This window comes from Desulfoluna sp. HI9BLuna, from assembly GCF_056829775.1.
Genome location: NZ_CP186555.1, coordinates 1 through 57,671 on the forward strand (window position 1 = coordinate 1; position 57,671 = coordinate 57,671).

The 57,671-nt window shown below is 52.7% G+C and carries 12 protein-coding genes (1 of these 12 running past the window's edge); 4 read left to right on the top strand and 8 right to left on the bottom strand.

Going from position 1 to position 57,671, the window contains the following annotated elements; all coding sequences use genetic code 11:
• Window positions 1-61: 61 nt before the first annotated feature.
• A complete protein-coding gene (locus ACOYW0_RS00005; RefSeq protein ID WP_482415228.1) occupies window positions 62-1,282 on the top strand; it encodes an IS256 family transposase in 1,221 nt (406 codons plus the stop codon).
• Window positions 1,283-1,303: 21 nt separating this feature from the next.
• On the opposite strand, the gene ACOYW0_RS00010 is transcribed toward ACOYW0_RS00005, so the two are convergent.
• Window positions 1,304-1,636 carry a hypothetical protein gene (locus ACOYW0_RS00010; protein WP_482416574.1) on the bottom strand — a complete coding sequence of 111 codons (333 nt, stop codon included), beginning with the start codon at window positions 1,634-1,636 and terminating at the stop codon, window positions 1,304-1,306.
• A gap of 303 nt (window positions 1,637-1,939) precedes the next feature.
• On the opposite strand from ACOYW0_RS00010, the gene ACOYW0_RS00015 reads away from it, so the two are divergent.
• On the top strand, window positions 1,940-3,520 hold the full coding sequence (locus tag ACOYW0_RS00015; RefSeq protein ID WP_482416575.1) for a cryptochrome/photolyase family protein: 1,581 nt from the start codon (window positions 1,940-1,942) through the stop codon (window positions 3,518-3,520).
• Window positions 3,521-3,765: 245 nt separating this feature from the next.
• A complete protein-coding gene (locus ACOYW0_RS00020) occupies window positions 3,766-5,301 on the top strand; it encodes a DUF4125 family protein (RefSeq protein ID WP_482416576.1) in 1,536 nt (511 codons plus the stop codon).
• A gap of 3 nt (window positions 5,302-5,304) precedes the next feature.
• On the opposite strand, the gene ACOYW0_RS00025 is transcribed toward ACOYW0_RS00020, so the two are convergent.
• Window positions 5,305-6,252, bottom strand: coding sequence for a transposase (locus ACOYW0_RS00025; protein ID WP_482416577.1), 948 nt, complete (start codon window positions 6,250-6,252; stop codon window positions 5,305-5,307).
• A gap of 262 nt (window positions 6,253-6,514) precedes the next feature.
• On the opposite strand from ACOYW0_RS00025, the gene ACOYW0_RS00030 reads away from it, so the two are divergent.
• Complete coding sequence (locus tag ACOYW0_RS00030; protein ID WP_482416578.1) at window positions 6,515-7,555, top strand: IS110 family RNA-guided transposase; 1,041 nt, start codon at window positions 6,515-6,517, stop codon at window positions 7,553-7,555.
• 593 nt (window positions 7,556-8,148) lie between these two features.
• Here the strand turns inward: ACOYW0_RS00030 and ACOYW0_RS00035 are convergent.
• From ACOYW0_RS00035 to ACOYW0_RS00060, 6 genes are all read right to left on the bottom strand, one after another.
• Window positions 8,149-8,541: a hypothetical protein gene (locus tag ACOYW0_RS00035; RefSeq protein WP_482416579.1), complete on the bottom strand. Its 393-nt coding sequence runs from the start codon at window positions 8,539-8,541 to the stop codon at window positions 8,149-8,151.
• A gap of 1 nt (window position 8,542) precedes the next feature.
• Window positions 8,543-17,911 carry an RHS repeat-associated core domain-containing protein gene (locus tag ACOYW0_RS00040; RefSeq protein WP_482416580.1) on the bottom strand — a complete coding sequence of 3,123 codons (9,369 nt, stop codon included), beginning with the start codon at window positions 17,909-17,911 and terminating at the stop codon, window positions 8,543-8,545.
• Window positions 17,912-18,126: 215 nt separating this feature from the next.
• A complete protein-coding gene (locus ACOYW0_RS00045; RefSeq protein ID WP_482416581.1) occupies window positions 18,127-25,578 on the bottom strand; it encodes an immunoglobulin domain-containing protein in 7,452 nt (2,483 codons plus the stop codon).
• Window positions 25,579-26,149: 571 nt separating this feature from the next.
• Window positions 26,150-26,929, bottom strand: a complete 780-nt coding sequence (locus ACOYW0_RS00050) for a peptidylprolyl isomerase (protein WP_482416582.1) — start codon at window positions 26,927-26,929, stop codon at window positions 26,150-26,152.
• A 230-nt stretch (window positions 26,930-27,159) separates the two neighbouring features.
• The gene (locus ACOYW0_RS00055; protein WP_482416583.1) at window positions 27,160-27,972 is read right to left on the bottom strand and encodes a peptidylprolyl isomerase; all 813 of its coding nucleotides are present in this window, start codon (window positions 27,970-27,972) and stop codon (window positions 27,160-27,162) included.
• A 23-nt stretch (window positions 27,973-27,995) separates the two neighbouring features.
• Window positions 27,996-57,671 carry the 3' portion of an Ig-like domain-containing protein gene (locus tag ACOYW0_RS00060; protein ID WP_482416584.1) on the bottom strand. Its footprint extends 11,547 nt past the window's final position, so only the last 29,676 of its 41,223 coding nucleotides appear in the window; its start codon lies off the right edge, out of view; the stop codon is at window positions 27,996-27,998.

Consider the following 57,671-nt stretch of genomic DNA (forward strand, 5'->3'; position numbering starts at 1 on the left):
AGTATGAGATTTATCTGTGTATCTGGCTGTGGTATTAACCTCCTGAAAGGAGAATGTCACCATGGCCAAAAAGCAGAGTCGTATAGATGCACTTTTAGATGAGCTGCTCAAAGATGAAGACCCTAAAGAACTATTTAATAAAGATGGACTTCTTGAGGATTTAACCAAACGCCTTGTGGAACGCGCCTTGGAAGGCGAGCTGACCGATCATCTCGGCTACCAGAAGAATGAACGCCAAAAGAGTCGCTCGACAAACGTCCGTAATGGCAATACAAAAAAGACAATTGTAACGAATCGAGGTTCACTTGATATTGAGGTTCCCAGGGATCGAGATGGTGATTTCGAACCTCAGTTAGTCAGAAAGCGCCAAAAAAGGCTTCCAGGGTTTGATGACAAGGTCATTGCACTATATGCTCGCGGAATGACAGTGAGAGAGATCCAGGGCCATCTCAAAGATCTCTATAGTGTTGAAGTATCCCCGACACTGATCAGCAATGTGACCGACAGCGTCATAGATGATGTTCGCCAGTGGCAGTCTCGTCCGTTGGATACGGTCTACCCCATCGTTTACCTGGATGCAATATATCTAAAAATTCGTAAAGGCAGCCATGTTGAAAATCGAGCTGTTTATCTGGCATTGGGTGTAAACCTTGAAGGTAACAAAGAGCTTCTTGGCCTCTGGATTGGAGAGGCTGAGGGTGCAAAATTTTGGCTTGGCATCCTCACTGAGCTTCAAAGCCGAGGGGTAAAAGATATTTTGGTCGCTTGTGTTGACGGCTTAAAGGGCTTTCCTGAAGCCATTGGGAACGTCTTTCCTCAGACGGAAGTCCAGCTCTGTATCGTTCATATGGTGCGTAATTCTTTGAGATACGTTGGTTGGAAAGAGCGAAAGAACGTCGTAAAGAGTTTAAAGGAAATCTACACTGCACCCACAGAAGAAGCTGGTTTGAGAGCTTTGGATCAATTTGAGCAAGAGTGGGGAGAAAGGTTCCCAATTATCGGCCAAATATGGCGTTCTAAATGGGAAAATATAGCGCCGTTCTTCCGTTACCCAGAACCGATACGTAAAGTCATTTATACGACAAATGCTATCGAATCTTTGAACGCATCATTGAAGAAAATCACAAAGAAACGGGCAGCTTTTCCAACAGAGGATTCAGTGCGAAAGGTTTTGTATCTGGCGATATTAAAGGCTTCTGAGAAGTGGTCGCGCCCCATCAGGGACTGGGCTGCTGCTCTCAACTATTTTTCGATTGTATTTGAGGGGAGAGTCCCTCTTTGATTTAAACGCCAGATACACAGTTTATTTGACAGTCTCCATGCTATCCCCCCTGGTAACAAGCCATCTTGCGACAAACACATCTATGCTTTTCATTGTGTCATACACCTGATCCTTTTTCTCACTTGTCGCGATACCACTACCAAAGGAATAACCCCGCATGCCACCAACCTTCAGGACTATTGTGTACAGCGTTTCAATTCTCATATCTTTGACCGGTTTCTGCCTGGCAGAAGTGAAACCCCTGTCTGAGAACCAACTTGATTCATGCATCGCAGCAGAAGGGCTTCGAAATGTCCGGTTTACAGGCACTGAAAGGTCACAAAATCCCTCTGAACTCAAAAGAGATTTCCCCATCGGCAGCACTCCGTCTCACATACATCATGGTACTGTCCGTTCCAGAATCAATCCCCCTGAACCGGTGCCACCGGAGTCAGGTCATATTACCATCTCGCATCACACCTTAGAGCATCCGACACAGGCCCAGATAAATCTGCCGGAGAACGTCCCCGTCCAGGTAAACCATGAATCGTTTTCTCCTGCGATGCCCCATTATCGACTTTCTACCGGGGGAATGTCCGGTGTTTCTGCCGTAGACTAATTCAGTCATTAGCCATCACCCCATTCACCACATCACTATACGTTCAACAAGGTGACAGCATGCCCAAGAAGTACTCTCGCCTGCGGCTCATCCTCGGCGACCAGCTTAATCGCAGCCACTCCTGGTACAGGCAAAAAGACGATAACACCTTGTATGTCATTGCAGAGTTGCACCAGGAGGCATCGTATGTATGTCACCATGTCCAGAAGCTGTGCGCGTTTTTTGCTGCAATGGCCAACTTTGCCGAGACGCTCCGCAACGCCGGTCATCAAGTACTGTACTTGACACTGGACGATACAGCCTCTTTTGCAAGTCTGCCGGAGCTGCTCAGCCATTTGCTCGAAAAACACCAGGTAACACAATTTGAATACCAACTGCCGGATGAGTATCGCCTGCGAGAACAACTCGCTCAATTTTGCCAATCCGCGGCGATGAAAGCCGTGGGCACCATGGTTTGTGATACCGAGCATTTTTATCTTTCAGACGAGGAGATCCATCGCACATTCAGCCGGGGCAAACGGCATCGTATGGAAGCTTTTTACCGAAAGATGCGGGTACGATTTCACATCCTCATGGACGGAGAGGAGCCGGAAGGGGGCCGCTGGAATTATGATGCGCAAAACCGCAACAAATTGAAGGCCGACGACCTGAAACTGGTGCCCGAACCGTTGCTGTTCGAAAACGATGTCCGGGATATCCTGACGCGAATCAAACGGCACGGCATCCAGACCATCGGGAAAGAATATCCCCACCTGATCTGGCCGGTCAATGTCCAGCAAGCATCAGAATTGCTGAATTATTTTTGCCATAACGGCCTGAAGCACTTCGGCCGGTTCCAGGATGCAATGACCGGTAAGCTTGGCGCGACAGACATGAAAAGGCAGTTCGGGCTGTTTCATTCAAGGTTGTCCTTTGCCTTGAACAGCAAAATGCTCAGCCCGCAACACGTTGTCAACACGATCATTGAGCACTACCACACCAGAAAACCCCGGATGGACCTGGCACAGGTGGAAGGGTTTGTGCGGCAAATCCTTGGGTGGCGGGAGTTCATCCGGGGAATCTACTGGGCCAACATGCCCGAATACGGGTCCTGCAACGGCTTGGATGCGACTCGCCCACTGCCTTCCTGGTTCTGGACCGGAGAGACCCGGATGCATTGCCTTCGACAGGCCATCACCCAGTCCCTTGACATGGCTTATGCCCACCACATCCAGCGCCTGATGATCACGGGTAATTTCTGCCTTCTTGCAGGCGTAGACCCCGACCAAGTTGACAATTGGTATATGGGCATCTACATCGATGCCATCCAATGGGTGGAGCTACCCAACACCAGGGGCATGAGCCAATTTGCCGATGGTGGCATCGTGGGCTCCAAAGCATACGCGGCCAGCGGTAACTACGTCAAAAAGATGAGCGACTACTGCAGCGACTGCCATTATCGGGTTGCAGAGACAACGACCCCAAACGCCTGCCCCCTCAATGCCCTGTACTGGCACTTTATGCACGACAACCAAGCCGCTTTTTCCGTCAACCCCAGAAATAAAATGGTGTATGCTGTGTGGGGTAAAAAATCCAAAGACCAACGGCAGGCAATACTCGAACGGGCAGCAGCCTGGCTGGATGGTATCGAGGAGCTTTGACCCCTCTCCGTTACCTTAGAGGCAAGCTGCAAAAGCCACACACACCGGGCGCCCCCCATGCCTTGTTCGATTCCCCAAACCGCCTCCGCCTACTTCACCCCTTCAATAAATTTAGGTACATGTTTGACCAAATTCCAATCAATGTGTTAAATTTCGGGTTTCATTCTGACACCACAAAAACGTGATCCAGTTGGAAGTCAGCCCCTTGATTTTGAGAGAATGACCGGTGCAAAGGAATATGATTTATGAAAGGCCTGGAACTCAGTGAGGCGTACTACACTGCATGTGCAAAAGAGATTTTCGAGCAGACGTTCAAGTCCCTCATGGACCGTGTTGCCATCGGGCTCGTTGGCCCCGGCTCCGAATGCTTTGGATTTGATGATGAATACTCACGTGATCACGACTGGGGCCCTTCCTTTTGCCTGTGGGTTACCCGAGAGGATTACCAGCGCTACGGCAAAGAGCTTCAGGCCTGCTACAATGCCCTGCCCGAAGAATACATGGGATTTGGCCCACGGGTCGTGAGTCCGGGCGAAGAGGACCGCGTGGGCGTTATGGCCACCAGCAGCTTTTACACACGCTACACAGGTTTGGATCACACACCGGATTCCATCAAGGATTGGCAGATCCCTTCAGAAAATTTGGCCCTTTGCACCAACGGCAAAATCTTTTCAGACCACTTGGGAGAGTTCTCCTCATGGCGAACAGCCCTTCTTGAGTTTTACCCTGAAGACCTCCGGCTTAAAAAAATCGCGGACTGCTGCATGCTCGCAGGGCAGGCAGGTCAATACAACTGGCAACGGGGTATTTTAAGAAACGACCCCTATGTAACACATACCGCCACGGTAAAATTCTGCACAGAGATCATGCACCTGGTTTACCTCCTGAACAAAGCCTATGCGCCCTTTTACAAGTGGCTGTTCAGAGGCGTTGCCCAGTTGCCGATACTGGGGGCAGAACTCTCCCCCCTGATTGCACAGGTTCTCAACGAACAGTCCCAAAATGACGGCTGGAAGAATCAACAGGACACCATGGAGATGATTTGCCGGAAAGTCATCGCCGAACTTCAGGCGCTCGGATTCACCGATGACAACATACCCTTTTTAGCAGATCACGTCCCATCCATCCTCGGCCGCATCAAAGACCCAGAATTCAAAAACACTTTATGGGGCGTGGAAAAAAAGACGCCCCATAAAAAAGGGATCATCAAACAAATTCTGGAAATCGAATGGGAGATGTTTTCCTCCGTCAACGACAAGGCCGCTTCAGCCCCACGGAACCAGGGCCAACCCACCTGCCGGGACTTCCCTGACGAATTCAAACTCCACAGGACGGCAAAGTTCCTGGCATGGCCCGAGACCACCCTCCTCAGTTACCTGCAGGATCTCAAAAAGGCAAAACAAACCAATCGCAACCTGATGACCTATAAATATGCCAGGATGGACAACCTGATCCCCAGCGAAAACAGCAGCCCCTATGTTGATAAAATCACGGGGGTCATGGTTCAGTGGCAAAAAGAGTTCATGGCCAAGTACCCGCGCATCATGGCCGGAGGCCGTGCTCTGACCGGCGGAGAGGCGGGCATCGACTGGGCCTCTTTTGAAAATTACCTGCGTTGCGAGTTGGAGTCCTACTCCGAAAACACACTGAAATCTCTTTTCCTTCACACGGAAACTTTGAAAGCTTCCGGCAAAAGCATGTCCGAGGAGATCTATAAAACGCTGGTTCAGGAAAAAGGATACAACAGTTTGGAGGAGGCGGAGGGGAAGCTGTCTAATTAGTGATCAGGCCTTCACAATCGACAAAATTAATTTTATGCATGTGTTCAGACATTGTTGAACACTCCTATCTTCATTGGACAAGACATCAAACCGCCCGCACACCTGGGAGACTGCCGATTCACTTAACCCGAAGGGTTCTCCGATCGCTTTCAGCGTCGCTCCCGAATATCTCTTCATCAGGTAGATTTTCATTTTACGGGCGAGCTTCACATCCTCAACATGATCATCTACAACACTGGATATGACCGAAAATGACGGCCTGCTGCTCAACGCACGCAGAGCAGGCAATTCCCGATCGCTGCGTCGTCCTTCGAGGTACTTCTTGCTTATCCCCTGAATAAATGATTCCGGTCCCAGAATGGTATCCGCCGATGCATTTTCCAAAGGGTTCGGGGAGTGAAGCGCGCCCTTCTCGTCAACGAACCTCTCATATTCCCTTCTGGCCTGTGAAACCCGTTTTCCGAAATACCCATGAATGTAATCCTTCTCAAGCCATTCAGGTGACGCCTCTTTGCCGACAAATGCCCTGTAACTCGACCAGGGATAGTCGATCACCGAATCAACCATGGCCGCCCGAACAGGATTCAAATGAATATATCTCGACAGATCCAGGGCGTAATCGTCCTTATAGACGAGAAAGGCCTTGTAACGCCCCTGGAACAAGTGCCCGAAACGCTTCCGTTTGACATTGAAATACGTCGTATAAGAACTGTTCACATGCTTCATGATCTGGGGAAGATTGGCATCGGGCGTCTCGATAAGGAGATGATAATGATTGGTCATAAGGCAATAAGTATGGATGATGGCCCCGTAACGTTCATGGGCCTCGCCGAGATACTCCAGAAATTTCTCCCGATCCCGCTTGCTCTTGTAGATGTTCTTTCGCTCGTTGCCTCGGGATGTCACATGGTAAAACGCCCCGGGAAACGTAATCCGTAAGGGTCGTGCCATGGGGTGCCTTTTGCTGAAGTGGATGGAGGGCTATGGAACGCACAGACAAATACAACATGCTTAAATTAAGCCACTCGTTGCATTTTGTCAAATGTGTAGGTCTGATAGCATATTAATCTCAATCAGTTACACCAACAATGCTGTCCCCGGAATATATCGGAGTATTGCTTTCAAAGCGATACAAGAGGAGAAGTTGCACCTCACAAGATTTTGATTATATAAATAATCAAGACAGATAACCGATATATCCTGGGAGGTGCACATGTCACTATACGTCGGAATTGACCTACATTCAAACAACATGTTCGTTGCCATAATGAATGCTGACGAAGAACTCCTCTTTCAAAAGAGGCTATCAAATGATGAAACTCTCATACTCCAAAAGCTATCACGCTACCCAACAGAAGAGATATCCATCGTTGTCGAGTCTACTTTCAATTGGTACTGGCTTGTGGATTCACTGATGAGTCATGGTTATTCGGTCAAACTTGCCAATCCGGCTGCAATGGTTCAGTATTCGGGCCTAAAACACACAGATGATAGGTCAGATGCAATCTGGCTGGCGCGTATGCTCAAAATGAATTTGATCGAAGAAGGCTATATCTATCCCAAAGAAATTCGGCCTATCAGGGATCTCATGAGACGACGTATGATGTTTATTCAGCAACGAACCCAAATGATTTTCTCTTTAAAAAGCTTGATACGCCGAGAGCTCGGCCAACGAGTATCCACAAACATGATCATCGGAGAACGAAAGCCTCTTCCAATCAAAGAAATGTTTTTTGACGAGGACCTCCTCTTTACTGCAGAACGCATGTTGTCGGCAATCTATGAACTAAAAAACAATGCGAAACAAATAGAACGACGGGTTGAAAAAAAACTGAAGCTAAAAAGTGAATTTCAGAACCTTACGACCATTGACGGCATTGGCCCTATCCTTGCGCTTACGATCATGCTTGAAGTTGGCGATATAAGCCGCTTTAAGACCGTAGGTGACTTCTCCTCTTATTGTCGCTGTGTGTCATCTCAACGGACCTCGAACAACAAAGTGAAGGGCAAAGGAAACAAAAAAAACGGCAACAAGTATCTGGAATGGGCCTTTGTTGAAGCAGCTAATTTTATAAAGCGATTCAATACCAATGCTCAGCGGTTCTATCAAAAAAAAGAGGCGAAAACCAATGCGATCATTGCCACCAAGGCGTTAGCCCACAAAATTGCAAGGGCCTCTTATTACATCATAAGAGATAATGTACCCTTTGACGACGAGAAGCTATTTAACTATTCTCCATCTGTTAACTCTTAGGACCCCCTCGCCAAGCTTACCTCTGGAGCCCGCAGCTATCAGGGCCAAGCCTCGCTTCGCTCGGTGCTTCGCAGCCTTGACAGCTACGTTCTCCAGAGGTCAAGGGCGACAGGAGGTCTAAGGAGAAATATGATACTTCGTATCTTATAAACACTGGGGTGGTGTGGTAACCCACATAGGGGTTGGAATAAAAACCACCAGGTCTGATTGGAACTGCATCACCCCTTTGTTTTTGCTCTTTTTATTTCGATCTGCCCATGCCGCGAACCAATAAGGGGTTGGTTAAAAACCACTTAGGTCTGTCATTTATTTTTGGACACGGTATAGCACTGGATGATTTCTGGGGCGCAAATGCGCCAAGGGCCGCAGGCGATGCGTAGCTTCTCCTGCACTGCCTTAATCCCGATGGGTGACTGGTGCAGATTGAATCTGCAACCGATTTATTGAAACTTCAGACGCAGGATCCGATGTAAAAAAAGCACTTTGTAACCACCTTTTATTGGTGCTTCAAACAAAAAGACTGAAAAGTTCAACTTTTCGGAGAAGAGGGTGTTTTTTCTCTTTACAAGATATTAAATGGGTGACCCCTTCTCCTAATTATCGTATTCCTTAATTATCATATTAGATAAATCAGTAGAGTTCATCTTGGCATTTATAATTTCAGCCAATTCATACCGTTCATGTGCTTTTAAAACTGAAACACCAAAAAAGCCAAAAAGAATCTTACTATTTTGATCCACAACACTTAATATACAATATTTTTCCCCTTGTCGCATCATTTGAGGCAATATACTATCCTTCAAAAATTCGTATAAATTATTAGTAATTTCCTCATTCCAAAATGTTTTTTTGAATAAATCTCCAAAATTATCAATTAAAGGATCACCAAAAAGCATCTGCTTATTATTATCGATGTTTTTTATTATGCAACCCTTTAAGCCATAGGCCTTTAATATTGAATTAATTTGGTTGGTTAACTTATCCATATCATTCTCCCTCGTCGATCCATTTGTCCTTTTTAATTTCTTTCATCCTCAATCCTTTATCACGATTACTTTTGTAGATTTCTCTTTTCCGCAAATTTTCACCACCAGTAGAATTATTAAAAATTGAATCGTTAGGATGACGATTACCTGTAGTGTGAATATTACCTGTAGGATGTCCTGGACCTGGCAGATCATCTATTACACCACCATATTCAACCGGAATTTGTCCTCTATGGTGGGGGGCAATTTTTGTACCTCCAGAATTACCTTTTAAGTAGCCATCTCTTTGTTGTGACGTAAAAGGCCCTTCCATCACAGTTGGTTCAGCATTCCAAGCTGGATCTAAATCACTTTTAACGTGTCCTTCCGGAACTATAATATTTTCACCTCTATAGTTCTTAGGGAGCTCTGAACTACCAACAATAGCATTTCCACGGGGATCAACGTAAACCGTCTGATCAATGCTTAGACTTAGATCTGCATCTACTGGCTTTAAAGTAATATCAGTCGAACCAACAGGGCTTTCAACAGTAAGAATCTTATCAGCATCATGAATATTATCTGTAGCATCAGTAAGACGCTCTGCTTTCTTCAATGTACCTAATGCTGGTACAAACGGCAGAATTGCACCAACAGCATCTAATGCAACATCACCAGCCGCAGACCAAGATGGTTTTGCAACCCAAGAGACAGCACTTGCACCCAAAGAAACGTAGTCACCAGCGTATGGTACTGCCATACTACCAACACCAACACCAGTTGCAGCAATGACTACTTTGTCCCTTGTCGATGCGTTTTTATATTGTCGGGCAAGGGCTCTTTTCTTGTTTTTAATATAATTGGGGTTTCTTCTATATTGCTCCAATGCAGAATATTTCTGTTTTAAAACAGGATAACCTTTAGCACGGGCTTCCGCTTCAATTTTTAATCCGCGGGTTGCCTTTTCTTGTTCATGCCTAATATTTACTCTGCCTAAAGTAATATGTCCATCTGGATCCCAATAAACCATCGGGTTAGAATAAGCATACAAATACCGATGCAAACTCGGCGGCAACCCCTGCTCCCCCAGATAACTATCCTGCGAAATAAACCGCGCCGTATCCGGGTCATAATACCTTGCCCCAAAATAGACGAGCCCCGTCTTTTCATCGTGCTCCTGCCCGGTGAAAATCTGCCTGTTCACGCTTGTTCCGCTCTGGCTGCGGATATGTCCCCAGGGATCGAGGTTGTAACTGACGCGGGTGGAGCCGTCGGTATTGGTGAGGTTGACGGTGCTGCCCAGGGCATCATGGTGGTAGTACTGAACCTCACCACCTGTATCCAGGCTGATGAGCCTGTCGGCGTAGCGGTAGTGGGCTAAGAGGGAGTTATCGGAGGCGTTGCGCTCTTCGATGACGGCGCCGTCGTCGTAGAAATAGTCGACGTCGCCGCGCTCGCTGAGGCGGTGGCGGACGCGCAGGCCGCTGGCGTTGTAATCGTACTGGCCGAGGATCTCCTGTGAGGCCGGAGGCCCGCGGGTGATCCGGACAAGCTGATTTCTGGAATCGTAGCTGTAGCGAGTATCCTGAGTTGTCAAAGAGCTGTTGGTTTTAAGGACTGTGTTGCCATTTTTATCATAGGCGTAGTCGATGGTAAAGGGAGCCGCCTCGTCGGTGTTGTCGGTGATCTGGATGAGCCAGTTGGTCTCGTCGTAGGTGTAGGTGCGGCGTTTATTCAGGACGCTGTTTTCAGTGACGGTTTCGGTTTTGCGGTTGTAGTTCTCATAGGTGTAGATGGTTTGCGTGGGGATGGGGCCGGTGACGTTAAAATCGGTCAAGCGGTCCAGGGCATCGTAGTTGTAGGCGGTGGTTTCTGTGACGCCGCTTTGGACCTCCACCTGGGTTTTGCGATTGCCGTTGGCATCGTGGGTGTAGGTGTAACCGGAGACCAGGGTGTCGGTGCCTGTGTTTTTGTGCTCGATACCTTCGAGGCGGCAGGTGGTGTCGTTGTAGGTGTAGCGGGTTTCGGTGCCGTTGGGGTAGACGATGCTCTTCTTGAGGTTGTCGTCCCGATAGGACCAAGTGGTGGTATCACTCCCGACCGTGGCGGTCTTCAATCGGTTGCGGCTGTCGTAATCGTAGGTGGTGGTGCCTGCATCGGTGGTGACGGTCTTGCGGTTGCCGTTGTCAAAATAGGTGTAGGAGATCTCGACTCCCCGCTGGGTTGAGCTTTCCAGGCGATCAAAATCATCAAAGACGTTGACGGTGACATCGGTGAGGGAGCCCGCATCCCCGGTCTTGGTTTCTGTGATCTGGGTGACGTTGCTGTTGCCGTCGTAATCGGTGTGGATGTGGGTGGTTTCCAGGAAGCTCGCCTCTGCCTCCGGGCTCCAGCTGTCGGTCTGGCGGCCCAGGTCGTCGTAGGCATAGGTAAAAACCTGGTCCTTGGCATCCACCATTTCGAGGAGGTTCCCCTCGTCGTCGTAATCGGTGTAGGAGACGGTGAGATTGCCTGTGGCCTTAAGCGAAACATGCTGGATATGGGCGGTCCTGCGGTTCAGGTTGTCCCAGGTGTACTCGGTGTGGACGGAACCCGGGGCGTAAGTGTGCCTCAGGTTGTCACCGGCGTCATAGGCATAGGATGTCTCAAGCCCTCCTTCGGAGACCTTTTTCAGGCGGTCGAACCCGTCGTAGGCCATCTCTTTTTTGTTACCCAGGGGCTTGACGGTTTCCGAGAGGTTGCCGTGGGCGTCGTAGTTGAACACTGTGGTCTCACCGCCGAAGGAGACGGTTTTCTTCCGATTTTCGCCGTCATAGGTGGTGGTGGTGACGTAACCCAGCTCATTTTCGTGGGAGATGAGGTTCCCGACCCCGTCATAGAGGCGGGTTTCGGTGACCTTCCGGCCGTCGTCCGTGTGGGTGGTGACGTGGAGCAGGCCGCGGTCGTTGTAGCTGTATTCGATGCGCACGCCTTCGGCATCTGTCTCGGCGGTGAGGTTGCCTAAGTCGTCGTACTCCCGGGTGGCGGTGGTGAGCCCTGCCCGCTCCACGCGGACCACCCGATAGAGGTCGTCATAGACATTTTCGGTGAGAATGCCTCGTTTGTCTTCTACGGTTTTTACGTTGCCCACCTGGTCGTAGGTGGTTTTCACGGTCTGGGACAGGGGGTCGGTGACCAGGGTGAGACGACCCAGGGCATCGTACTCCCGCTTTTCTGTTTTCAACCTGCGATCGGTGATCGTTTTCACCCATCCTGTGGGATAATAGGTGGTCTTGGTGGTTTTCAGTGCGGGGTCCGTGACCTCCACGGGGAGGTAGAGAGCGTTGTAACGGGTTTTGGTGACATGGCCCCTAAAATCCTCTTCCTGAAGGATGTTGCCCATGCCGTCGCGCTCCAGCACAGACCGGGACCGCACCAATTGGGTGCCGTCCTCTTCCAGAAAGCCCTGCTGCGTGATGGTTTTCAACCGGTCTTCGGCATCGTAGGTCTGTGTCACCACCGTGCCTTTGGGGGCCGTGGTGGTATGGATGTTTCCGTTGGCATCAAAGGTGTTATGTGTCACGTGGCCTTCGCCGTCGGTGGCCTCTTCCACCAGGCCGCGGAGGTCACGCTTCCAGGTCCGGCTTACCTGGTTGCCGTCGGTTTCCAGGGTGAGGTTGCCTTGCCCGTCGTAGCGCTTGCGCACCACAAACCCGTCCGGATCTGTGATTTTCACCAACCGGTTCCAGGGGTCAAAGGCCTGCTCGGTGGTTTTGCCCAGGGCATTGGTCACGGAGGTGATGTTGCCGGAGGCATCGTGGGCATAGGCCGTTCGAATCTCGCGTCCGTCAAGATAGGCTCTATCGGCGACCTTGCGGTCCTGAAGGTCATAGGCAAAGGTTTTTTCGTTTTTCTCTTCGTCGGTGGTACCGATGAGGTTGCCCCGGGCATCGTAACGCCATTCAAAGGTATCGGTGAGGGCATTGGTCCGCTTGGACTTCTGGTAGCGGCCATTGTACTCAAAGTGGGTTTCTTCCTCATTCTGATCCGTGACGGTTTTCAGGTTGGCGTCCGGATCGTCTCCGTCGTAATACGCGTATTTCACCTCCCCGCCGTCTTCGCCGTGGACAACGGTCAGGGTGCGGCGGTTCAACTTGTCGTAGCCGTGGGTGGTGCGCGTTTTGGCAAAATCGACGGTCTCGGTCAGGTTGCCCTCCCCGTCATATTTCATGGACATGGGGAGCCCCAGCCGGTTGACCGTTGAGGTGCGCTGGTTCAGCTCGTTATATTCGTGGGTGGTGGCCACGGCTTTCCAATCGGTCTCGCTGGTGAGGTTGCCGTTCTCGTCGTAGAGGTAGGATTTCACGCCACCGATGCTTCGAGTGACGGTCTTCACCTGATTCCGCGGATAATAGGTGTACGTCAGGCCAAGGCCGTTGCGGTCGTTCTCTGACAGGAGGTTGCCTTCGGGATCATAATCATAGTTGAGACTATGCGTGGCGCCGTCGGCAAAGGCGTTCACAGGCAGGGTCACCTTTGTTTTGTAATCGAGGTCGTCGTAGGCGGTGACGGTTTTGAACCCCCTGGGGTCGGTGACGGCCACCAGCCGACCCCGCACATCGTAGTCGTAGTCTGTTTTGCTCCCCTCGGGCAGAACCACGGTATCTGGGTTGCCCTGGGCGTCGTAGGTATAGGTGGTCACAGGGGAAGACGGGTTCTCCCCGGCGGGGACGGTCATGGTCACCCGCTCTCCATACTCATTGCAGGTATAGGTGACGGCGATGCCGAGCTTTTGGTTTTCTCCGTCCTTGTATGAGAGAAGGTTGCCCTTTTCGTCATACCCCCACTCCTGGGTCACCCCGTTTTTATCCTCGCGTGTCAGGGGCTGGCTGAACTCATTCCACGTCGTTTGGATACTGTTCCCGTATTCGTCGGTTTCTTTGGTGACGTTGCCGTTTGCATCGTAATCGTAGGTGGTGAGGTTCTTGTTGCTGTCCTCCCGGGAGGTCATGACGTTGTCGGGCTTGCCTTCGGTGATGCTCCAGGTCATCTTGGTGACTTTGTTCAAAGGCTCGTGGATCTCGACGGGATTGCCGTAAAAACTGAGTTTGTAGGTGGTGGGGTTTTCACGCAGGTCCACGACAGTCCGTGTGTTGCCGGTCTTGTCGTAGGTAAATTCGGCATCGGCGCCCCCCGGATAGGTGACGGTCTCCAGGGCCTCATAGGAGTCGAGGAGACCTGCCACGTTGATCAGGCTGTCAAAGGCCCCTACGCCGTAATATGTGTATTCGTAGCTGTGCTTGTTGCTGTCCGTGGTTTTTGTCAGGTTGTACTCAAAGGATCGGGGGAGCTTCTTTTCATAAGCGTAGGTCTCGGACCGGTCAGCACGGGTCACTTTTTTCAGAAGCCCGTTCTCGTCGTACTCGTAGGAGACGGCAATCCCGCCGGAGGCGCTCACCCCGGTCAACCGCCGCTCCATGCCCCAGGTGCCGCTGGGAATGTTTGCATAGGTCAGGAGCATTTCACGCCCCACGGCATCGGTGACCCTGGAGACATGGTTAAACACATCATACTCAAGGGTCACGGTGTTGCCGTTGCGATCCTTGATTGTCTTGAGATAACCGGTCCCTTTGCCTGGCGCCATCTTGAAGTGCGCTTCGTCATCCCCTGCGGATATCAACCAGGGGAGAGCCGGGTTGCCATAGATATAACGGGTTCCGTCCTTTGACGTGTAGGTGATGGTGGCGTCGGAAACACGCAGCTTGCCGTGACGCCCCCGGTCGGCGTACCACGTGTCCTCGACTTTCCTGAAGCTGGTGCCGTTGACCGTGATGTAATCCCACCCCGATTCTTCGGAGGGGATGCGATCCGGGGTGAAAAAATCGTCTTTCAAGTCGTCCACCCACTTCGGCAGGGGCCGGGTCTCGTCTCGCCCTGCCTTCCGGCAGATGACCTTTTTGTCATAATTGTGGCTCCAGCCGGGCCCGAAGGGCATAAACCCATGGGCTTTTGACTGGTTGTTGTAACTCCGAGAAAAAGCAAGGTCCGGCCCCCTGCCCTTAAGCTGAAAATCCTGGCGGGACAGATTAAGGGAACCATCCTGGATCAACACGTTGTGAACCATGACCTGGCCGAGGACGTGGCCTTCCCGCCTCAGCACCATACGCCCCTTGAACCGGACCTGCCGCGTATGACCACGATCCGCAGGGGTGGCCTCAAGAACCGCTTCGAATGTCCTTCCGGGCATCAACCCGGCATCCTCAAGGGACTCATAATCCACGGCAAAACGATAATTCCCCGGAACCAGAAGTCGTTCTGGTACCAGAGTCCCTTTTTCATCCCCTTCATCATCCAGAAGCTTGACGCTGACGTAGGCCTCGTTTTCCACATAAAACGGAACAATCTGAAAACTGTCCAGATAGGGCACCTGATCGGCGGGAGGTGCGAACTGAGCAGCCTGGTAGCTTCGGGAGACGTTAAATGTTTTTGAGGATACGGAACCGCCTTGGGCACCATCGCCAGCGGAGGGCGGCACAGGTTCGGTACGCACGAGTTCGGGAAAAGAGTATTGCCAGAGGATATTTGCGTCATCCCCCGCCTGAAACAACTGCAGCGTCAGCAGGTCTTCAGGCTCGATGGTCCTCAGGACATCCACATCATCAAAAAGAAAGGTTCCGTCCGCTCCCACCGTCGCCGTTACATCCACATCATTCAACGCGAAGACAAACTCACGGCCAAACCCGTATGCATCCATCACGGGCAGGTCTTCCATGAAAAGAGCGTAGGTATTTGTTAAAGAGGAAAACAGAGACGGCAGGTCGTAATGCCCATACACCCGGGGGGCCGTTGCCATACTGTCCAGCAGAAGGGATTCATCCATGACCAGGTTATGCAGGGAAAACTGCATCTCCGGCCGATACACCCAATCGTACACCGGTTCCACCGGGGGCAACGTTGCAGGGTCTGCCCCTTCGCTGATCAGTTTCCTCCGAAGCGACTCGGCCGCTTCCGTGGCGACGGTGTCATAGACGGGAACCATCACAGGTACGTAATGGGCAGGCCGATACTGCAAGAGGCCGTCCCCCGCCCCGAGGCTCTTGAAGTCCGCAGCGGAAGAAAAATTGGGGTTTCTTTCGACCGGTTCGCCACTCACCTGGATATAGTAGTGCCCCTTCTGGGAATCCGGGTTGTCCCCCCTGGGAAGTTTTACGACCTGGGTATGGATACCGGGCCGAATCTCAAACTGTGCCAGCTTGGGACAGGTCTCCCCGTCCATCGGGGTCTCATCGGGTGTGCCGGAATCCTTGGCAAGAAACGAGGAGGCATTGTCCAGTTCATTGACATCCACCACTTTGGCGATGCGGCCGGTGAAGCCCATGAGGTCTTCGGGGAGAGAGGAACCGTCCCAATCCACCCATTCGGTGGTGATTTTAATGATATCATCGCTGTTAAGCCCGGAGCCTTCGAAACCGATCAGATACTCCTTGTCCCCCTTGTCCAGGCCGGTATCCACCATGTAAGTCCGCTCAGCCCTGATCTTCAGGTTTGGGGGGCGCATCTGGATTTCCGGCGGCGTAAAATTAATCAGGCCACTGCCCTCTGAACTGAGCCCCACCTGAACCCTCTGGGACCCCATGTAGCCTGTGGAACGGTTAATCATAACCACCTTGACCCATTCCCCGGGCCGTATATGATCGGCATTCCGGCGACAGAGGTCGGCATTGAGATTTGATCTCGCCCCCCAGTCGGCAATGGACTCGGCATGGGGTGCCGTGGGGATGGGGCCCCGCATCTTGATGCGGTAGTTAACACGGGCTTCGGTCTCACTGGTAATACTCCCGGCAACGGGTGTTTCTGCCGGTTTCAAACCTTCTCGATACGTAATGAGCATCCCGGTGGACTCACGAAAAATCAAGGTATCGGTATTTCCCAGATCTTCCCTGGATATGCCGGTCAGCAACCCGTAATCGCTCAGCCCCGTCTGCGATGTACCCGCAAGATCGGGTTTTTCATCGAGTTCAATCCGCTTATTGGGCTTTTCGGTTGCCGGGTTATGCCCGTTGTACCAGACAGATAGAAACCACACGCGTTTGTTTTCATCGTTGTACTCCCGGCTATACCGAAGCGTGTCCTCGTCCCCGTCGCCATCGTAGTCCCCGTACTTTGTAAATGTGTCGGTGGAGCCGTCGTATACGGTCTTTTCAACAAGGGGGAGAGTCTCCGGTGTTTTTTCGCTGCTCAACACGCCATCATGTTTTTCGTTTTTAAGAACGGCCTCTCCGGTAAGCATGGCCAGGTCCACGGTGAGCTTTACAGGCGTACTGGCATCAATGTCAGCCTTCATACCCGAATAATACGCTTCTTGTGTCTCCAAGCCCGATTTAGCTGCAACTCCGATTGAGCCCATGGGCATCACGCCTTCTGAATATCCCATGCAAAAATCAAAAACCGGCCGAGATACGAAGTAACGGAGGAGTTGTCTCCGTGACTTGGGGTTGAAGGTTTGAAAAGCCAACTCGCCAACCACATCATGCTCATATGTGAATGTAAATCCGGGACAGGGAGGAATAACGTATTTCAACATAAACCGACCGTTCTCATCGGCGCTGTCCTGGCCCATGGGATACAGGTTGGAGTAAATCTTAGCCCCTTCCAGGGGCGCCCAGAGTTTGTCTTTCTTGTGATCGTAGGAATAGAGCCCCATCTGCCCGGAGTCATCTTCCCAGTCTCCGTTCTTGGAATAAAAGGCTGCTTTGTAGCCTATGTTATGGGGAGATTGATAGAGAACCTGACGGTCATCCTTCTGCAGAAGAAGAGTCACGGCTTCGGGGTCAATAAAAAAATCGGGGCTCAGGTCAACGGGATCCTCCGGTATGGATTCAGGACGACCGAGATTAACGGGGGACTCGAGAAGGATTAGGTCCATGCCCTGGCTGTAGAGATAAGCCGAAGTTCGAACCACCACACTGTATGTGTCCTGACTTTTCAAGGCAGGCTTGTTCCCATAGACCGTTCCGTCGGCAAGATGAAAGGTCTGCTCCAGATATTTTTCCCTGGTCAGTACCTGATACGCATCGGACTGCCCTTCATAAGACGCTTTCAGTGCCATGAATTCGGCAACATGAGCCCGGAACGTGTGGACAGGCATCACAATGGCATCTTCAAGACTCCCCACGGCCTCACCCAACTCATCCGGCACGTTCACCTCTCCATCGGTGGTGTACTCCACCCATATGGGATTCCCGGCATCAGAAAGCACCAGCCCCTTGCCCGCAATAAATCCCCCCTTAAACGCCGGGCCACCGCTGCCAACGGCATGGCGGGAGGACACCGGGTTGAAAAGGAAAAGGACAACCATCATGGAGGTCAGAATCGTTGCTTTCAAAAAGGATTTCATCTGTCTCAGGTTCATCTGCGTATCCAGGTCTCGGAGTTGGGTGATATATGTACGCCTCCGGCAGCCTTGCCGGGGACCAAACGTTTGCAACGGGACAAAAAAACAGGTCCAAAAAACCAAGCTCTTATTTTGAAGTGCCGCACTTTGTACGTCTTTTTTTCAAAAGACAGAACGAGATCGGTTTTGCAGTGGCACACCCCACCGCTGGAGGCCACTCTTTACCCTGAGCTCTATTGCAGCTCAAAGGTCAGCTGAGCCATGGAAATGGTGCCGTCCACATACTCCTTGAGCAGGGATTGCTTGGCTTCATCCACGACGGCGTAACCGAGGTAGTCCAGACGGCGAACGGAAACGGGGCGCTCGCTGGTCACTTTATAGTGTTCCTTGTCCACAAGACCTACCCCTACGGGAACGAGCTGCATGGCGTCGGGATCGTAGCCCACGAGGACCACCCGGTCTCCCAGGTTTTCCACGTACTCATGGGTGCCGTAGAGCTTGGGCATTTTCACGGTGAGTTCCAAGGTTCCCCTCACCTCGATGCCCATGGGCTGGATGGCGAAAACCCAATGAGGAATCGCAACAGGATTCAAACCGCAACCGACTTTGTCCAGGGGGGTGAACTGGGTATGGACGGAGCCTTGGGACCTGCCGTCGGGGAAATGAAGAATTGCCTTCTCCAAGTTGAGATTCAACTCGTTTCCGGCCAGCAGGTTATCGGCTTTTCGGGACACAACAAGACGGAAGGGCTCCTCGGGATTCAGGACGGGGACCTTGGTAACGGGTATCTGGTTCAGCATCCCCTCCTGCACGTTGATCCAGCTCTCCACGGTACCGAATTCCGGGTTTTCCATGGCCGGATTCACGATAAGACGGTACTTGCCCGGGGGAATCACTGCATCGGCCTTATCCCCAAATCCAAAGGCAAAATTGCCGCCATCCGAAGAGACCGTGGTCCGGCCAAGCTCGGGGATAGTAATTTTCAAGCCGTCCAGGGACTCGGTGAACTGGGTGCTGAGCATCCCTTTGATGAAGGTGGGTCGTGGACGCACGGTAAAGACGCTTCGGGAGAGTTCCTCTTCTCCGTTGAGGAGTTTCACCGTTACCGTTGCGGTGTACCCCAAGTCCCGTTCCGGGTAAAAGGCCACCATGGTGTTGCCGGGCAGTACGGACACACCTCCGGGGACCGGCTCATTGCTGCGGTGGATCTCTTCCATGGAAACGATACTGATTGCGGTGATGTCTGCGCCCTTTTCCGGCTGGGTCCACACCTTGCCATGCACGGTCTCATACACCTCGAAGGAGAGATTGGAAGGATCTGCCTCTTTATTAAAATAGAAAGCAATAAAGGCGTTGGGTTCCACGCCTTCGGCGTTGTTGGCCGGTTCCTGCCGAATTACTTTCAGCGGCATATTGTCAAGGTTTACCACAAGAAAACGACATCGGGTTTGTGCCAGGAGTTCGCCTCCGGCACTGTGAACGGCAACGCTCAATTCACGATAGCCTTCTGTGGACGTCGCCGTGGGCGAGCCATGGACAGTGGCACCCGAGCGGGTCAATTCCGTGAGAGGCACGCCGTCAAGAAGAGCTGTCACTGTATCGGACTCATGAATGCCAGGTATACGAAGGGTGACAGGCAATTCCATGGCTTGACCGGAGACGGTTCTCCGAGAGCCGTCCACCGGGGAGATAACCTCAATGGCTACCCCGCCGTCGTACCGAAGGGAGAAGGAGCGATCCGTACGTTTACCGGCCATATCCCAGGCCTCCACAAAAAGAACCACATCACTGCCGGCAGGAAGGATCAAATCAGAGGCGAAGTCAAAAGCATCGCCCTGGGCCGGGGTGATCGATGGCTGAGTTCGCACCAGCACCTCCCCTTCAAGGTTGCGCATTTCCACGGCCACACCTGCCAGGTTGGCTTCGATGATGCGCCCTGTCACGGCAAGGGGGTTTTCGACAATCTCTAACGGCTCGCTGTCACCGAGCAGGGCCTGGGAGGTAATCTGAATAACCGGCGGTGCTTGATCCTGCCCCACCTCATAGGTCAGCTCTCCGGTTTCTCCTGTGGCATCCGTTGCGGTAATACGAATGGTGGCCTGCTCACCGGCGTTTATATCGATCAGCGTTTTAAAGGAGACCTGTGTCCCGCTGCCCGTAAGGGTCGCGGGCGTTCCATTGACCTCCACCGCCGTGATGGCGGCTTCTCCCCGTATCATGCCCTTCACCGCGACCTCATTTTCCGTGACCATTCGGCCGGGAAGGGGTGAAAAGACTTCAATGGTGGGCGGTGTTGCGTTCGCCACAGCCTCTTCGTCGGTATAAATCACAACGGCCTGCGCTGAGACGTTCCCGAAAGGCGTCTCCACGATCACCTTCAGAAGGTTGTGTCCCTTGATAAGACCAGAGTGCTCAAAGGAGAAGGTGTAATCACCGTCTGACCCCGTGGGGAAAGTCAGGTTCTCGTCATGGATCACACGGATCTGCTCCGGAGGCAGGCTGGACCGAATTTTCCCGGCAAAAGTCACCTGATCGGTCGTCACCACCGTACCGGTCACCGGCGAGGTGATGGAAATAATCGGCAGAGAGGCGGTGCCGGCCGTCACAGTAATCACCTTTGTCACAATGGTGCCGTCTGAAAGCACCATGGTAAGGGTAATGGTGTTAAGGCCCAGCTCCAGGGGGACCTCACCGACAATGGCACCACTGGCATCCAGCGTGATGCCAAAGCTCTGGCCCGTATACCGGTCGTTCGCGGCAGAGATGCTCTGGACGGTTGTCCCCGGAGCCAGGGCGTAGCCCGACAAAGAGATCATGAAATCGTTGGTGACCCGCTCTTCAGGTCCTTCGAGGGTAAGTTCCGGCTCGGGATCGACCACCACAATGAGATCAACAGTCCGGCTGGTCTGACTGCCCGCACCGTTTGTCACCACGCAGTGGTACTCCCCGCTTTGATCGTGAAGAACGTTCTTCAGCTTGAGGGTGCTTGATGTGCCCCCGGCGATGGAAGCCCCATCCTTGAACCATGTGTAACCGAGTTGTGAGCCGATGGCGTCCACCGAGAACTCGGCACTGGCCTTCTCGTCTACGGTAAGGCTTGCCGGTTGTGTTTCGATAAGAGGGGGTGCCAGGTGAACGGTCAACGCTGTGGGGGTGGTCGTCACCACCCCGCCCTCTTGCACGCCCCCAACGGTTGTGACGTTGGAGGTACGACAGGTGATCATGCCCCCATGGTAACTCAAGGGCGTGCTGTCGATAACGAGTTTGGGCTGGGTGGCACCTTCAATGGGCTCCTCACCGATATACCATTGCCAGGAGCAGAAAGTCCCTTCCGTCTCCACCTCGAGGGAAAAGGAATCGCGTTCCGTAACCTCACGTGCGGCAGGTGACTGCGTAAGAATGAGTGGGGGGGCGAGTACCACATCCAGAGGGACCTCTGCGCTGGTTACGATGTGGTCCACACCCTCCCAGCTGTTGGTTACCGCACAGGAAATAAGAACCCCATCATCCTTGTAGTCGGCTTTGGCAAGGGTGCAGGTGGATTCGAGACCATTGTCGCTGACCGTAACGCCCCCGTCCATGGCCTTGCCGTTTTTCATCCATTGATAATTCAAATGCGAGCCGATCATCTTTACGGTAAAGGTAACGGACTCACGCTCCGTCACTTTTGCTGCCTTTGGCTGTTCGGTGATGACCGGGGGTGCAAGGGTCACGACAAGGGTTGCAGGGTCTGTTACAAGGGTGCCGCCTTCAGGGCCGGTGGATCCATCCATGGCATTGCTGATGCGACAGGTAACCACGGCATCGTCATCGGAAAGGGGCGTTGAGGAACGGGTCCATGAGGCGCCCGTGGCTCCCGCCACGTCTTTTCCACCTAGCATCCACTGGTACGTAAGGTTGGTGCCAATGGCCTTCACAGAAAAGGTTGAAGACCCTCGCTCCACCACAGTCACATCCGTGGGCTGCTGTTCAATGGCCGGAGGGGCAAGCAGAACATCCATGGCCACGGATACAGACTCAACAAAGTGACTCTCACCGTTCCAGGCGTTGGAAACGATGCAACGGTACACAGCTCCGTCATCTTCATAGAGGACCGGATCCAGGGTCAGGGTATTCTCGACTTGCCCTTCAATGGCAGCCCCGTTTTTCTGCCACTGGTATGAAAGGTGAGATCCGACAGCAACGGTGGTAAAGGTTACGGAACCACGCTCCATAACGGTCTGGGCCACAGGCTGGGTTGTAATCACGGGCGGGGTTAGGGTCACCGTCAGTTGGGTTGAGATGCTCTGGGCCTTGCCGCCTTCAATCTTGCCGTTGATCTCCCGAGTATTTGAAGCCACACAATGATACGTCGCCTCGTGATCACCCAGAGCAACCGCATCGACATGAAGGATGGCGTCGGTGGCACCGCCGATAAGAATTCCGTTTTTAAACCACTGGTAGGTCACGAAAGTACCGAGAGTCTCCACCGAAAGATCCAAAGACTTGCCCTCTTCCCGTGTGGCTGTGGGCGGGGTGTCCAAGGTGATAACAGGGGACGCCAGGATCACGTCGAGGGCAGCCTCGGCGGAGATTACGCTGTGGGTCTGCCCGTTCCAGGAGTTGGAGATAAGGCACCGGAAAACAGCGCCGTCGTCATCATAAGAAGCCGGGTCCAAGGTCAGGGTGTTTTGGGTTGCCCCCTCAATGGGCACTCCGTTTTTTTGCCATTGATAGGTAAGAAGGGAACCGGAGGCCATGGCAGTGAAAGTCACGGAACCCCGTTCGGTAACGGTCTGGGTCACAGGCTGGGTAGTAATCACGGGCGGGGCAAGGTTCACGGTCAGTTGGGTTGAGGTGCTCTGAACCTTGCCACCTTCAACCTTGCCGTTGATTTCCCGGGTATTTGCAGCCACACAGTGATACGTCATTTCGTGATCATCCAGAGCCACCGCATCGACATGAAGGACGGCATCGGTGGCACCGTCGATAAGAATTCCGTTTTTAAACCATTGGTAGGTAACAAAGGTACCGAGAGCCTCCACCGAAAGATCCAAAGACTTGCCCTCTTCCTGTGTGGCGGTGGGCGGGGTGTCCAACGTAATGACAGGAGGGGCCAGAATCACATCAAGGGCTGCTTCGGCTGAGATGACGCTGTGATTCTGCCCGTTCCAGGCGTTGGAGATAAGGCACCGAAAAACAGCGCCGTCGTCATCATAAGATGCCGGGTCCAAGGTCAGGGTATTTTGGGTTGCACCCTCAATAGCTACTCCATTTTTTTGCCATTGATAAGCAAGATGGGAACCGGAGGCCATGGCAATGAAAGTCACAGAACCTCGTTCGGTAATGGTCTGAGCCACAGGCTGGGTGGTGATCACGGGTGGTGCCAAATCCACAGAAAGCAATGCGCTGTGGCTTGTGACGATGCCGCCTTCCTGGGTCGATCCTGCATCCAAGGTATTATCGATGCGGCAACTGAACCGACGTCCATGGTCCGCAAGGTAGGTGGTGCCGATTGTATAGGAGGAACCCTCAGCCCCCGGAATTTCGATACCATCCCTCAGCCACTGATACGTCAGCCCGGTGCCCACGGCAGAGACAGAAAAGGTCACCGGTTTATGCTCGGTCACATGCTTTGCATGGGGTTGTTCGGTAATGACAGGCGGTGCCAGGATCACATCAAGAACCGCCCCCAGACTGGTCACCACATGGCTTTCGCCATTCCAGGCATTGGAGACCAGGCACCGGTACGTTGAACCATCAAAGCCGATATACGGCACCGGATCGAGAACATAGGAAGGCGCCGTGGCACCAGGCACAGGCACACCGTCCTTTTGCCACTGGTAGGTGAGATTTGACCCGGTGGCTGTAACATGAAAGGTAACCTTCGATCGTTCCATGACAGCCTGGGAGAGAGGTTGTCGACTGATCACAGGCGGTGCCAAATGGACTGTAAGTACAGCGGATTCACTGATCACGATTCCGGCCCGGTTGGTGACCTGGCAGGAAAGTTTCGCCCCATGGTCATCAAGGGACACCTGGGGGAGGTTGTATGACGTTGCGGTGGCTCCGGGTATGGGTTCGCCGTTTCGTTTCCATTGATACGAAAGATCCAGGCCTTTGGCATCAATGGTAAAAGAGGCCTCTTCACCTTCCAGCACTTCTGTGTTCTGGGGCTGAGCAGTTATGACCGGTGCCGGAATTACCACATCCACCGAGATCACGTTTGTCGGGTACCCTTCGGTTCCATCTATGGTGGCCCCCACCACATAGTAACGATACCTTCCGTTGACTGTCATGGTGGTGTCGGTCCATTTTGTCGTATCATAAGGCAAGGGGGCATCGGTGAGTTGCTGAAAGCCATCCTCTCCGTCAATCTGCCGGTATACAATGTACCCTGCTGGCTCGAGACCGGGATTGCCTGGTACCGGCTCCCAGGAGAGTTCAACCGAACCGATATCGGTGGATTCGGCCTTAAAATGTTGCACATAAGGCAACTTATCTGAACCCAGCGGGCTCTCATAGGCATCGGGAATACCGTTGCCGTTGTCATCTACCCGGGGGGCGTCGCTTATCCTTAAGTCGTCCAGAACAAAGGCGCTTCCCTCACCGCTGCACCCGGTCTTTTTTCTGAAATCAATCCAGATTTCGGTTCCTTTGTAGAGATCAAGGGGGATAGAGTCCCAAATATAATCCGTGCTGTTGTCTTCCGGAGTATAGGTCCGGACATAGCGATGAACCATTTCAACAGGGTCCCCCCACATCCGGTAATAAACGAAGTGGATATCTATATAAATTCGATCTCCGTAAAGAAGCCCTGTTAGAAAATTAAAGTCGTCCTGATAATCCCAAAAATTGCCATACCCGAAATCGTCGGTATCCAGGGTTCGTAGATCCATCTTGTACCAAAACGACAAGGTTGGGTTTTCGGCATCGTAGGGTATATGAACCCTGTTCTTCATGCTGGCCCGGACAATATGGCGTGAGCCCCACTCAAGGACCTGGTCCGATTCACTTGGGTTACTGTCCAGGTGATAATTCCCGCTGAAATTATCCCATTCGCCATGGGCCTCTGAGATTGCCCAACCGGAATCATCGGGGATCACAACCCCTGGGACAACACTGTCAAAACTCTCTTCAAAGGGGAAAGGTGTGAGGTTGTAATCAGCATAGGCTGAGTTTGACTCTGCAGCGACGCCTCGCTTGCCGTCACTGGAGACAGCCACAATTTTATAGGTGTACTCTGTTGCATTTCGGATGGAATCGTCACTAAAGCTATCGGTTTCCGGGGGAAGCAATTCCTGAAAATTCAATAAAAAGTCCCTGGTACTGTCCTTACACCGTCGATAAATCTTGTACCCGGCAATGGGGTAAACCTGACGTTCCAGGGGTGACCATGAGAGATCCATGCTGAGTTCACTGCCATTGACAGCAGTAAAGTTTTCAGGGGGAGGTAGAAGATTTCCGTTTGGTGAATAATCCAGATTATCCGGAATACCATCATCATCGACATCTGAGGGCCCGGCATTGCAAATGGAGAAATTATCCACAACAAAGAGACGGCTTCGTCCCCACCGTGACATCGCCTGACGAAAGGCGATCTTGATCTCCTTTCCTTTGTAGTCGGAAAGATGAATCATCTTCCATTTGAAATACTCCAGGGTGTTATCCCATCGGGTTAAGACCAACACGGTATCTACATCCACTCTATCCCCGTTTTTTACGTAAACATCGACATAGATACGATCTCCAAACTTGAAAAGCCTGGATTTAAACCAGAAAAAAAGGACCGGATTCGATGCGTCGGAAGGAATGGTAACAAATTCTGAAAGTGCTGCTCGATAAGTTCCGGGAGCGTCGATTTCTCTTTGCTGAGATCTTTCATGGATATTGTTATCCAAGTGCCTGTCACCTGCAAAATTTCCCCACATTCCATGGCGACCGACCACGCCCCATCCGCTGTCGCCCTTAACATCAAATACAGAGCCTGACTGTTCAAAATTCTCGAACAATGGAAAGTCATATGCTTCGGCGAAAGCCGATGACATAACAACCGCTGCTGTTAGCACAAAAAGGGCCATGCACCATCGTTTAATCGCATTGGAACGGATCGAGAACATGAAAAGCTCCAGTCAACTGTATACACATGAGTTATCTAAAATGACGCAGTGAACGGCCTATCCGTGACCAGGGCTCCACTTCATACGCCATGGGACGGTATCAAATCATGCTTAGAAAAGACAAAACACGAAGTCAGAACTCAAATAACGCCAACAATCACAGGTACTCGACTTCAGACTCCGCAAGGACGCTCCCGGCAACCTTTTTCACGTCTTTTTTAAGCTGGACGGGCACTAGGGATTTTCTGATGCGTGCACTCACTTCCTGCAAGGGGCGCGGGGGCACGTCTTCCCGTTTGATGACCCGTATAAGGTAAGGGACCCCTTCGATAAAGGTGAGGTTTGACGTTTGGCCTTCCTCTGTCGATGAAATCAACGTAAAAAGCCTCGGGTTCATCATCTCTTTGGCTGCACGTCCTTTTTTATAAAACACGGGCAAACGCTGCTCACGAAGCTCTGCCACCGGGTCATCCCAGGCACCCTCTTCGCTGATTTTCCCAAGGGCATCCATCACCTGAGTCCGCCCATCACCTTCCAGCGCATGCTCAGTGGATATCATCTCATAAACCACCGTGGTCCTGCCCCCGAACCGTTCAGGGTTGTTTTCATAGTACGCCTTCACCATCTCGGCGGTGACAGGCTGTGGGTTCGCATGGGATGCCAGATACGACTTCACAAGAAGCTGCTCACGGTAAACAGATACCTTTTTTTCAAGCTCTGCCAAGGCTTCGGCCCCAAGCTCTTTTTCCGATGCCATGGCAATGGCCCGGCTGCTCACAAGGCTTTCCAGTACTTTCCGGCGCCCCTCATCACCCAGCAACGCTCCCTGCTCCGGCCCAATCGTCGTTAAAATAGCCTGCTCAAGCTCATATTGCGTTACGGGATCGCCGTTGACCTTCGCCAACACAACGGTGTCGCCATCAAGGGTCGCTTTCATTTCCCCCCCACCGGATTCCCCATCTCCCCGGCACCCGAATGCCAACAAAAAACAGCATATGATCAAACTCAATCGGTATGTCACGTCAGTATCCTCACATGTATCGTGCGTTCATCGAGCAGTTTCCACGCCCAGGAATTCTATCCGCAAAAAAAATGCAAACTTGCCTCATCGCATCATCTGTCTCGGCTGGTTTGCCCCTTGCCCGGAGCGGGATTCACCTTACCTCGTCAAAACTTCTTGATCGTTACCGTAGCGAGAAGGCGCTCCATTTCAGCTTTTTTCACTTCATTCCTCAGTTGGTAACGTATATTCCCCTTGACTTCATCAAAGGGCTTACGAACTGTTCTCGGGGCTTCAACCAGCTTGATCACATGAAAACCAAAGGGCGTCTCCAAAGGCTCAGAGATCTCCCCGGGCTCCATGCTGAACATCTTGGCGGAAAAAGAGGGGCTGATACTACCCTCTTTCAGCCAGCCGATCTCTCCGCCTTTTCGTGCCGACATCTTGTCTTCAGAGTACGCCTTGGCCAGTTCAGCGAAATCCTCGCCCGTCCTTGCCTTTGAAAAAGCTTCACCGGCCGCGGTCAACTTGGCTTTTCTCTCGACTTCCCCCATCTTGGGATTGGTTCGAAGAAGGATATGAGCCACCTTTGCCTTCTTGACCTCATACTCTGTTACATGGGTGTCATAATAATTCTTGACGGCCTGATCATTAACCGTCTCACGAAGGTATGTCTCAAAATACCGGCTGATAAGCATCTCTTTGCGGAACTCGTTTATTTCAGTTTCCGTGAGCCCCTTATCCAGAAGATCGCTCTTTTCAACTGCTGCCGCCAAGGCTTCCCGCTCCAGATAGCTATCGAGCAACCTGACTCTTTTTTGCTCATCAGCATCAAAAATTCGTTTGAATTTTAAATAGGATGTAAATACATCTCTGGAAATTTTTTTATCATTGACCTTTGCAAGGTCAGTGGCATCACCCCCGCACCCAAACGTAATCAACCCAACAAGAACGACCGTCAGAAAAAAATATCGTTTCATAGTATTACAAACTCCATTTTCAGTTAGTGAAGCATTGGACGAATTTTCTCAATAGCTACAGCGCCAGCGTCATAGCAATCATTTGCATCATAGTCTATCAGCCCCATGACCACCCATTCATCATCATACTGCAGAACACATTGCGAAGTTTTACTGTCTTTAACATTCGGTACCCTTAATTCTCCCTTTGTGAGCCACGACTCATCATACTCGTATGTTCGAACAACACAGTCGTACCCTGCTGAGCTTTCCGGGTTGATTATGTCAACAACCATCGTGTTGTTTTCAACAATAAAATTATTTCCATAGTAATATCGATCATAAGAGTTGCTTGTCATTCTATCAACTTGTGGAAAATCAGTATTTGATAAATCAAATGTATATATCGCGCCGTTTATGTTAGATGACCAGTAACTCTCCTTACCAACCCTCCCAACGACGGCAACCCCATCGCCCAATTGAACTTGATTCCCGAATTTCTGAGATTTTGTTGAATCTGAAGGTATCAGTGATTTACTAAAAACAAATCGATCATTTTCCCACGTATACAAATACGCAGCCCCAGCATCTTTATTGGCACTATCACACCGAGGTGCTCCCACAATCAGATGCTCACCGTCAATATCCAGAGACGCACCAAATCGATCACCTTCTGTTGAGGTTGGGTTAAGTAATTTCTGCTGTTCAAGCCACATGCCATCGGAAAGTTCATAAACAAAGACAGATTCTTCGTTAGCAACGCAAGAAACAGCGAGCCTCCCATTGTGTAGCGAGAGGTGTGAACCAAAGTCGTCATGTTCTACTCTATCCGAACATTCAAGGGATGAGTGGTAACGCCACGCATTATCCAAGTAATGATACACAAACACAGCTCCGGAGGGTTTTCCCGGACCATTGTCTGCGTACCGATCGGTCACAAAAAGCCATTCTCCGCCAAGCAAAACAGATGAAATATCTCTAAAATTGGTATCACTGTTTCCGCCTTTCAGTACCGTATCTTCAACCCAACCTTGACCACTGTTGTGAAAAATAACTACATGCTCCCTGCTTCCAGCAGAAGCCAACCACTCATCGCTGATTGATGTGTACAAGCCGAATATCCCATCCCTGCGAACATCACTGTCGAGTAAAAGATAGCCACTTTCATGTTCGGAAACATTACCTGTTTTGGCCACCTCACCATGAACTTTTAGTTGCGGGGTATACAGATCGAGGTTGCCTGTTGAATTTGTTTCAAATCGAGCATTTCCTAAGACATTGACATGGTTGAAGGCTCTAAACTTCATTGAAACACCATTGGCATAAACAGAGAGCTTGTCATTAATATTCAAGGCACCGTAAAATGTTGAATCCAGGTTGGTAAGACTCAGGTCGGTTATGTCCGAATTGCCCATCACCATAAGGTTCGATGAAAAATTTTCCGATTTTACTGCTGAGAAAAGGGTATCAACCTGCAAGTCCCCTTTTACGGTCAGTTTCGTATTGTTCACAGAGAGTTTATATACAGAGACATCACCGGAAAAGGCCGTTTCTCCTCCGGTACCGCTACCGACGATATTCATGTCACCCTCGACACGAATCATCGGTGTATTGATATTGGCTTTCTGACCATCTTTGTTTGTGATGGAAAAATCTTCGAAAACATGCATGCCTTTTGTTGCGACAACAGAGTGGGGTACCGGATAAAGAACCATCTTGCCAAGCACCTCTAACCTTCCGTTTACACTCAACTGCCAGTTTTCAAGCTCAAGCTCATCAACAATCACGTCCCTATTAAAAATAAAGTGAGAGCCGCCCACATAATTGCTATCAGGAAGTAATCTTTCCTGATTGGAATTGAGGACAACCCCCGTTTCCAAGGTGGTATCAATCACCCCATTCAACCCACCAGCCCCAGACAGTACCAACGTGTTTCCCTTAAAGTCTGCATACGCCCCATTGACGTAAAGCTCTTTCAATCGATGCACACCTGTCAGGGTTTGCCCAACAGAGTAGGATAAATCATCACTGGATTTGATAAGGAGGCCTGTCTTGCCCTGGGTCCCGGCAATTTCATAACAGGGAGCTTTGATATCCTGTGAATCCAGAGCCACCAAATACCCACCGTAGTCGACACCGGCATTGTTAACCAACCCTAGTTCAGTGGAAATTTTGATATCAGCTATATAAGGATATGAATTAGGTTCAACACTCCAGTTTTCTATATACACACTGTAGGTGCCGCTCTTCAGGTCAATGGATGATTCCTCAGGGACACTTTGTGGTTCAGATATACCCCACTCATCTGCCCGGACCACTTTCCAGACATAACCCAAGCCACTGAGGCCCCTCAGGTCGAATTCAACGCGAATATCTTCTTTTACCACAAAGTCATGAACTTCAGATTTTACCCCCCACTCCATGCCCTCATTCCTGAACACTCCTGTAAGAACACGCTCTTCCATGGGCATCTCGGATTCAACAAGCCACATGTCATTTCCCATGTCTTCTACATTTGTTATGACACGAGGCCCGATGAGGTTGAACTTGTTGGTCAACCCCATCTCATCAAGCTCAGAGTTTTCACCGATCTCAAGCACGCCCTGTTGCCCGGTTTCGCGGATAAATGCGGTACCCGGTATGTTTCCGGACGTATCAAGGCTATTCTGAACAGGCGATATGGCCTGCCCGTACTCAAGAACGATCCGACCGCCTTTTCCGGTTAACCCATGCCCTGCAGATGTAAGGGCTGACTGTGTGCATAAGTCCAAATCCCCAGCCACGCGGATAGCGATGCTTCCACCCCCGGTATTCGAATCGGGCTTTCCATCAGCTTTGATGAAAGAGTTGAGCATTTTCATCGAACCACACACAGCGTTGACCACCCCGCCTCCACTTGAGGTGGTATCAATGGAGATTCCGTCGCGCATGGGTATTTCAACACCCAGGCCATATTTCCCGGGGAGAGAACCATGCAGGTAGTCGTCCATGGCACCGAGAAACAAATCATTTGCATCCACCGAGCCTTTGCCGCTTACATCGATTTTCGAGCCATTGAGAATACTGAGTTTACCGCCAACCTGCAGAGACAAGGGATACCAAATCCCGCTGATTGCGTCGGGAACGGTCAAGACGGCGCCGTTGTTTAAATCGAAGCCTCCAGATACATCAACCGTTGGCGAGACAATAAGTACGCCAGCTCCATCTGCTGAAACATTTCCCGCTGTAAGGGATAAAGCATGGAGCGAGCTGTTCGCGCCCGATATCTGGACATCGTTTTCGACATCAACGCCATTGATGGCTCTAAGAGTAGAACCGGTGATGGTCACACTGTTGGCGATCACTTTCCCAACAATGCATTTATCTTTCGTTACTTCAAGATGATCCATTTCAATGGGCGGTTCGTAGAATTCTTTGACACCCATGACATTTTCAGCATTGGAAACATATGCAGTATTTGCATGAATTCGCCCGGATGAATACAACCTGAGCCCATCAGAAACATAAAACTTGTCTATTCTCATAACGCCGATAAACTCGTTTCCGACCATGGAATTCAAGTCAACTAGCGATTTCACAACAAACCAATTGTCTCCATTATCAAGTATCTCATACAAAGGCGCATCAATATCCTTGGCATCCAAGCTCACCTTATAGCCAATAAAGCCATTAATCCACCTTGCGTGATTCGGTTTCTGCCAACCTTTTGACTCGTCGGCAGTGATCTTATACAGATGATTTTGACTATCAATCAGTTCTACAGATGAAACGACACCCTTACCGACAGAGGGAAGAGTTGCTTCACCTTCCACCCCCATATCAAACCAAGCCCCATTAAAGAACACCAAATTCCCGAATTCACCACTATATTTTCGAGTAAAAACAGTCCCTCGATCTGCCATCATGGACAAACTAAGATATTCTGATTCTTTTCCACCTTTTTCTTCACAATAATCCCCGTAATGAATACTGATTCGCCCTCCGGCACTCAAATCTTTAGTATTAAACTTCGAAAAGCCACCCACCGCTTGAATAGTACCATAACCTACGATGTGATCAGCATGAATGACGATGGATCCACCGGCGCCGCAACCATACCACTTATACAACTCATCAGAATATCCGAGCGCATCTTGACCATTTGCGGTTATCACTCCGTCAATATTCAAATGCGATGTCTTGATATCAAGAACACCGCCACCGGAGGTCATAGGAACCATTATGCTTTTTCCCAATGCACTATCGTAAAGTTCAGCTCCGGAACTTCCTCCGGGAAACAGAGGCCTGTCAAACCGATCATATGCACAAATACGCTCTGGTTTATAAGGCCAATTCGGACCGATGAACATCCCATCGCCACCATGAGCTGCATTTCTCGCAACTTCACCATGGTGATTGCTTGATAGAACCGGTACTGCATTGATTGAGGCGTCTTCGGAAATATCTATCACCTCTTTGGCGTACAGCGTGGCTCCATATTTGACAAAAACGGTTCCGCCATCATCAATCCGAAGAGAATTCATAGGTATTGTGGTTTCCAGTATCAGTTTTCCTCCACTTGCCACGACAACATCTGCAGAGGTCATCTCTTGAGACGCATATTGCTCCCCATGAATTGTAAATGCTTTAGTTCCCCACCCTCTAATCTCGCGTTTGATTACCTGTTTTGTTTTTACCCCAGAAATATCCTCTACAGTAACGGTCACTGTTACATCATCTCCGTTAGCCGCATTGCCTTTGACCTTCACATTCAGTTGCTGAAAGCTTGCATGTAAGTTTTCCAAGCGTATTCTTTGGACTTTCGAACTGTCTTCCACGGCCCCACTGGATTCAATGGTCAACTCCTTCAGAGAAGTCACACCAACCATAAAAATATCCAGAGAAAGTGCCATACCGGGAGCAGCAAAGGCAGAGTCAATCGACGCATGGACGATAGGCGCAGCATCGTTGGTGATAACATCTATGAGATATGGTTCAGAAAAAGTGATCCGGCCGGAAGATTCTATACCGATAACCCTATATTCATACTCTCCCTCTTCAATTCCTGAATGACAATGAATAGGAATTCTCACCACAAATTCATCATTGGTTTGTGCCCATTGTTGGTTATCTAACCGCACAGTTTTATTCCTACGAAGTTCCTCATATTGAACCGAATCGGCGAAATGACTTACCCCAAGAAGTTCCGCTGATTCTTGAAGTGCTTCATGGGCAGCCTCTTCATTATAAATACCTTGTAAAAACTCATCAGGTTTCCACCCCACGGGGTATAAACCGACAGCGATGGTTTTAAGATCGCGTCCAAGGTCAAGGGCCTTAACCTCCAGAACAGTGGAAGCGTTGCTCCCCAACGCATCGGGACGCCTATTCTCAGGCACGGTGAGTTGTGGAGCAGCATCATTTTCAACATGAAATGCAATGGTATGCTCAGCGACTCGCCCAACATTTGATGTAATGAGCAAACGCATCTCCTGAAGCCCCTGGCGTTGAATTGCTTTGTATGCAGCAACGCCTTCCAATCGAAATACAGTACCGTCGGAAGTGCTAAACCTGTATCCGACCTTCTCACCATCAAATCCATCGGGAACGTTGACCCATTCAATTGATTTCACCCCAGAAGACGCATCAATTAAAAATGAAACAGGCCTGAAATCAGAAATTCTCCAGTCAGCAACAGTACCGGAAGCAGGCAAACGAAGCGCTCCATTGGGTTCTGGATACAGCATCTCAATGACAGGAGCCGCACTATTTGAATCGGGAATGACGACATTCAGGGCCCAGCTTCCAATGGGATAGGTCCTGAAACCTGACGCTACTTTTTCCAGAACTTTTACCTCAAGTCTATGGGGCCCAAGATCATTGGGAGTAAGCTGATAAGACTTGTCAATTCTCCTATAAACCTCTTTTCCATCCATGGTTGTTCGAGGAATCATCCGGGTTGCGAAAGAAGACTTTCCAAATACGGTTCCTGCAACAGGCTTCACAACAATCGACACGTCGGATTGCTCTTCTGCACACCCTTTGCACACCAATCGTTTAAAATCTTTTCCGACATCCAGCGAGACACGATATTCCCCAGGCATCAAAACAACATATGGATTGTTAATATCCCGATACATTTTCATTTCCTGAATATACTCGGAGGCACCTTTATTATTGGCACCAAACGACACATACCAATTCTGAACAGTATCGCTTGTTATTGATCCTGAGTAGCTCTCCAATTCATCGTCAACAGCAATCTTGTACAATCCATACTCTTCAATTACCAAATTGAATTCAATGGGTGCCACTGCCGCATAGTTATCTTCAAGCTGCATTAAGACTGTATAATTGGTGATGTATTTCTCATCAGCCTTCACTTTATGCACCGAATACCCCTCACCAGCCATTTGCTCTATGGATATATCAAACGACTCTCCATCGTCGTGTCCCACAGGTAAATAGTATGGTTCAGAGTGTTTTGTCATCAAATCATCCGCCAGAAAATATTGATCGGTTTTATTCGAAAAATAACGGCAATCGAAACCGACAAGAAAAAGGTAATGTCCATCCGACAAGTCAAAAGAATCAGTGACCCCTTCATCTGACGTCACATAGGATGAGATACCTGTGATTGTATTATTGGAATCCAACCGATACATAACAACCGTTGCGTTACCAGTCGATGCGGTCAAGTGAAATCTATATTGCCCTGTATCAACTGCATGGAAGTAGAATGGGGACCATTCTGCTCTGTCATATTGACCGTGAAAGACCTCGATATCCTTTTCTATGAGCCTCAAACGTTCTGACACAGTTGTATTCAGTTTCAGCTCGGGCCACGGTTTATATGAATCTGTCTCCAACAATTTTCCATCGAGGTAATATTGCACCTCAACTTGGTTGAAAGCATCGTCAGTTACTGTCAAAGGCACCTGCAATGGTTCACCCAAACCAAGCTCAATCGTCCCTCCGGGGTCACCAGCCATTTGAACATCAGGTGCAGAGTCAGGCACAACAGGAACTTTGATGTCATATGCCTTACGAACAGAGGCTTTCCCAACCATCCTTTTCAGGACTATTGGATCTGAATTAATCGATACCGCAGCCCACCTAGAATAACTATACTCACAAATCACATTAGATGAGCCCACCTGAGATCCCGGCAAAATATTCGGAGCTGTCAACAATAATTCAAGATCTCCGGTTATTGTATTGCCCCAAATCCAATAACCGGCATCATTCTGATAAACGAGTAAGTTGCTATGGCCCCCAACTTTACGGTATACCCCGTTGGCATCTGATGGTGAATCGATCCCTTGAACTATATATGCTTCTTCTTTCGTGCCCTGATAATCAAGACAAACAGATACGTCACCTTGTGTATCATCGGGCACACCATCCAGAAAACGTATACGCACATGCTTTGCATCCGTTTTAAGAAAATCGTCATATCTTAAATAGCGATCATAAACAGGCATTGTATTATGCTGAACGACCTCAGCATAAACCGGCGCCCGTTGAAGGGTTGGCAAACCACTTTGTTCAACGGTAAAAAGTGGAATTTCTTTACCATCGACTTTAACGGACACTACATCACAAGCTGTAGGGCTATGCACCTCCAGCCACACATTGCCATGATCCGCCCCTGCATAAAGCTTCTGTGCCGGTGTCGTAGGCATTAAACGAACCACCCTGGCCTCAAGGGATTCCGGTGTAACGGTAAGATCACAGGATGCTTCCCAAGGGCCGAGACGTACCGTGAGGGTGGCAGTACCATCTGCATGGGTATTGAATATCCCGTTGCCATCGTGGGTCGCTACGGATTCATTGCTGCTTGCGTACTGAACACCGTAGTCATAGCTTCCTATAGAAATATCGTAGCTCGAGCCGAGGACTGTCATTGTCGCCGTGACATTCAGGCTCACCGATGGAGGCTGGTCGGAACACCATTCCACCTCGTACTCTTCGGGAGTGACAACCAGGGCAGTCACCCAAGGGGCTATATCCAGGCCGTCCACACTGTTGGGGTTGTTACCCGTGGCGATCTCAAGGTAATCGGAAAGACCGTCGCCGTCGGAATCTGCCACCAATGGATTGGTGTGGTGGGTATTTGCCTCTTCACCATCTGCAAGGCCATCACCGTCGCTGTCGGCATCATTCAGGGAGGTGCCAATGGCAAGCTCTTCAGCGTTCGTCAGGTTGTCGCCGTCGGTGTCCTCCTGGGCATCGGCGATGCCGTCACCATCTGTGTCGGTTGTGGTGGGGTTCAGATTAAGGGTGATCTCAAGTTCGTTTTTCAAGCCATCGCCATCAAAATCGCCACCCACCAGAAGTACAGGCATGGAGAGGGTATTGGCTACCCGAAGGATACCGCCATCCCCGTACATCCCGGAAAGGCTCATGGTAACAGAGGTACCGTCAGCAAAGCCGTCACCTGAAAAAACCGGCATGGTGAAAGTGGAATCGGTCCAGTCAAAGGGGGCTTCCTTGTCGCCCACCATGACCTTCGCTTTATACAGGTAATCCAGGCTCCAGCCATCCCCCACCAAAAGGTCCAAGGATTTCACGGATCCTTCGAGAGCATAGGGAGTGCTCTGAGCCGGCAGGGCGACGTGGGGACTCTGAATGGAAATCTTCTGGAAAAGTGCGGGATCGCCTTCCGCGACACCGGTGAGGTTGGACAAGGACGTATCAAAGCTATAGAACCGATTCAGTGCAACTCCGTCCGTGAAGGTCCATGAGGCCGTCTGTTCATCGATACTGCAGAGTCCGGGCGCAGGGGTGCCTTCAAGGCTGACAGCCAGGGCTTCGGTGAGGTCATCTGAGGTCACCGGCTCAGTGAAGGTCAGAATGACAGAAGGATTGATATTGTTGTGCGCAACCTCAAATTCCGCGCTTGCAATGGCGGGTAATTTTTTAAGGAAAGAAAGTTCCAGTGTATTACTGTCGTCAAAGGACTCACTGACAGCATTGTATGAATAATCCAGTTGATCGGTAATATCAGAGGCCGAGACCACCACGTCTTCCCTGGTGCCATCCGTGACATCAAAGTCGGCGATTCCTTCGTAGAGCCTTACCTCAAAAGAATTTTTACCGTCCGAAAGGGCATCTCCAGTCAATGAGACCATCGCACTGAAATCTGTGGAGCCATAATATGTTTCTCCGCATATTGTCTCTGTGACGATATTGCCAAATCGATCCACAATACTCATCCGGACAGTGGCGGCTTCACCCACTTCAAGGCGCTCCTTGTCGCCAAGATCAGAATTGCTCTGTTCCACCTTGGCAAATCGAAGCCCTTCGGCCTTGCCCGGTTTCACAGCAAGGGGTAGCAACGAGGTCTCCACCATTGCCGTTTGGCTTGCCCCATCGTCATCATAGAGAGATAGGACTTGGGGCTTCCCGTTCACGTCGATGCCGAGCATATGGTCTCCGCTCAATTCCCCGACGTACAAGGCCACCTCGGCACGACCGTTGATAAGGCTCACCCGTGCCCTTTCCCCCGTGATGCATTGGCATGCATCTCCCGTCAGGGTTGTGATGGCCACATTGTCTGCAAAGGCAAAGGTATGGTTCGGAGACGATGTGGTGATGGATACCACCTCGTCGTTGACGGCTTTCAACACGTTCCCGGCTTGATCTTCAGCCCTCAGGCGAATGACGATTCCGCTGTCCACCTCCACAGGAGGCATGTAATCAAAGGCGATATGATGGAGCTGACCCGAGAGCACCTCCACATCGTAAGAAACCTGAATTCCCGGAAACTCAACGAGGCGGGCGCCAAATGTGTACTTACCTGCCTTGCGAACAGTATCGATATCCACAATTGCGGTTCCGTCCGCCCCGGTTTCACCGAGATCAGGGAAAACGTCTGTCCCTTCAGGCCCTTTGAGCATCTCCCAGCGCACCTTTTGCACGGGAACAGGGCGACCCGCAGAATCGGTGACTCGCACCTGCATGGCGGCAGCTTCACCGGCCATGACAAACTCTTTGTTCAACGTATCGCCCCCTGTGGCAAAAAGCCTGATGTCATTTGGAAGCTGCGTCAGCTCCACACGTTTCTCTTTGGTATCTTGTGACTGGCCAAGCCCATCGGTGACCCGGATCAGGTACCGGAACTCGTCGCCGTTGGCATCATTTTCCGGCATGGGAATCACCAGGTTGTGATGGTCCGACGTCGGAACAAAAGATGCCATGACTCTGGGTTTGTCTTCGGAAAGAGCGATCACCTCAACGATCAGGCCGTCGAGGCCTGCATCATCAAGAGAAGCAAGGTGATCAAAGGACATGCGATAATGCCCCCCAAAGAACGCATGGGGCCCAGCGTCAATGGTCAAGGGGGAAAGGTTCGGTGCCGTATCCCGGACCACCGTTACAGAAACGGTTTTTTCCACGACCTGATTCAGGCTGTCAGAAACTGTCACCACAAGATTCTCGGTTGTATCGGTTGTGAGCCGCTTCTCTCGGTGATCCTTGATATCAACATCCACGGACGAAGTGGTCCCGGATGTGGGGACACTGTAAGTTTTATTATTCCAACGTGCGGATACGGTGCTGACATTCAGGTCATCTTCAGCCTCCACATGCAGGATGAACTCTCCCTGCTCGCGAACCGGTCCCTTGGCCTCCACCTTGCCGATTACGGGCGGCGCGTCTCCCACTGCAGTCCATACGACGGGAGACTCATATGTTCGCTCATTCCCGGCATGATCCCTTGCGTAGACACTATATTGAAATGTCTCTCCTTTTTCGGGGGCCTTTTCATTGTACTGAAGTAACCCGTTTTGAAAGGCTGCAGCAACGATTACCCCGTTTCGCTTCAGAAGGGCCAGTTCAATTCCGCTCCCATTGTCGCCACCCCCATTATCATCCAGGTCAACATTCACCGTAAAACTGTGCCCCTTCACCGGATTACCGTCCAGAAGCGTTCCGGTGAGTGAAATGGAAGAAATCGTCGGCCTGTAGGCATCCTCAAAGCGAGAAACAATCAACGCATTTTTCACCTCACAGCTGTTTCCAAACTCATCAATAGCCCTTGCCGTAAATCGGTAGCCGCTGCCTTCAGGGATATCCCTGTAAATCACATACTCCGGTCCGTAATGCTTCCCGATAATATCAAAAGCTCCGTTCAGCGGATTGAACTGGTAGAACTCCACCTGGGAAACGGCCTGGGTGCTACTCTCCACCTGCGCCCTCAACTCCAAGGGTTTGGGGCACCAAAAATTTGAGGCCTCAAGGGTTACCGTGAAGGGGTTCGATGGCAGCGCCTCCCCTTGAAGCACAACGTTACGGTCCAACGAGGTCAAGGTTTCGCCCCAGACGGTCTCCATCTCACACGTGATGGTAAAGGTCCGCCCGTTGGGAAGATACCCGGGGACCTGAACATGGGCGTCAAAGGGTGCCGTTGTCACATGGGCAACAACGTCCCCTTCGATACGGGTCATCTCTACCCCGTCAACTTCATAAGGAACCTCTTTGCGGTTAATAATGTACCTCACCGCGTTGACGCCCTCGGGTGAAGCCAGACTCATATGGATACTCTCGGCCTGGCCAAATGTGGTGTCGACATGGGGCAGGCCCATTGACGATGCGGCGGAAAGCACCTGGGGAGAGACTCGATGCATGGTTAGGCCAAAGGCACCGTGGCCGATAAGGAGCCTGTCGTCTTGAACGGCAAGGCCTGTAACCGGCTTGTCTGTACGGAAAAGAGGGGCCGGTGCATACGCCTCGCCAAATGTTGCAGGCACCCTGTGAATCTCCCTGTTGAGCCCAACCCATGCACAGCCCTGGGAGGCATCAAGGGCATGGATAACTGCCCCGAAGTCAATGGCTCCGTCGGCTTTGCCGGATGCGGCCCCGCTTCCGTCCAGTCCGACCCGATACAGCACCGTATCCATGGCAAAGAACAGGTACTGCCCGTCACAAGACATCAGGCGCACAGGATCTTTTGAATTCACAACCGGGGTTTGCCGGACCCAGGTGTACGCGTCCACGGGCAGCGATTCGATATCAACACGGAACACCTTGCCTCCCTGGGTGCTCACCAGAAGGCTTGAACCGGCAGAAGCAAGGGCCACGATGTTTTCCGAATCGGAGACCTCAAGCTCCCCTTTTTTTGTGGGGTCTTTACGGTCTGCAACGTACAGGAAGGAGCCGACAGATGCTGCGATCATGTGCTTTGAGACATGAAGATGTTCAAAGTGACGGCCGCTGAATATCGTCGTGGTGTTACCCGACTCATCAACAGAAACGACCCGACCAGCGTCATGGTGCAGAAGGTAAACGGTGCCTTCCTTCTCTTCCACCTCCGTTACGGCAAGGGAGTAAGGAGACGGGTAGACACTTTCCTGCCACAACGTATCACCGCCTGAAGTCACCATCACCGCGCCGTAGGTCGATGCGGCAGCCACTCCAAGCCTGCCGTTGAAGGCAACATCGACGATCTCTCCCCTGGGCCTGGGTGACGTATGGATTATCACAGGGGTGCGATCTGTTGGGACAGGAATGACGACGGTACCTTGCCTGCCGCCTATCCACAGCTTGCCACCGCTCACAACGGCCGAGGAGACATCATGCCCAAGATCCATCTCAAACTCACCAATCACTTCGGGCTGCCTGCTGTCTCTGACATCCACGACCTGAAGCATTCCTTTAGATGAAAGCCCGATGAGATACCCCTGGAGGGCAAGCAGGTGATCGGCATCCATGCCCACGGCATAGCGCCCCACATTCAGGAAGGCATCCAGGGTATAAAGCGTCCCGTTTGAATCTGCCAGATAAAGTTCTTCGCCTTCCGCAGTAAGCCCGGTAAAAAGTCCGGAAAGCTGTTTTTCTTCCTTAAAATCATGGGTGAGCACCCGTACTTCGGAGCGGGTGAGGATAACGAAATGATTCCCCCAGGTAACGATTCGGCGCACCTCTCCTGCGGTCTCCACGGAAGGTCCTATGGTAACGGTATTGCCGGACAAGGTTACTGAATGCACCACGCCGTCTATGGCCAGCAAGGCACCGTTGCCCGCCACCGCAAGATGAGTGACGTCACCATCCACGGCCTCCGTGCTCAAGACGCGATACGAGTCGGCTGGGTCCACAACAACGATACCGATGTCGTCCAGGGCCATAATCAGACGATCGGCGAGGAAATCAAATGCCGTAACGTGGGAATCAAGCTTTACCTGATGGCTTGAATCACCCTGCTTTCGCTCAACGTAAAGGGTTCTTCCATCGGCAAACAGAATGCCGTCCGCATCGGGGCGGGCACAGGTGAACGGCCGGGTCTCCGTCGCTGTTTCAAAGGAGAGGATATCCACCACCTCGATGGTTTTTTCCGTCTTGCTTTCATTGCCCATGCCGTCATCGGCCTTGGCGACAATGGTCAGGCGATCTGTGCCATAAGGTACGGTTAGTTCGGCAGTATCATCGGAAGCGGCAAGCAACAGGCCCTCCGCATCCAGAATCTCGATGCGCCTTTCAAGGTCCGCGTCGGCAGGGACAGAAACCGATGCGTTCATTAAAGACCCCGGCATGATACGTGTTCCAACACCGGAAATCACCGGCTTGGCGATGGTGTACCTTGGGTACACCTTGATGGCCGTCACATCAGAGGCCATATAGCGCAGCGTTTCGCCATAGTAGGCGCGAACGGCCACATAAAGCGAAGACCAGGTGTCCACCTCTGGCAACACCAACTCGATATCCGTGCTGTGCCGAAGGACAATGCGCCGATCCAGCGGAATGGGAGGAGGCTCCTCGCCCACAGACGCCGGGTTGACGTTGTACAGGCGCACTTCTGCATAACGGAAGGCATCCCCCTCATCCATGACCTCGGGTGCATCAAAGGAGACACGAAGAAGATTTCCTTCGGTATACGCGGCATTGTTCTCCGGGCTACGCACTTTCAACCGACCGTGGTCGATGCTGTTCTCACAAAAGGCAACGCTGTGGGTCATGATCGACCCCTCGTGGCTTAGGGTAAACACAGCGGTATCGCCCTCTTCCGCCACACGGCTCCATCTGCCGGTCATCCGCCCCACAGCAAAAGCGGCTTTACCCAAATCCGCACCAAGACCAAGCCCAAGGTTCCTGACACGGGCGTCATGATCCAGGGTCACCGCTACAGGCACATAGGCGCCACGGGCGATGACAGCATCCGAATCCGGGGCCACGGCTTCAGTCGTACAGGAGATATCATCAGGGTACGTGAGGAGCTTCCTCTCCTCCCGACCGGACCGGTCTTTGCGGATCACCGTCAGCTCTCCGTCGCCCGCATCCTTTCGAAAGACAGTCCAGGTACCCTCTGTCCCCCACAGGGGCGTTGCGGGAAGCCGTTGACCGGTTGCGTCTTCAAACCATACGGACTCACCTCCCAACACGTCGGCCACGGGAACAGTGATCACAACCCCCATGGGCATCTCCACGTACGTCGGCTCAAAGGATCCCGCGGCAGGGGTGGCCATAATATCGCGGCGACGAATCAGCCCTGGATCCTCTTCCAGGGGACCCTGGCAATCAAAAAGGTGATTTCCTATGAATACAAGGGCGTCTGCCCCTGAATTCATAAGTCCCACACGCTCATCTCCAAGCCATGCCTGCCAGGTGCCGGCAAGAACGGGGCCGTTGGATTGAATCCAAAGCATCTCTCCGTCAAAGCTCACCTGCCGGACGTCTCCACCGACGGCCAATGTACCGAGAAGCTCCAGAGTCCCCTCGGTTGTGCCGGTGGTTTCATCGGCTTCGGAAAGCCGATACCGGTTGACTGAATCCCGGGCCCAGGTCACCAGAGTTCGTCCACAGACAGCCATGCCTTGGGCCTGGCCCACGTGGGTATAAAATCGAGTTTCCAGTTGAGGCAGGGTATCGAAGGTAGCCCCAACCGCATAGAGCCCCCCACTTTCTGTCAGGAGGAAAAGCTGATCCCCACTGACAGCCATGGCTGCCAACGCATCTGTTATAACCAGACCGGCAAGGGGAATAAAATCGTCCCCTGCCATCAGGTACCCGTCGTAGAGGTCTCCATGCCGTGTAAAAAGAAGATCACCGCCGGCTCCAATAAGATCGCCAAGGAGCCTCTTTTCTCTAAGCGCACCGAACGCCCCTTTTTCCACCGGCCAGAAGAGAAGTTTTCGATCCCCGCCTGTGGTGTGCTGAGCCACAAGGCCTGTTCCGGTAAACGACAGGTTATCCAAACGACCTTCCCCGGAGGACCAGAGCCGGACGGCATCCGCATAGAGCTCACATCCCCCGCCCAGGTGGTTCGCAGACCAGGCCGCGGCATCGTGATCTGCACCCATCCCCGGCAACCCCACCAGGTCGCCGGTCAGCCAGTCAGAACTTTCCGGCGTAAAAAGAGTCTCCGTTCCTGAACCGATGTACGGCAACTTGGTCAGACTTCTTTCGACAACGTTCGAGTTGCCGGACCGATCAAACAGGGACGCCGTCACCTTCACGGCATCTCCGGACGCTCCGATGGCGATGCCCTGCATGCCTGTATCGTATGGGATTGTGGTTGTATTGCCGCTGCCTTCAGGCTCCTCCACCGTCAGGTTAGAGGCATCGGAGTAGTCTTCCATGTCTTGAGGCCTGACAGCCTCCACCCAGAGGGTGGTCCCGGTGAGCACCCGTTCTTCGGGCATCACGGCGTATTCCGGGCTTTCGAGGAGTTCGTCATCATCAAGGACATTTATAAAACGACGCGTTACCACAGCTATGGAAGGCTCTGCCTCATCATCGCCAGCAGATGATGAAACCTCCTCCACCAGGCGGAGGACGACCACCACATCTTCCTCCACAGAAGGAAGTGTCACCATTGCCTCAAATCGTTCCGGATCGTTTTCACCCCGTTTCACGACCACCGGCAAGGGGTTGGCCGGATCGTTTTCGTTACCGCCCAGGTCAAGGAACAACTTGGCCTCGGTGATATTTTTAAGGCCCACTTCAACGGCCACCTCTTCCCGTTCATGGAAGACCTTGCCGTCTTCGGGGGAATAGATGGCAAGCTGCGGTGCTCCTTTGGTGATATCATAGGCTCGCAGGACAACATGCTCATGGGCTGTGTTGCCGTTGTGATCCGTGGCCCGAACCGAGACTTTCACCTGATCCTCTGTCAGGGCCTGGAAGGCATAGACGGAAGGATTATCCAGTGCAGTCCAGACGCCTTCTCCAGGCTGCAAAGCGTCTTTCCCGTCACCGGTCTCTGTTCTCAAGACATCGAACCTGGCTTCGACACCGGCAATGCCGTACTTGTCGAAAGAACGAATAAGAACAGTGGTCGTCTCACCCATGGGAATACCGGCTCCATGCTGAGGAGACACAATGGTAAGGGTCGGCGGCGTAATGTCCTTATGCAGGTCGTAACTGTCCTGACGAGATTTTTTACCTGCCTTGCCGTACTTTACCGTCACCTCCACATCCACGGGGTAACTGTCCGGGGGCGGATTCATTCCGGTTATATCCACCAGCTTCGGGTTCAGGTAATTGAGCTTGAGCACCCTGGGGGACTCTGGTGAATCTGAGAGGCTCATTTTATACAGCTTGTTAAAAACTCGCAGGTCCCCTTGGTTCACCAAATCACAGTCCCGGCCTGTAAGATGAAAAATCAGGTCCGCCCGCATCATTTCCTCAGCCTCATCTGAATGGCCTTCGATGTGAGAATCCACCGAAATAGAAGAAATAATGATCTCGGGGTATCTCAACCCCACACGCACAACGTCTTCAGCAGCGTTTCCGGCACGATCCACCGCACGGACCTTGAAGGCCAGATGTGAATCCGTCTCACGGATATAAACTTCAAAGGCTTCCCCCTTCTGCAGGCTGAAGGGATTTCCGAACGTGAGGCCGTCGTCATAGGAGATTCGGACGGTATAGGGCTTCCAGTCCTTCAGAGACATGTTGTCTTGAGCGGCTGGGATAAATTCATAACTGCGGCATCGCGTCAGGAGCATCCCCTGGTCGACGGATGCGCCATCGCTTTTGCGGGTCAGGCCCAGGGACCTCGGGGCCAGGGTGTCACGGGTGGTGAACTCACACCCATAGCTACCGGTGCCATGGGCCGGGGCGTTGCCGTGAAGGTCTTCGATCCCGTTCAGTGAAACGGCGTATGTCATGTTGTTTGCAAAGGCAAACCCGCCTTTGGCTTTCAAGGTCACCCGGTTTCCCGAAACCGAAAGTTCAAAACGCTGAGAGATGTCTTCGTCATCCTCGCCGCTGTAATCCCGGTGCCTGGCCATGACCTTGTAAAAGGCACCTGTCGACAGCACAACAGGCTCATTGTATGCCAACACCACCGGCCGCTCGTAGCCAAGGGCCTGGGCACTTTGCCGCACAGGCCGGGTATCGTCGAGGCCCACAAGCGGCGCCGACTCTTTTTCTTCATCTGTCTCCGGTTTGATAAGGACAACCCGGTAGTTCTTGTCATGGTCGGTTTCCGGTGACTCAAACGTAATCTTGCCTCCCACAGCCTGGAACGACGTAACCTCGTTCAAAGGCCCGGGCTTCACTTCGCTTCCAACCTCAATCCAGTAAAGGTGCAATTTCCCTGAGAAACCGGTCCCTGTTATCGTAACGGTATCGCCACCGGAATCGCTCACCCGGTCACTGCCCCGCGGATTGCTTGACTCCACGGAGTTGATGCTCAAGGCTTCCACCACAGAGACCGCAACCGGTAACGTTGCCCCATATCCGGGCTGGGCTGCGGAAAGGGTGTAATATCCCGGTACGGAAACGGCGGCTGAGAATGTCAGTGTCAACCCGTCGTCACTTACATCCCATGTATCCACCTCCGTATCGTTCAGGCGGATGGACGTTGCCTGCTCCAGCCCCGTCCCCTTGACCACAAAGGAAGTCTCCCTTCCGGTGATGGTCATGGAGGGTTCAAGGGACAGCAACTCCATGGGAACCAGTCCGAACACCGGACGTGACGTCAGATACCAGGGGAGGTCATGGACGAGGCTCCCTCCGTCGATCACTCGCTGGGGTTCGTTAAACAGGGAAAGGGTGTAAAGCGAGTCCGTCTCATACCTGTCCCCGATGGCCCGGAACTGGAGTTCCCGGCCAAGAAGCCGGGTATCCCCTTCGAGAAGAGAGCCCGACGCATTCGACACATCCACGGCCACCTGTGTCCAGGCATCCAGGGAACCGGCAACGCCCAGAGACACCAGGGCGTCTGCATTGGCAATCCAGTGATCGGGTAAAAGTCCCGTCGTGTTGGCAAGGGGATGCACCAGACGATGCAACCTGGAACCCTCTATCCACTCGAGCTGTCCATGGTGAAATCGGAGCTGCGTCAAGCCACGAAGAGATGTTCCTTTATCCACCGTAACCACATGGCGCAGAGACAAAGTTGCCGCCGACTCTGAAGCAGCCACATCAAACAGCTCAAGGCGGGTTGACTCACCGGCGGCCAGGGCCACAAGCTCCCCTTCCACGGCCACATCCTTCACCCTTGAAACCAAACCGGTGCCCAGACACTCCAGCATCCCGCCACTCTTCAGTCGTCCGGTCAGAAAGACCTGCAACCGGTCCTCGGCCATCAGGGCCAGCCTCTGCGCGCCGAGCCTCAGGCCCGTGGGCTCAATCACACCATGAAGATAGGGTGCGGCAATGGGAGATTCCAACCAGTTATCCATGGAAAGGACCCGAAGCGTGTCCGGGGTCAGGACATAGAGCCACTGATCATCCCCCACCATGTCCACAGCATGAAGGGTGTCGTTTTCCGGGTAGAGTTCCAGCCCGGAGCCATGGATGCTCCCCCTTAAGAGTCGCGTCCCGAAGCGCCCCACAAACCGATTGCCTGAAAGATGCACGTCCGTTACGGCAAAGGCATCATGGTTTTCAATGGTGTTCACCTTCCTTGGGGCGTAGACATTGGAGAGGTTGTACAGATGAATGCGATACCGGTCCCCCGTCACAAACAACGCATGGGAACCGGAGAGAGCCATTGCCTTAATGGACCCAGGAAGATTCATGGTGGAAAGTTCCACCGGCACCACCCCGTCCCGCGTTGTGAAAAGCCGGGCATTCTCACCGGTTGCAAGCATCAGCAGATCCCCGTGGCGTGCACTGAGGGTGGCGTTGTCCACCTCGGTACCCATGAGAGAGACAGACACGTCTGTATTGACAGCTCGGTCCGATGCATCACTTAGATTGCTGACCGCAACGGTCAGGCAACCGACGGTGTTGTCGGGAATGCGAAAACTCATTCGCTGATAGTCGAGAAGCTCCAGGCCCTCTGCTGGCCTTCCGTTGATAAGAACACGGGTATGCGGTCCAAACCCCCGTCCCTCTATGGCAAAGGTCTCCCTGGCGTTGAACGTTGCCACGCGAGCCGATTCATGAAGTGTTCCGTGGGTATAACGACCGATTTTCTCAATGACAGGGTCCACCACATAGGTAAAAGCCCCGGAGATGGTATGGGAACGGGACCCATTGGCAACCGATATGCCCACGAGTCGGTTCTTCTCAGGCATGATTTCAAGGGCCGGAAGTTCGAACCAGAGCCCGGAATCGGTCTCGGTCCCGGTTGTCGTCACCCCACCGATGGTAATAACGGTTTCAGAGGTCAGGTTTTCACCGTGGATGAACACCTGATCCTTGCCACGCCAGGAGCCATAGACGGGTTCAAGGGAATCGATGTGCGGCAGGTACCCCGATTCCGCGGTAAAGACAAAACTGTAATCCCCTGAAAGGGTGCTGCCATGGACATCCGCCATGGCTCGTGACACCCGAATTCGATATTCACGACCGGCGGCAAAGGGGGCCTCCGGTGTGTAGTACAACCGAGAACCGGTGTTGTTCACGGTATGGGAAAGATACCCTTGAACCAGCTCACCGTGGGACTCTACTTCGACAAGGCTGTTTCCGAAGGTTTCAAGGAGTTCAGGATCAATGATTCGGTTAAACTGAATCTCCACGGCCCCGTCCACATGGAGAACGCCCCTGGGCCGGGGTATCTGATCAACAATGGTGAGCTGTCTGTTCGCCAGGGTATTCAGGCCACCGCCCAGCTGCCGAGGATTGGCACCCACCGGAACGGGATTCTCCGCAGGCTCCCCGTCCATATACACAAAGGCTGTCCCCGCATAGAGCGCACCACGACCGACGCCGATGGCCCCCACATCCCCTGTCACCGCATAGTAATTCTTCAAGCCGACCTTACGGCTGAAGACACCGTTAAGCCACGAACTGATATCAAACACCTGCAGGTCACCGGCTCCGGCCGCCACATACAGGGTCTGGCCGCAAAGGCTCATTTCCCCTGCATACAGGTCACCGGCCGGGATAAGATAGGAAAGGGCAAACTGGGTGATCACCCGGGCCTCACCATTGGGCATGACGGCAAACGAAACAACCGTGCCTTTGCTTCCCGAAGAGACAATCAGGAGGCCATCGCGAACAATCAATGAGTCGGGTTGGAAAAAATTATCGTTGGCGTCTCGCGTCGTGGTGGAATGAATCCGCTCGTATCCCCCTTCCATCAAATCGATGGAGACGACTTTGAAGGCGTGGGGTAAGGCCAGCCAGAGGGTTGAGCCCTCCAGTGCCATCTTATGGGGTTCCCCGCCGAGATCTCGCCGGGAAAGAAAATCAATCCGTCGCAGGGTGTTATCATCGGCCAGGCGATACATGTGCAGGCCTGAACGGCTGGTGATATAAAGGATGCCGTCTCGTACCCGAATGCTGTTTACCACATCCGGAGCAGCCGTGATGCCCTGCTCTTGGTCATCATACAGGAAGGGCTCCACGTGTATCATCTTGGGATCGGCGGGAAGGGTCAGATCAAAGACAAAGAGCTTGTTGCCGCCCACCAGGTAGAGCGTATCCCCTTCCAGGGCAATATCCCTGAACCCGTCGGGGGGCAACATGGCGTTCCAGTGATGGGGGGAGGTCTGATCAGCGCTCATCTTTTCAAGAAGAACGGGGTGCACCGGATCGGAGATATCGGAGATGACAAGCTGACCTCTGGGCGTGGTAAGCTCGGAGAGGACCTGGCCATTGGTATTGACAGTCGTGTATGATCCACCAGTCACGGCATAAAGCAGCTGATCTTTCATGACCATGGCTGTCACGGGGCTGGTCTGATGCCCGCTGTCAGAAAGGTCCACTGACCCGGTGGCCTGATTGGCGTAGAACCAGGCTCCGGACAGGACACTTTTTTCTTCGGGGAAAAGCGTGCTCTCGACGGAAACATCCACGGCACCGAAGGCTCCGGCAGGCACCCGAACTTCCACAAGGCTGCTGTCCCGCACCACAAGGTCGCCTGCCACGCTCCCGCCGAATCTCACCACCACGTCGTGGTTAAAACCGACACCGTAGATCTTGATAATGTTTCCACCCTGGGGCGGACCCGTTGCGGGATAAATATCCTGAAGTACAACCGCCGGTTGCACGATCATGGCACCGTTCAAGGGAAGCCCCATGCCGTCACGGACCACGGTAACCGAGAGGGCTGCCGTGTGTACAGCCAGGCTCAGCTCAGGAACGCTCACTTCGAGTTTGTCGTCTGTAACCGACAAAATCTGTGAGGCACTAATCGGAGTTTCCCCCAGGTAAACCGTCAGGCCATTTTTGGTATTGCCAAAATGCCTGCCATGAATAACCGCTGTTTCCGTTCCGTCACCGTGGAAGTAATGGTTTTTCTCCTCATCTCCCACCAGGCGAGCCACCGAAGCCACTTTGGGCATCATGCCGGCTGACACTTGATAGCCAAGGCTCACTGGGGTAATAAGGGCCCTGCCACTCAGCCCTTTGAGGGCCTGCGTAATCTCAAGGCTGGCGCTGCCGGTCCACCCCGGAGTCTCGTTTAGAGTAAGGGTGATGATTCCGCCATTCAGGGTGTTGATCCCTTCCAGGCTGTACTGAGCATCAAGGTTCTCACCCTCGCTGCCCACAAAGCGCACACCCGCCGCAAGGGTGGCAGAATCCGTATCGATCAGCTGATTCAACTGAATGGTGAGGGAGGCCCCGGGCACGAGGACGGCTCCGGCGGCAGGATAAACACCGGTAACGGCAAGATCCGGCACCGAACTCTCGTTGATGCCCTGACCACCGGCCACAAAAATCCCGCCCCCATGGGCAATGAGTTCACCGCCCTGATCAGCAACGGCATTCCAGTACACGGCCTGGAGCTGCTGCGATTCATCGGGTTGATAAATGGCGTACTCTGCTTCGGTGCTCACCAGGACTTGGCCGTACTGCACCAAAAGGGAAGCCCTGCCGTCTTCGCCGACCCGCCTGTCCAAATCGTGGGTGGTCCAGGAAACCGTTCCGCCCAGACCGTTGACAATGGCAATGTTCAGCACCCCGTTGCTCTCGTAAAGAATATAAAGGCTGTCATCCAGCCACTGGAGATCCAGAGGACGCCCGACCAATCCCTCTCGGGACAGAGAAAACGTGCTGTACCCCTCGGGGAAATCCAGTTCGGGGTCGTTGACATCAAAAAAGCGAATAAACCCACCGCCCAGCTCGTCGGCAACGGCCATGGCCAGAACACCGGTGCTTCGATTCAATGCCACATCTGTAGCTGTATACCCTGGAACCTTTGCCTTTCCGATTACATGGGGGTGCTCGGGGTCATGGATGCTCACGGTCAACAGCCCGTCACTGCCCGATGCAAGGTAGGCAAGGCCCCCATATACTTCAAGCCCGCTTACAGGCTGCTCGGTACGCACCTGCGCAAGGCGCAGAGGCCGTTCCCAGATGGAGATATCATAGATCTCCAAGCCTGATTCCATCAGGAATCGATTCGCCTGTGTCGGTGCTGCCCCTTTGTCGACACCCACATACATCAGGTTGCCGTCTGTCCGGGAGGCACCGATGCGCATGGGGGGGTAGTTGGGAAGGTCCATGCCGCGCCCGTCGGGCAGGGTGTAGGAAAAGTCCCCCACGTAAACCTCTTCGCCCGTCATGTCGAGATAGACACCGTAAAGATCCGGAGTCACGACACCGGGGAGAAGGAAACGGAAAGTCGACATATCCACGACATCATCTTCGAGGTTGACCAGATAAATTCCATCGGCGACCTCTTCGGTACGAATCTCATCTCCCCGCCGCGAACGCAGAATGACCTTTGCCCCGGGCAGGATCGCCTTCCTGTCGGCCGTGATGGTGGCATACCTGTTGCCTTTGATGGTGCCAGACGTGGGCGACAGGGTAAAGCGGGTCTCATCCGGGCTCGCTCCGATGACAATGCTACCCAAAAGGTCCGATGCAAAGTCACCATCTGTCACGCGCAGATGATGCTGTCCGTCTTCAAGGCCAAGAAGGTCCAGGGCTCCTGGGGAAAGGGTGAGGGTCTCTTCATCCGTTCGATCGAAGGCCACGGGGAAATGGTCCACAAACACCTTTAAGGTATCGGAAGTGCTGAAATGGCGCCCATGAACGGTAATCGTCGCACCATCGTTTCGGTGGTGCGCCCCGTTTTCAACGGAAATCACGTTGGGGCCTGCATGGGAGGCTGCTGCCGCTTTCACATGGCCTGTATAGGGGACCCAAAGCGCCCCTCCCCTGAGATTCCTGGCGTCGTTGATATGAATTTCATAGCCAACACCGGACTCCCGCTCAAAAGTGAATGCAAACGCCTCGGCTGAGCCGTCCTCCTCTTCCAACGGTGTGACGTTGCAGCTCACCGCCGTGCCGTTGTCGTAGCGATGCACCGAAACAGCTCCTTCAACAAGAAGAGAATCCGCGGCCATGAGCTCATTGAATCGGACAACGAACGCCTCACCTGACGCGAGGACCCCGCCTTCGTCCACTGACGTCGACAGGACCATGGCCCCGGGAAGCTCAAGGGTTTTTATCCCATGGGTTTCCGAAACCGTCAGAAGTCTCTCTTTATAAATATCGCAGGCGTCGACCACCTCATCGTTGCCCGCAGAGACAATTTTCGGCCGGGTGGGGTCGGCAATGTCCGCCACCACAACGCTGCCCTGATCCGATGAAAGAAAGAGAAGATTCCCATACCTTGCCAGCTTAATGATCCGCCCTTCGTTGGGCTGGATCTCTTTGTTAACTTGAAGGCTGAAGATCTCTTCGGGCTTTTCCTTATGGACCAGTTCCACCCCTGCATGGCCCACTGCAGCAATGAGATAGTCGCCATAGGAAAGAAGATCCATGACACCGTCGCTGAAGAGATACTCCCGGGTCAGGGCCGAGTCGAAAAGATTCACGGCCTGAACCACGGATTGCCCGGATCCCGAATCACTGGCCGCAACGGTGGAGCAAAAATCACACGGAAAGCCCTGATTAATGGAATACCCCGTCAAACCGCCACCGGCATAGAGCCACCCCCTGTTAAGGTGCACGGCACGGGCCCCCTTCACCCTGTTGCCGAAGGCATCGGTGAGGGAGTCCATGCTGACCGGGTCTGCCGGGTCAAGATAGTTCAGCTGGTCAATACGCTCACCTGAGCCATCGGCTTTGTCAAGGCAGCAGGGTCCATGGCAATCAGGGAATCCGCTCAGCACCCCGCGTGCAGCAAAAAGGGCTGCACCGGACTTGCTGAGGTCCCCCGTAAAAAGGCTGGAATCTTCGAACAGAGCCTGAGAAATCAACTGCAGGCCGTTCTGATCATCGAGGTTCAGGCGAGCCACGCCTCCTGAACCACTCGCCACGTAGAGACGCTTTCGCTTGATTCCCATCTCCTCTTCTTCCACCGGTACGATACGAATGGAGTCAAACCCGATGGGATATGCCGAACCGCTGAGTTCTTCGAGCCGGCATTCGTCTTCCTGGGAAAGGCCGGAGCCAATGCCCAGATCCTCATGCAGAAAAGCTCGATTGGCCAACTTTGTCATCTCGATATAACGCCGGAGTTTCCCCTTTTCCACCGAACTGTCCGGCAGCGCCGACGAGCCCCCCACGAGAATCGGATTCATGGGATCCTGTATGTCAAAAACACCGGCACGAAGGTTATCGGGAAGGGGCTGATCGTCCAGCATTCTGAAAAAACTACCTTCAAGGATGGGCAACCCCATGTCATCGCGTTTCAGCTCACTCAGATATCGATAGAGATACCCGCCGCTGGTCAGAGCCGTACCGGCCTCGTGATCCACAACAATGTCCGTCGGGTAAAAAGGCGTGGACTGCGCGCCCAAGGCCTTCAACCCGAACCCAAACCCTTTGTCCCCTTCAAGCAGCGCCATGTTTCCATATCGGTCGCGGCCTTCCACGGCCAGTTGGCCGGGTCGACCTGAGGGGGTGATCACCTCCATCCTCTCGGAGGACAACACGCGAATGTCCGCCACCGGAAGGGTTCCGATTTCCACAGCCAGACCATCCATCACGGTATTGCCCGGTTCAAACCCTTTGCCGAACAGGGTAAGGCGTGTCCCCCCCCTCACAGGCCCCCACGACGGGATCACATGATCAAACACAATGGGCTCATCCACGGCCAGTCCGCCATAAAGCGTGGCCGAACGCCAGATGCCGTCCTTTTTCACCGAAACCGTCACATCATAAAGCCCAGCTTCGGTAAACGCCGGGGTAAGGGCTCTGATCATGCCCACCCGCTCGTCCGACGAGCTGCTGGTGATTTCGAGAATCTCCAGAGGACAATCGGCAACGGTCACCTTCACCTTGCCCGTATCGGTGGGGATACAAAACCCAGAAATGGTTATCGTTTCTTTGCTATTGACCGGGACGCGACGCGGCACAACCGCATTCAGGGCCAAGGCATCGTAAGCGTCCATGTCATAGGTCACCCAGAGGCTGAAGTCGTCCTCAAGGGGCTCGACACCGGTTTTGTCGGATGTCATTCCGGCCAGAACCTCTGCCCTGATACGGGATCCGGGGGGAATTCCTGCGGCTTCGTCAAGGTAAACAAACACGTCGGTACCCTTGATCTCCACCTCATCCACAAGATTCCCCTGCTCCGGGTGGTGCAGCTTGCAGAGTTCTCTGTTGTATAGAGAGTCCTCAACCTGCTGGTTGAACCTGTACCAGACGGCAAAGGCTTCTTTTTCTTTCAGGTGAAATTTACCCGTACGAACCGAGATCACGCTTACGGTACTCTCAGGTACATCTTCGTCTGTCTGATACACCTCGTGTCCTGCACGATACGTCAATGTGAAGGACTGATCCGCCGTCAACGTGTACAGCGGAATAAAGCCCCCCCCGTCCATGGGTTTTCCGGAAACAATGCCCTTTTCAGCCACCGCCGTCAGTGTGGTCCCGTTCTCAAGGCCATGGCCCGGCCTCAAGGTCAGGAGGGCATCGTTGTTGATGATCTCCACATCTACAGGAAGGGATGCCCCTGACGCATCGAGCAGGGAAAATCGGTGAATATTGTCCGGATACAGATCAATGGTTTTGTTGAACCTTAACCATGCCGTCACCCGGCCCATGGCATTTTGGCCGAAAATTCTGTTCTCCGGATCGATGCGGAACACCTTCAACGTCACATCGGGTATCACCTGAATGATGCGCTTTAAGTTGTGCCCTGTGCCACCTGCGATGGCAGCGTAATTGCCGGCAACCACCGATTCGAGGCACGCCCCCTCAAAGGCTTCCATGCCACCGTGGATCACCGGGTTGCCTGGATTGGTCACGTCAACCGTCAACACCCCTTCAGCCCCCATGGCAAGATATGCCGTGTTACCGTTGACATCCACATCATGCACAACGCCTCCTGGTGTAACCCTCGAGAGAACCACGGGCAGATCAGGGTCGGAAGCGTCCAGAATAACAAGGCCGCGGCTGCCGGCAGCCGCATACACCGTGGTTCCCTGACAAACCACAGACGAAGCAGGGATATCCACGTGACCGCGAAGCCTCATTCCATGGGTCGCATCGTTGGAAACGATATACAATCCGCCCTCTTCGGCTGAGAGCAAACGGTTTGTTTTTGTATCAAAGCCCCCTGCCGCCACTGCGTATCGTTCCGCGCCGTCAGATGAACGGTCCAGGCGCACCACGTCAAGGGCGGCCTGGTCATCGGGCAGGGCAATCCGATTCTTCAGGTACAATTTTGAATGGAGATAGATGTCCACCAGGCCAAGGCCCATGTGCCCCATGGCCACCACGGCTTTGTTGTTGTCCGCACATACGCCGCCGGCAAAATCCGTAAACAAGGGTAATTCAGACACAACCGAGGTATTTGAGGTATCAAGGGAGTCAAAGCCCACCACGATAAGTTTTGCACTGCCCGGGGTTTCGGGGTCTATGGAGGTGGCAATGACACGATCCAGGCCTCGTTCAAAAAAGGTGTCTGCCCCGGTCACATGGTAACCGCTTCCCAACGAGACGTCCGCCACAACACGATCGTCCCTGCCGTCTCCGTCAAGGTCGATGACGCCGCGCAGGTCATCCGGGTTCATCGGGGTATCCTGGCTCCCGGTAAACCGGGACGCATCGGTTTCATAAATGGTCAGGCCGTTGCTGTGGGTCGCCACAACCCAGGTTCCAGTGGGTTCATCCGTCATGGAATACACATGGCCGCCACCGTATTCGATATGGCTCTGTACGGGCTGTTGATACCGGAACGCCTTGGGCAGAACAGCCTCCTGGGTGGTGTCCAGCTTCACCATCACGTCGGAAGCACCAATCCGCCCACCGGGGGTCAGCACTTCAACGGTTTCCGTATCCAGAACCTTCACATGCTCGGCAGCCACCTCGATATCGTCGAAAAAGACCCGGACACGGGCAAGGCCTGGTCGAAAGCCCATGCCCTTGAGGATCACGCGTGTCCCCCCGCCCAGGGGTCCCTGGGAAGGAGCGATTGAAACCAGGTGCAAGGGTTCGACATATTGCAAGGCGCCGTAACGCCGTGCACGGCCCTTGCTGGAGGTGATGACTTCGATGTCTGCGGGGCCGGCTGTGTTGGGTGGAGCCCTGAGCTTGAATCGACGCGCTGTGGCATCCCCTTCCACTGGCTCGACGGAAAGAACACCTGCCACCTCTCCGGCAATCAGGACAGCCGCCTGATAATCGACATGACGCAGGACAACGAAGACATCCCCGCCCGCCGTTTCGACGACACCGTTTTCAACGGATACTATTTCCGGAAGTTTTGAAAGCCCCGAGCCCGTCTCAAAACGGATAACATGATCGAACAACCCTTCTGTCCTTCGGCTTCCGATGAGACCTTTCAGGGCCACTTCATAGGGCTGATTCGGCTGCAGGTTTCCGACCGGGGTCAGAACAAGCCGACCGGAGTTGCTCTCATCCAGGCTCAATGTAAACTCGCACGCGACCTTCTCCCCTTCCTCGGTATGCGTGGTAAGGGACAGATACTGTTTTAATTCGTCCAGGGATTGCGCATCAAAGACGGCATTGAACCGAAGGGAAATTGCTGTGTTTACAGGAATGCCCGTTGCACCATGCTCAGGGCAACTCCCGATGAGGTCACTGACATACCCGTCAATCAGGAAAAGGCGATTCTGCGACCCCACCAGAAAAATACCGTCGTCGTTGTAGATGGCATCCCGTAGCCGTTCACCACGCATTAAATCCACACGAAGAGAATCGATGAGCCCCAGAGCATCGGAACGACTTGTGTCAAACATGGAGAGATACAGAGGTCCCTTGGCTATACTTGGAAAGCCTGCCAATGCGAGGTTGCCTGAGACACTCAAGCCCGAAACCACGTCACACGTTCCGCCGGGAAGTGTAAACCCACCTCTGTCAAAGGTCCCTGTCTTGCGGATACTCTGCGGTAGAGAGGTGTCGTACACCGAATGGTCCAGTGCTCCGCCGGAAGAAAAGTGCAATATGTCGGCATGGCGTGCCAGGGAAGTTGCCCCATCGAAAATTTTCATCCCCAGTTGGGGTATCCCCGGTACGCCGATATCAAAGGTAAAATGTCGTTTTCTCGCGTCAGTGACATGGAGAATGCCCTCTTGAACCTCAACCTTGACAGGGTGCAACCGGACACGTTCGCCCCCCACCAGGACACGGTCCATTATCTTGACAACCGAAGGTTTTTCAGGGGTTGAAATACTGATAACAGCCACCCCGCCCTCAGGTTCTGCTGCAAAAAGAAGATCGTCAGTTACCGCAAGGGAAACGGGCGCTGCGTCAAAGGTCAGGGGCAGTGAATACAGGATGTCACGGTCTTTTGATTCCCATGAGCCCTCGCCCGGAATCCGGTCTTCGCGGTCGTACACCAGAATGCAGGAGGTGTCCTCATAGGGGGTCTGGATATAGGGGAAATGGTATCCTTTTGCAGCGACATAAAGGTGTGACTCCGAGAGCACCATCTCAGTGGGGACCAGATCCTGGGGCAAGTTGTAGTACCCGAGTCCGATCATGGGGGCGGCTTCTGAAAGCTGCGCCCGGTCATAGTGAACCAAAGAGATCCACCCCGGGGCATAGTAATGATGAAATTCATCCAGGCTATCAACTTGTTTGGGGGGCACCGCCGCTTCAAGGATCCCCCTGCCGAGAACATAGACCAGGTTCAGGTCGGCATCACTCTCCAAGGCCACGATGGCACCCGGAGGAAGCAGGGAGGTATCGGTATCCGGCTGATCCTTCTGTCCATCAAGCCACGCGGTGATTTGATCGCGCTCAAGGGGGGCCTGGGCTGAAATCTCACAATTCACACCCATCTTCCCGTAGAAAAGGGCTTTGGGCATGTAGTGACGGCGCCCGTTGTCATCGCGCAGTTCGATATCCAAAAATCCGCGATAGTTAAAACCGTAGTCAGGAACAAACCAGACCATTTTTTCCGAGCTGTAGAGGGAAAGCTTGTCGTTGTCCACAGCAAACGATACTGCCTCCGACGGGCCTTCCACCCCACTTCG

Bases quoted from the DNA above. Each gene is read 5' to 3' on its own strand.
- ACOYW0_RS00005 (WP_482415228.1), top strand. From the start codon at position 62: ATGGCCAAAAAGCAGAGTCGTATAGATGCACTTTTAGATGAGCTGCTC.
- ACOYW0_RS00010 (WP_482416574.1), bottom strand. From the start codon at position 1,636: ATGGGGAAATCTCTTTTGAGTTCAGAGGGATTTTGTGACCTTTCAGTG.
- ACOYW0_RS00015 (WP_482416575.1), top strand. From the start codon at position 1,940: ATGCCCAAGAAGTACTCTCGCCTGCGGCTCATCCTCGGCGACCAGCTT.
- ACOYW0_RS00020 (WP_482416576.1), top strand. From the start codon at position 3,766: ATGAAAGGCCTGGAACTCAGTGAGGCGTACTACACTGCATGTGCAAAA.
- ACOYW0_RS00025 (WP_482416577.1), bottom strand. From the start codon at position 6,252: ATGGCACGACCCTTACGGATTACGTTTCCCGGGGCGTTTTACCATGTG.
- ACOYW0_RS00030 (WP_482416578.1), top strand. From the start codon at position 6,515: ATGTCACTATACGTCGGAATTGACCTACATTCAAACAACATGTTCGTT.
- ACOYW0_RS00035 (WP_482416579.1), bottom strand. From the start codon at position 8,541: ATGGATAAGTTAACCAACCAAATTAATTCAATATTAAAGGCCTATGGC.
- ACOYW0_RS00040 (WP_482416580.1), bottom strand. From the start codon at position 17,911: ATGAACCTGAGACAGATGAAATCCTTTTTGAAAGCAACGATTCTGACC.
- ACOYW0_RS00050 (WP_482416582.1), bottom strand. From the start codon at position 26,929: ATGAAAGCGACCCTTGATGGCGACACCGTTGTGTTGGCGAAGGTCAAC.
- ACOYW0_RS00055 (WP_482416583.1), bottom strand. From the start codon at position 27,972: ATGAAACGATATTTTTTTCTGACGGTCGTTCTTGTTGGGTTGATTACG.